The sequence below is a fragment of the Dickeya fangzhongdai genome, assembly GCF_002812485.1.
Taxonomy (GTDB): Bacteria; Pseudomonadota; Gammaproteobacteria; order Enterobacterales; family Enterobacteriaceae; genus Dickeya; species Dickeya fangzhongdai.
In genome coordinates this window covers 4,087,965-4,145,635 of record NZ_CP025003.1, presented here as the reverse complement: position 1 = coordinate 4,145,635, position 57,671 = coordinate 4,087,965, and the positions used below count along the sequence as shown (strand labels likewise).

38 protein-coding genes and 3 pseudogenes (2 of these 41 cut by a window edge) are annotated in these 57,671 nt (G+C 57.3%); 15 read left to right on the top strand and 26 right to left on the bottom strand.

Going from position 1 to position 57,671, the window contains the following annotated elements; all coding sequences use genetic code 11:
• The 6 genes from CVE23_RS18560 to CVE23_RS18535 form a co-directional block, all read left to right on the top strand.
• Window positions 1–1,671, top strand: partial view of a hypothetical protein gene (locus CVE23_RS18560; RefSeq protein ID WP_100850125.1) — the 3' portion only. The gene continues 795 nt to the left of window position 1, outside the view; the window shows 1,671 of its 2,466 coding nt (coding positions 796–2,466); the start codon falls outside the window, past its left edge; its stop codon occupies window positions 1,669–1,671.
• A gap of 1 nt (window position 1,672) precedes the next feature.
• Entirely contained in the window at window positions 1,673–2,794 is a 1,122-nt protein-coding gene (bglB, locus tag CVE23_RS18555; RefSeq protein WP_049842465.1) for a beta-galactosidase BglB, read from the top strand.
• Window positions 2,795–2,861: 67 nt separating this feature from the next.
• Window positions 2,862–3,962: an ABC transporter ATP-binding protein gene (locus CVE23_RS18550; RefSeq protein ID WP_049855519.1), complete on the top strand. Its 1,101-nt coding sequence runs from the start codon at window positions 2,862–2,864 to the stop codon at window positions 3,960–3,962.
• 15 nt (window positions 3,963–3,977) lie between these two features.
• Window positions 3,978–4,979, top strand: a complete 1,002-nt coding sequence (locus tag CVE23_RS18545; RefSeq protein WP_038920182.1) for a carbohydrate ABC transporter permease — start codon at window positions 3,978–3,980, stop codon at window positions 4,977–4,979.
• Between the two features lie 12 nt (window positions 4,980–4,991).
• Entirely contained in the window at window positions 4,992–6,044 is a 1,053-nt protein-coding gene (locus CVE23_RS18540; protein WP_038920181.1) for a carbohydrate ABC transporter permease, read from the top strand.
• Complete coding sequence (locus CVE23_RS18535; protein WP_100850124.1) at window positions 6,045–7,121, top strand: LacI family DNA-binding transcriptional regulator; 1,077 nt, start codon at window positions 6,045–6,047, stop codon at window positions 7,119–7,121. It abuts the gene before it with no gap.
• A gap of 21 nt (window positions 7,122–7,142) precedes the next feature.
• Here the strand turns inward: CVE23_RS18535 and CVE23_RS18530 are convergent, their stop codons facing one another.
• The 17 genes from CVE23_RS18530 to CVE23_RS18445 form a co-directional block, all read right to left on the bottom strand.
• Window positions 7,143–7,823 (bottom strand): DUF4276 family protein, encoded by a 681-nt coding sequence (locus CVE23_RS18530; RefSeq protein WP_100850123.1) that lies wholly within the window; start codon window positions 7,821–7,823, stop codon window positions 7,143–7,145.
• The gene (locus tag CVE23_RS18525; protein ID WP_208622081.1) at window positions 7,816–8,925 is read right to left on the bottom strand and encodes an AAA family ATPase; all 1,110 of its coding nucleotides are present in this window, start codon (window positions 8,923–8,925) and stop codon (window positions 7,816–7,818) included. The genes CVE23_RS18530 and CVE23_RS18525 overlap by 8 nt, the downstream gene beginning before the upstream one ends.
• Window positions 8,926–9,058: 133 nt before the next feature.
• Window positions 9,059–11,506, bottom strand: a complete 2,448-nt coding sequence (locus tag CVE23_RS18520) for a hypothetical protein (RefSeq protein ID WP_225622611.1) — start codon at window positions 11,504–11,506, stop codon at window positions 9,059–9,061.
• Window positions 11,507–11,565: 59 nt separating this feature from the next.
• Window positions 11,566–15,330 carry a contractile injection system tape measure protein gene (locus CVE23_RS18515; RefSeq protein ID WP_100850121.1) on the bottom strand — a complete coding sequence of 1,255 codons (3,765 nt, stop codon included), beginning with the start codon at window positions 15,328–15,330 and terminating at the stop codon, window positions 11,566–11,568.
• Complete coding sequence (locus tag CVE23_RS18510; protein ID WP_100850120.1) at window positions 15,327–17,864, bottom strand: hypothetical protein; 2,538 nt, start codon at window positions 17,862–17,864, stop codon at window positions 15,327–15,329. Before CVE23_RS18510 ends, CVE23_RS18515 begins: the two co-directional genes overlap by 4 nt.
• Window positions 17,865–17,867: 3 nt before the next feature.
• Window positions 17,868–18,695, bottom strand: coding sequence for a hypothetical protein (locus tag CVE23_RS18505; protein ID WP_049855526.1), 828 nt, complete (start codon window positions 18,693–18,695; stop codon window positions 17,868–17,870).
• 97 nt (window positions 18,696–18,792) lie between these two features.
• Window positions 18,793–22,878, bottom strand: coding sequence for a baseplate J/gp47 family protein (locus tag CVE23_RS18500; RefSeq protein WP_100850119.1), 4,086 nt, complete (start codon window positions 22,876–22,878; stop codon window positions 18,793–18,795).
• Between the two features lie 70 nt (window positions 22,879–22,948).
• The gene (locus tag CVE23_RS18495; protein WP_049855528.1) at window positions 22,949–23,368 is read right to left on the bottom strand and encodes a GPW/gp25 family protein; all 420 of its coding nucleotides are present in this window, start codon (window positions 23,366–23,368) and stop codon (window positions 22,949–22,951) included.
• Window position 23,369: 1 nt separating this feature from the next.
• Window positions 23,370–23,669 carry a PAAR domain-containing protein gene (locus tag CVE23_RS18490; protein WP_038665902.1) on the bottom strand — a complete coding sequence of 100 codons (300 nt, stop codon included), beginning with the start codon at window positions 23,667–23,669 and terminating at the stop codon, window positions 23,370–23,372.
• A gap of 388 nt (window positions 23,670–24,057) precedes the next feature.
• Window positions 24,058–25,848: a type VI secretion system tip protein VgrG gene (vgrG, locus tag CVE23_RS18480; protein WP_100850118.1), complete on the bottom strand. Its 1,791-nt coding sequence runs from the start codon at window positions 25,846–25,848 to the stop codon at window positions 24,058–24,060.
• Window positions 25,849–25,860: 12 nt separating this feature from the next.
• Window positions 25,861–26,508: a CIS tube protein gene (locus CVE23_RS18475; protein WP_100850117.1), complete on the bottom strand. Its 648-nt coding sequence runs from the start codon at window positions 26,506–26,508 to the stop codon at window positions 25,861–25,863.
• Window positions 26,509–26,523: 15 nt separating this feature from the next.
• Window positions 26,524–26,706: a hypothetical protein gene (locus CVE23_RS18470; protein WP_038669297.1), complete on the bottom strand. Its 183-nt coding sequence runs from the start codon at window positions 26,704–26,706 to the stop codon at window positions 26,524–26,526.
• 19 nt (window positions 26,707–26,725) lie between these two features.
• Window positions 26,726–27,184, bottom strand: a complete 459-nt coding sequence (locus CVE23_RS18465) for a phage tail protein (protein ID WP_225622610.1) — start codon at window positions 27,182–27,184, stop codon at window positions 26,726–26,728.
• A gap of 67 nt (window positions 27,185–27,251) precedes the next feature.
• Entirely contained in the window at window positions 27,252–27,722 is a 471-nt protein-coding gene (locus CVE23_RS18460; RefSeq protein ID WP_038920166.1) for a phage tail protein, read from the bottom strand.
• A 51-nt stretch (window positions 27,723–27,773) separates the two neighbouring features.
• Window positions 27,774–29,327, bottom strand: a complete 1,554-nt coding sequence (locus tag CVE23_RS18455) for a phage tail sheath family protein (protein WP_049855533.1) — start codon at window positions 29,325–29,327, stop codon at window positions 27,774–27,776.
• Between the two features lie 146 nt (window positions 29,328–29,473).
• Window positions 29,474–30,271, bottom strand: a complete 798-nt coding sequence (locus CVE23_RS18450; protein WP_100850115.1) for a hypothetical protein — start codon at window positions 30,269–30,271, stop codon at window positions 29,474–29,476.
• Between the two features lie 5 nt (window positions 30,272–30,276).
• Complete coding sequence (locus CVE23_RS18445) at window positions 30,277–30,864, bottom strand: Pvc16 family protein (RefSeq protein ID WP_100850114.1); 588 nt, start codon at window positions 30,862–30,864, stop codon at window positions 30,277–30,279.
• 384 nt (window positions 30,865–31,248) lie between these two features.
• On the opposite strand from CVE23_RS18445, the gene CVE23_RS18440 reads away from it, so the two are divergent.
• The 3 genes from CVE23_RS18440 (at window position 31,249) to CVE23_RS18430 (ending at window position 33,403) form a co-directional block, all read left to right on the top strand.
• Window positions 31,249–31,758, top strand: coding sequence for a hypothetical protein (locus tag CVE23_RS18440; RefSeq protein WP_049855536.1), 510 nt, complete (start codon window positions 31,249–31,251; stop codon window positions 31,756–31,758).
• A gap of 402 nt (window positions 31,759–32,160) precedes the next feature.
• Entirely contained in the window at window positions 32,161–32,790 is a 630-nt protein-coding gene (locus CVE23_RS18435) for a Rossmann-fold NAD(P)-binding domain-containing protein (RefSeq protein ID WP_100850113.1), read from the top strand.
• A gap of 34 nt (window positions 32,791–32,824) precedes the next feature.
• A complete protein-coding gene (locus CVE23_RS18430) occupies window positions 32,825–33,403 on the top strand; it encodes a flavin reductase family protein (protein ID WP_100850112.1) in 579 nt (192 codons plus the stop codon).
• Window positions 33,404–33,770: 367 nt separating this feature from the next.
• Here CVE23_RS18430 and CVE23_RS18425 read toward each other — a convergent pair whose 3' ends face one another.
• On the bottom strand, window positions 33,771–34,163 hold the full coding sequence (locus CVE23_RS18425) for a hypothetical protein (RefSeq protein WP_100850111.1): 393 nt from the start codon (window positions 34,161–34,163) through the stop codon (window positions 33,771–33,773).
• 56 nt (window positions 34,164–34,219) lie between these two features.
• Entirely contained in the window at window positions 34,220–34,417 is a 198-nt protein-coding gene (locus tag CVE23_RS18420; protein ID WP_225622609.1) for a hypothetical protein, read from the bottom strand.
• A gap of 108 nt (window positions 34,418–34,525) precedes the next feature.
• Between CVE23_RS18420 and CVE23_RS18415 the strand changes: the two are divergent.
• The 5 genes and pseudogenes from CVE23_RS18415 to CVE23_RS18390 form a co-directional block, all read left to right on the top strand.
• Window positions 34,526–35,008 (top strand): annotated as a pseudogene (locus tag CVE23_RS18415) (IS630 family transposase); the annotation flags it as partial.
• A 540-nt stretch (window positions 35,009–35,548) separates the two neighbouring features.
• The gene (locus CVE23_RS18405; RefSeq protein ID WP_100850109.1) at window positions 35,549–36,475 is read left to right on the top strand and encodes a DUF4007 family protein; all 927 of its coding nucleotides are present in this window, start codon (window positions 35,549–35,551) and stop codon (window positions 36,473–36,475) included.
• Window positions 36,438–39,791, top strand: a complete 3,354-nt coding sequence (locus CVE23_RS18400; RefSeq protein ID WP_225622608.1) for an ATP-binding protein — start codon at window positions 36,438–36,440, stop codon at window positions 39,789–39,791. The genes CVE23_RS18405 and CVE23_RS18400 overlap by 38 nt, the downstream gene beginning before the upstream one ends.
• Window positions 39,784–40,626 (top strand): phosphoadenosine phosphosulfate reductase family protein, encoded by an 843-nt coding sequence (locus CVE23_RS18395; protein WP_100850107.1) that lies wholly within the window; start codon window positions 39,784–39,786, stop codon window positions 40,624–40,626. The genes CVE23_RS18400 and CVE23_RS18395 overlap by 8 nt, the downstream gene beginning before the upstream one ends.
• A 29-nt stretch (window positions 40,627–40,655) precedes the next feature.
• The gene (locus CVE23_RS18390; RefSeq protein ID WP_100850106.1) at window positions 40,656–41,594 is read left to right on the top strand and encodes a hypothetical protein; all 939 of its coding nucleotides are present in this window, start codon (window positions 40,656–40,658) and stop codon (window positions 41,592–41,594) included.
• Between the two features lie 86 nt (window positions 41,595–41,680).
• On the opposite strand, the gene CVE23_RS18385 is transcribed toward CVE23_RS18390, so the two are convergent.
• The 7 genes and pseudogenes from CVE23_RS18385 to ssb1 form a co-directional block, all read right to left on the bottom strand.
• The gene (locus CVE23_RS18385) at window positions 41,681–44,035 is read right to left on the bottom strand and encodes a DUF262 domain-containing protein (RefSeq protein ID WP_100850105.1); all 2,355 of its coding nucleotides are present in this window, start codon (window positions 44,033–44,035) and stop codon (window positions 41,681–41,683) included.
• Window positions 44,036–44,050: 15 nt separating this feature from the next.
• Window positions 44,051–49,450 (bottom strand): FtsK/SpoIIIE domain-containing protein, encoded by a 5,400-nt coding sequence (locus CVE23_RS18380; RefSeq protein WP_100850104.1) that lies wholly within the window; start codon window positions 49,448–49,450, stop codon window positions 44,051–44,053.
• A complete protein-coding gene (locus CVE23_RS18375; protein WP_100850103.1) occupies window positions 49,444–50,997 on the bottom strand; it encodes a hypothetical protein in 1,554 nt (517 codons plus the stop codon). Before CVE23_RS18375 ends, CVE23_RS18380 begins: the two co-directional genes overlap by 7 nt.
• Window positions 50,994–52,898, bottom strand: a complete 1,905-nt coding sequence (locus CVE23_RS18370; RefSeq protein ID WP_100850102.1) for a hypothetical protein — start codon at window positions 52,896–52,898, stop codon at window positions 50,994–50,996. The genes CVE23_RS18375 and CVE23_RS18370 overlap by 4 nt, the downstream gene beginning before the upstream one ends.
• Before the next feature lie 244 nt (window positions 52,899–53,142).
• A pseudogene (locus tag CVE23_RS18360) lies at window positions 53,143–53,574 on the bottom strand (transposase); the annotation flags it as partial.
• Window positions 53,575–53,650: 76 nt separating this feature from the next.
• Window positions 53,651–54,769, bottom strand: a pseudogene (locus tag CVE23_RS18355) (IS3 family transposase).
• 331 nt (window positions 54,770–55,100) lie between these two features.
• The gene (ssb1, locus tag CVE23_RS18350; RefSeq protein WP_038665930.1) at window positions 55,101–55,646 is read right to left on the bottom strand and encodes a single-stranded DNA-binding protein SSB1; all 546 of its coding nucleotides are present in this window, start codon (window positions 55,644–55,646) and stop codon (window positions 55,101–55,103) included.
• Window positions 55,647–55,890: 244 nt separating this feature from the next.
• On the opposite strand from ssb1, the gene uvrA reads away from it, so the two are divergent.
• Window positions 55,891–57,671: the 5' portion of an excinuclease ABC subunit UvrA gene (gene uvrA, locus CVE23_RS18345; protein WP_049855540.1), read on the top strand. The gene runs 1,051 nt beyond the window's last position; only the first 1,781 of its 2,832 coding nucleotides appear in the window; its start codon is at window positions 55,891–55,893; its stop codon lies off the right edge, out of view.

Here is a 57,671-nt window from a genome sequence, read left to right as displayed (position 1 = left end):
CAGGTGACGCTGCCGACAGGGCTGGTGGGCTATTACGATCTGGTATGCAGCGCGGTGTGCGACGGCATCACGCTGAATCGCAGTATCAGCTTCGGCCGCCTGCCGACGCAGACCATGCCGTCGCTGCCGACGCTGGCCGCCCGGCGCGACTACCTGCTGCGCCACACCGCGCTGCACGGCTTCGAACGGATTGGCCGGGTGTTGGCTGCCTTCGCCACCGGCGAAGGGACGGCGGATATCATGCCTGCCCTCAATCAGGCGCTGCACAAGATCAGCCGTCGGGAAGACTGCGCCGACTTTCAACTGGTGCCGCTCATCTGGCTGTGGCAGCGCTATCAGGGCCAGCGGCTGACGGCGCATGACTGGCGGCGCGTGCGCAGCGTAATCCTCGGTTTTCGTTACTGGATCGACGAGCCGGGCAACGACACCATGTGGTTCTGGAGCGAGAACCATTGCCTCTGTTTCCACGTCGCGCAGTATCTGGCCGGACAAAACTTTCCCGATGCGGTATTTGTGTGCAGCGGCCGTCGGGGCCGCGAGCAGCAGGCCATCGCCCGTCAGCGGCTGGATCGCTGGTTTGACGCCATTCTGGAACATGGGCTGGTGGAGTGGAACTCCGCCGCTTACTACCCTATCGATCTGATCGGGCTGGTGGCGCTAGCCGAGCTGGCCAGCGATGCAAGCCTGCGTGAACGCGCCCGCACCGTTATCGACCGTATCCTGCTGATGACCGCCTGGGTGCATCAGAACGGCGTGGCGGTCGGCACCATGGGCCGCGCCTACGATAAGGAACTGCGCTCCGGCATGTTGACCGAACTGTCAGGCCTGTGTGCGCTGGTGTGGGGCGAAGGCTGGTTGATTCCGCATTGCGCGGCGCTGCCGCTCCTGTGCCTGAGCCAGTATCAACCGCCTGACGAGACGCTCGCTATCGCCCACTGGCCGTCGCCGCAGGGCGCGCAGGCGCGCTGGGTGCAGGGGCTGAACCGCAGCGCCCGCGTGATTGCCTGGAAGCAGCAGGACGTGGCGTTTTCCTCGGTCTTCGATCATCACCCCGGCCAGCCGGGGCACCAGCAGCATGTGCTGGATATCCGTCTTGGCCGGCATTACGCCGCCCGGCTGTGGGTCAACCATCCCGGCGAAGATCGCCCGGACGGCGTACATCGCCCATCTTATTGGGCAGGCAACGGCCGCCTGCCGCACGTGATGCAGCATCGCAACCGCGCCTGGATGATTTTCGATTTGCAGCACGACCTGCGCCGCTGGACCCATCTTTACCTGCCGCGCGCCGCGCTGGACGAGGTGGTGGTGGACGCGTGCTGGTGTTTTGTGCGCGGCGGCAACGGTTATGCCGCGCTGCACAACCCGGCGGGGCTGCAACTGCATACGCCGGACGGCGGGCAGCCGGACAGCGAATTGCGCGCCTTCGGCGAGCATAACGTCTGGTACATCGCGGTGGACAGCGGGCAGGGCGCGGCGGGTTTCCCGGCGTTTATCGCACGCTTCCGCCACCGCCAGGCGCAACGGTCGGACGACGGCGCGGCGCAGTTTGACGACCCGGACTACGGCCTGATGGCCTGGCAGCCGGCGAGCGGTTTTTCTGTCAATCATCATCCCTTTGCGTTTCCCGACACGGTGTCGGTGATGCCTGAGCGTACCGAGGAGGATCGGTAACATGACGACTCAATCCATGAATGCGCCTTTATCCGCGATCGGGCCATCCGACCGCGAGCAGATTGATGCGCTGCTGGACAAGGTGGCGCTGGCGTTCTGCCGCCTGAAGGCCATCAACAGCGTGACCGATGACGCGCAGGCCAGCGACACGCTGACCATCCAGTTCGAAGAGTGGGACTGGGAAGTGGGCGTCGGCCTGTACGGCTTCTGGAAACTGGCGCGACAGCGGCAGGATCACGCCATGCTGGCGGCGCTGGAACAGTGGTACGAACAGAAATTGCAGGCCGGGCTGCCGCCGCGGCAAATCAACTCCACCGCGCCGATGCTGGTGCTGGCGCTGCTGTGCCGCGACAACCCGCGCCCGCACTGGCTGGCGGCGGTGGCGGAATGGGCGGACTGGCTGTTGCATTCGCTGCCGAAAACCGAAGACGGCGGCTTCCAGCATACGGTCAAGGAGCGCCCCAACACCGGGCAGCTGTGGGACGACACGCTGTTTATGGCCGGGCTGTTTCTGGTGGTCAGCGCCGGAGTGCTCAAACGCCGCGAACTGCTGGACGAAGCCGAATACCAGTTGCTGACCCACGCGCGCTATCTGGCGGACGCCGCCACCGGGCTGTGGTATCACGGCTGGACTTTCCTGGGCCGCCACCATTACGCCGGGGCGTTCTGGGGGCGCGGCAACGCCTGGGTGACGCTGGTGCTGCCGGAAATCTGTTGTCTGGCGGACGCGCCGCTCTCGGTGCCGGTACGCCGCACGCTGGAGGCGATTCTCACTCAGCAGACCCGCGCGCTGGCTGCCTGTCAGCATGATTCCGGGTTGTGGCACACCCTGCTCAACGACCCGGATTCGCCGCTGGAAACCTCCGCCAGCGCCGGTTTCATCGCCGGCATTCTCACCGCCCGCCAGCTCGGCATGCTGGCGGATTTCCCGCAGGCGGTGCTGGATAAAGGGCTGGCGGCGGTGATGGCGCAGATTGATGAACAGGGCGTGGTGCAAGGAGTGTCTGACGGCACCGCGATGGGGCACGACCTGCAGTTTTATCACGATATCCCCAATGTCGCCGTGCCGTACGGGCAGGCGCTGGTCATGCTGATGCTGCTGGCGCAGCGGCATTCTGTTTGAAAAACAGAAACGGGTTTGAAAAACAGAACCAGGTTTGAAAAACAGAAACGGGTTTGAGGAAACGGTGATGGCGAGTCTGGAACTGAAAAACGTCCATAAAAGCTATGGGTCGATACAGATTATCAAAGGCGTGGATCTGACGATCCGCGACGGGGAGTTCATGGTGTTCGTCGGGCCGTCGGGCTGCGGTAAATCCACGCTGCTGCGGATGATCGCCGGCCTGGAGCCGATCACCGACGGCGAGCTGTGGATCGGCGATCGCAAGGTCAACGATCTTGGCCCGGCGGAGCGCAAAATCGCCATGGTGTTCCAGTCTTATGCGCTGTATCCGCATCTGTCGGTGCGCAAGAACCTGGCGTTCGGGCTGGAAAACCTGCATTTCCCCAAAGACGAAATTGAACGGCGCATCGCGGAAGCCGCGCGCATGCTGGGGCTGGAGCCGTATCTGGATCGCAAACCGCGGGCGTTGTCCGGCGGGCAGCAGCAGCGCGTCGCCATCGGCCGCGCCATCGTGCGCGACCCGGATCTGTTCCTGTTTGACGAGCCGCTGTCCAACCTTGACGCCAAACTGCGGGTGCAGACCCGCGGCGAGCTGACCCGGCTGCACCAGAAACTGCGCACCACCATGATTTACGTCACCCACGATCAGGTGGAGGCGATGACCATGGCCCAGCGCATCGTGGTGCTCAACGGCGGGCGCATCGAACAGGTGGGGACGCCGCTGGAGCTGTTCAACCGGCCGAAAAACAAGTTTGTAGCCGGCTTTATCGGTTCGCCGCGCATGAACATGTTCCACGCCACCATCAGCAGCGCGTCGGATGACGGGGTGGAAGTGCGCTGTCCGTCCGGCAACCTGTTGCGCCTGCCGTTTCGCGGCGAAGAGGGTAAAACGGTGGAGCTGGGTATTCGTCCGTCGCACTGTCAACTGGTGGGCGAGCACGACGACGGCGTGTCGCTGTGCATCGACCGCTGCGAAATGATGGGGCATGAAACCTTTATCTATGGCCGCTGCGGCGGTATCGACGACGAGCTGATCGTGCACCTGCCGGGGCATCATGAATTTCGCGCCGGCGAGCTGGTGTTTGTCCGCTTCCCGCAAGACTATTGCCACCTGTTTGACACCGACAGCGGCCAGACGTTGCCGCGTCTGACGGAACAGCATGCCTGATTGCAGGAGACAAGCATGAACCGAAAATCGTTGATTCAGCCCGGCGCGTCGCTGGTGGATACGCTGGTGACGCCGGTGGAGAAATCGGTCAACCTGCTGCAAAAATTCGGCGGCCGCCGGGTGATGCCGTGGTTTTTCATCGCGCCGAACATGCTGCTGTTCGCCGTGTTCGTGTTTATTCCGATCCTGCTGGCGGTGTGCTACGCCTTCACCGGCGGCACCAACATCCTGCTGTGGGACCGGCCATACGTTGGGTTGCAGAATTTCGCCACCCTGCTGAGTTGCGAACAGTACACCGTGCCGGCCACCTGCGAGCAGGACCTGTTCTGGACCGGCGTTTACAACACCGTCTCGTTCACCTTTTTTAATGTGACGTGCACGCTCGGCGTGGCGCTGGTTACCGCGCTGATCCTCAACCGCAAGATCATCGCCCGCGGCTTTTTCCGCGCCATCTTCTTCTACCCGGTGCTGCTGTCGCCGGTGGTGGTCGGGCTGGTGTGGCAGTGGTTCCTCAACCGTAACGGGTTGCTGAATCTGGTGCTGTCGTCGCTGGGCGGCCAGCCGATTACGTTTTTGCTGGAGCCGTCGCTGGCGCGCTTCTGGGTGGTGTTCGTGTCGGTGTGGTTTCACGTCGGTTTTTATACCCTGATTTTATTGGCCGGGTTGCAGGCGATCCCGCGTGATATCTACGAGGCGGCGGCGGTGGACGGCACCTCGCGCTGGCGCGGTTTCTATCGCCTGACGCTGCCGTTGCTGGCGCCCAACATTCTGGTGGTGGTGATCCTGTTGACCATCAACAGCGTGCAGATTTTCGATGAAGCCTGGGTGCTGACCAACGGCGGCGGGCCGGGCACCGCCAACAACTTTATTGTGCAGTACATCTATCAGACCGCGTTTTCCTCCAACGCGTCGCTGTACGGGCTGGCCTCGGCGGCGTCGGTGCTGATGGGGGTGGTGCTGATGATCCTGACGGCGTTGCAGTTCCTGCTGACCCGCCGTCTGGAAGGCAAAAAATAACCGGGAGCCGGCATGATGAAGATAATCGCGTTTCTTACCCGCACCCGTTATCCGGGGCGGATTCACGTCACCGACATCCTGAGCTGGGTCTGGCTGGTGGTGGGCACGCTGCTGGTGTTGATCCCGGTGATGTGGGCGGCGATGTCGTCGCTGAAAACCCCGGCGGAGATCAACCGCTTTCCGCCCAGTTTTCTGCCGGAGGCCGCCAGCACCGTCACGCTGCCCGACTACCCGAAACCGCTGGAGCTGTGGCAGGCGAAGCAGGACGACGGCAGCAGCAAGACGCTGGCGATGGTGCGGCGCATTGGCCTGCTGGCGCAGATGGTAGACCCGCAAGCGCCGCAGGAGGTAGTGCGGGTGCCGGTGCAGAACCTGACGCCGCAGAAAACCCTGCATCTGGAAACCGACAACTACACCACGCCGATGTCGAAATTCCATTTCGCCACCTACCTGAAAAACACCGTATTCGTGACGGTGATGGCGACGTTGCTGACGCTGTTGCTGAGTTCAATGGCGGCATTCGCGCTGGCGAAATACGAGTTTCGCGGCCGCGGCACGGTGCTGACGCTATTTCTGTCCACCATGATGATCCCGCTGTCGGTGGTGATGGTGCCGACCTTTCTGGTGGTGATCGGCCTGCGCATGGGCGACAACCTGTGGGGGGTGATTATCCCCACCATCGCCACGCCCACCGGGGTGTTCCTGCTGCGCCAGTACATGCTGACCATCCCGGATGAGCTGATCGAAGCCGCGCGTATCGACGCCGCCAGCGAGTTTCGCATCTACTGGAAAATCATCCTGCCGCTTACCGCGCCGGCTCTGGCGGTGCTGGCGATCTTCTCGGTGATCTGGCGCTGGAACGACTTCCTGTGGCCGCTGATCGTGCTGTCCAGTCAGGACAACTTCACGTTGCAGATCGGCCTGAATGCGTTTCAGGGGCAATTCTCGGTGCAGTGGCACTACATTCTGGCGATGACCATGCTGTCGTTGCTGCCGGTGACGGCGGTGTTTGTGTTCCTGCAAAAATACATCACCACCGGCATTGCCAACACGGGAATGAAATAAATGGCGACGCTCAAGGATATTGCCGACCGCGCGGGGGTGTCGATCAGCACGGTATCCCGGGTGCTGAACGGCACCGCGCCCATCAGCGCCAAAGTGCGCCAGCAGATTATGGCGATCGCCACCGAGCAGGGGTATCCGCTGCATAAGGCGAGCAAAACGGCGGACAACCCGGAGCCGCTGCGCCACATCATGCTGGCGACGCCGCGCAACCTGATGCTGGAAAGCGACCTCAATCTGGTGTCGCTGACGCTGATCAACCGGCTGAAAACCCTGTGTCAGCAGCGCAACATCCAGCTCAGTCCGTTTGTCGGCGAGCCGGACAGCATCAACGAACAGCAACTGTTGCAGGCGCTGCGCGGCGGGCGGGAAAGCGGCATTCTGATTGTCAACGACGACCACCCCACGTTGCTCAACGCGGTGGCGGAAAGTGGAGTGCCGGCGGTGCTGATCAACGGCGAAGACCCGACCATGCGGCTTAACACTGTGATGCCCGCCAACCACTACTCGGCCGCGGCGGCGGTGCGTTACCTGATTGCGCAAGGGCATCGGCGCATTCTGCATCTGACCTGGCATTCCCGACTGACCATCCGCGAGCGTGAGCGCGGCTACCGCGACGCGCTGGCTGAAGCCGGTATCCCGCTGGACGAACGGTTGATTCTGTCGCTGCCGGATTTCCAGCCGCTGACCGCCCGCGACGCGCTGCTCGGCTGGCTGGCGCGCCACCCGGACCGGCTCGGCGTCACCGCCATCTTCTGCGCCGCCGACAATCAGGCCATTGGCGTGGCGGAGGCGCTCAACCAGCACGGCCTGCGGGTGCCGGACGACATGTCGGTGATGGGGATGGACGATATTCTGCCGCTGGATATGCTGCCGCTGGCGCTCACCACCGTGCACCTGCCGTTTGAAGAGATGGCGCGCGCGGCGTTGCAGCTGCTCACCCAGCAACTGTTGCCGACCCAGTCGCTCGGCGTCGCCCAGCGTATCGAACTGGCCGGGCAGTTGCGGATAAGGGATTCGGTGCGGGGGATTACGCCGCCGGTTGTTTCAAAAGCGGTCGGGAACGATTCAATCCTGTAGTGGGAACGTGTGGGATGGGCGCTAAGCGCCCACTAACGCTTCCATCTGACTGAGCCAGCGATCAAATAATGGGCACTGTTGCCGGATCCGGGGAATGCCGATGCGGCCGGCAAGGGTTATGCCCACGGTGGTTTTGGCGAATTTGCCGTGCGCCGACCAGCCGTCCAGCCGTTTCGACGGCGCGGTATGCGGGCTGTTATTAATGCCTTCCGGCCCACCGCTGTGTGCAATTACCCGATCGATATCAGCCTGCCGGATGCCTAACTCACCGGCCAGTATTTCGCTGTTGCTGAATAACAGCGCTTCGAATTCATGCACCACCATGAAGGGAATAAATCGCCTTTCCGCCTGTTGCGACGCGAATTTTTCCACGACGCTGTCGTACGCGGCGCGGTTAAGCGCATCCGCAATCTGGGCGGGGGTTGCGGTGGGGGAGAGTTGTTCCCGCCCCGGCCATGATGTGAGGCCGTAATAGTCTACCATGGTGGTGATATACGTATCCGGGCGCTGCTTCAGGTGCAGGCCGATATCCGCAAGGGTACGATCAAAGCGGACATCACCACCTTTCTGTCCGGGCTTGCTGACCTGCGTTGCATTCAGGTAAACGTTGCGTTCGGCAAGGTAAGGGGCGAGGACCGAAGCAATAAACACCTGTTCGGTTTTGCCTTCAACGATGGCAATCACTTCTATGTAGTTACTCATATACCGGTCCCCCGGTAATGACGTTCTTGGTCCAGAGTTCGCCCACCGAGTAATTTTCCAGCCACACGGCAAAGTCAGCTTCGTCGAGTCGCTCGAACGACGAGGCGCCGTCTTTACGGTTCACCACGATGATATCGTTGATGCTGAACTGGTCGATCAGCGCGGGCGATTGGGTAGCGATGAGCACCTGGGTGCGCTGGGCGGCCTGTTGTATCAGTTCGGCCAAAATAACGATAGCGGCCGGGTGCAACCCGAGCTCCGGTTCGTCAATGATGATGGTAGACGGCAACACCGGTTGCAGCAGGGCCGTCGCCAGACAAATAAAGCGGATAGAGCCGTCAGACAGATGGTAAGGCTGCATCGGATAGTCTGAGCCTTTCTGCGTCCAGCTAATGTTGACTTCTTCACGATCGCCGCTCTGGCGCGGTTCCAGCAGAAAATCGTCAAAAAACGGCGTCACCAGTCGGATAGCGTTCACAATCGCGCGGTATTCAGCCGGGTGGAACTGTTTCAGCTTCAGTAAAAAGGGACCGATATTGGCGGCATCGGTACGCAATACCCGGTTATCTTGTACGATTTCATAGTTACGCATACCGGCGGTGGAACCGGTATCGTGAAAGTGGTAAATCTGCCAGGACGCGATGGCGTCGTACACCGGCTGGGAAAAGCGGGCATCGAGTTTTTGATCTTTGACCTCGGCGACCATCAGCGAGGTGCCGTCGTGGCTGTCGCCCAGCAGCCACCAGCCCGTTTTGCCGCCCTCATAGTAACGCGCCTCGTCTTCAATTGCGCAACTGTTGGCCGGGGTGGGAACCAGCTTGAAGCGAAAACCGCGCGACCCAAAGTGGGTTTCGAACTCCATTTTCTGCGTGATTTTCCTGCCGTTGAACAGCAAATCTCCCGCACCGCCGCTGTCACGAACGTAACGATTTAGATTGCCGTCGATCAACGCCCGCAGCATTTTGAAAAACGCGATCAGGTTGCTTTTGCCCGCGCCATTGCCGCCCACGATGACATTGAGGTGACCCAGTTCGAAATCGACCAGTGATCGGATTGATTTAAACCCTTTGATCGTCAGTTTATCCACAGTCGTTGTCATCATTCCCCCTGAGCCAGCCTCGTCATGGCCTGCCTACGTATATCAAATACCCGCTACTTCGGCAGGTAATGTAACAAGTAACCCGACGGCAGCCAAAGCGTATTCGTCGGCGGCGCTGAAGCGCTGCCGCCAGTGCTCACGGATTCCGCTCCCGCCGGTTTTTTCTGATGCGTTGCAGCACGGCGATGGCGACCACCACGGCGGCGAACAGCAGCAGGATTAACGTCTGATATTGCTGCCAGTACGGGTCCGCCACCAGCGCCAGCATCAATGCCGCGGCGAACAGCACCACAAAACCGGCGAACCACAGCGAATCGGTGACCTTGCGCACCGGGAACAGCCACAGGCTGGCGACGCCGGTGACGACAATCCCCCAGAAGGTGATAAACAGCATCAGCCGTAGCACCCAGCGGTTGGGGCAGATCACGTCGATAAACGCATTGACGGCCGAGGCGATGCGCGCCAGCGGCGCGGGTAGATCGGCGGCGGGGTAGTAGGTCTGGCTGATGAGCTGCTGGCTGGCTTCGTCGAGCGGCAGCGGCCAGTAGGCGGCGCCGAGAAAACTCCAACTGCTGTAACGCACCAGTTCCGCCAGCTCGGTCGTTTGATGGCGGTTGGCGTCGGTAATCAGGACAGGCACCAGTTTGCGATACAGCTCGGGAACCGCGGCCTGCGGCTGCTGGCTTAAAAAATGGCGCAGGTCGCTCAACTGATCGAGCGTCCGGCGCGGTTTGACCACCCCGTCAGGGGGCTCCGGCTGCAAAATAAACCGATCCACATACGGCAGCAGTTCCCGCAGGTTATCCAGCGTGTAGAACCCTTGTCCTTTGAGCAGCGACTCCACCGGCACCATCAGGTTGACGGCGTAGCGGGGCGGTGAATCGGGCGCGTGTCCGGCGGGCGTGAGGGTTTTGCGCAGCGCCTGCACAAAGCGAATAAACGTCTGCTGACCGGCGCGGGTGGTGAGCCGGGTCAGGTCGAAGTCCAGCGTCACTCCGTCGGCCAGGGTATCCGACGGACTCAAACCGAAGGTCAGCCAGGGTGTGGCCCGATTGATCCAGTCATCGTCAAGCGGGGTCTGAATGTTGGCGCCGAGACGGGCGACCAGCGACGAGGTGAACAGGCTGACCAGCGCCGGCGACGGCAGTTTTCTCGGCGTGGACACCACCAGATCGACATGGGTGCGGTAGCGGTGCGCCAGCCGGATGAAATCGGCGTAGGGGCGGGTTTTCCGCCAGTTGGGCGGCAGCACCAGTTGCGGGTCGCGCGCGCCCGGCAAAACCGCGGCGGAGAAATAGCCGATACGGTCCAGTTGACGAAAGTTGAGGGTCTGCCCGTCGGCCAGCGGCTGCCAGTAAGGGTAAAAACCGTAGAAGGTGGCGTCGGCGCCGTTAACGTTCGGGGTGCTGTCTTCACAGCCGCAGTCGGCGGGCGCGCGCCAGACCATCGGCGGGGTGGTTGACGGGGGCGCGCCGTCTTTGCGGGCGATGTCCAGAATGCGTTGCCGGCTCTGGTGGCTGAGGCGGTCAAGCCCGGCCATTTTCATCGCCACCGCCAGCTGGTAGCGGTCGGCGAACGGGGTATCTTTCAGCGTTGCCAGCCGCGCTAGCGCGTCTTTGTCTACGGATACCAGATTGAGATCCAGATAAGCCAGCTCCAGCGCATTCTGATTAAGCGAATAGACGGTGATCGGCGTGGCGGTGCTGGCGTCGCTGCTCTGCCGGGTGTCGGCGATTTCAGTACGTAGCTGATTGTCGGGGTGCGCATTATCGTTCTGCGAAGAACTGTCGCTCTGCGTCGTGGTCTGGGTGCGGCTGGGGTTGCCGTTGCTGACCGGTACGGCGTCCACAATCTGTTGCAGGATCTGCTCCTCATTGCCGCGCAACTGGCGGATCAACGGTCGCACCGCGTTGTTCAGTTCCACCGGACTGGCGAACTGGTGGCCTATCATGCCGTCCAGTTGGCTCTGGATAGCGTTGCGTTCCGCCAGCTTGCGCAGGTCATCCTCCGTCAGGGCGTAGTACTGCGGCGACGTCACTTCCGGCGGCGGCGGGACGGCGGCGGCGTCCGCCTGCGCGGTGAGAAATTCGATGGTTTTCTGCGCCGGCCACTGCAACAGCTCCGGCGCGCCCATGCGGCTGCGCCAGTAAGGGAAGAGCTGATCGAGCTCCGATACTTTAGCCAGCGACACCAGCAGCGCTTCGGCGAAGGTATTGCGGTTGGGCGGCGGCGTGATGCCGAATTCGCCGCAAAACGTCGCCAGCCATTTGCGCGTCTTGGGGCCGAACAGCCCGTCGGCGAGGTAGTCGCCCGGCTGGCGGTAATCCGCCTGATACGCCGGGTCGTCGTGATAGATAATCGCCAGTTTATCCTGCGTGATGCGGGTAAAGCGTCGGCTGTCCATCCGTTCCAGCGCCTGGAGGCATTGGGCGTAAGTCGGGGCGTCGGGTACGGCGGATGGCATGAGCGCGGGTTCCGGCAGTGCGGTATAGGCCGCCGGTGGGAGCAGTAATGCCAATGGCAGCAACAAGGCCAGCAGCCGCGCCAGCGTTGCGTTACGCCCGGTGAAACGGTGAATCCTCATGGCGATGGCTCTCTCCCTTACGGTTGTCAGTGATGCGCAGGCTGTCCGGCAATCGGCGTTCAGCGCCAGACCACGTGCAGCGGCCGGTCCATCCAGGGGTATTTGATGGTCGAATATCCCCACGGCAACCGGTCGAGCAGCATGTCGAACGGGCCGGGAACCACCTCCAGTTTCCAGCTGTCCGCCTGTCGCCACAGCGTGCCTTCGCGTTGCAGGAAGGTCTGGCGCAATCCGTCAACCGAGGTGTGGCCCAGCGCATTCCAGTGCTGAAGGAGGGCGTCCAGAAGCGCATCCAGCGTGTCGCGGGCGGCGGCGTCAGGCGGTAGCGTTAACGGAAGCGGGGCGTTGAGCGGCAGGCCGCACAGCAGCTTGTTCAGCGCCAGCTGGTATTCGGCGCAGTTTTGTCCCCGATCGACCAGATATTGCAGGCAATGGATAGCCTGATGGCGGGCGTCCGGCTGCGGGAAGGCGCCGTCCTGCACCAGCGCCAGCTTTGTCAGCAGGCGAGGGAGCCAGGGCGCGGCCAGCACCAGCCCGGCATTGGCGACCGGCAGCGGCTCATCGGTGCCCAGCGTCTCGTCGCCCCGCCAGTCGATAACCGCCGGAGCCGCCATATCCGGCACGGCCGCAGGTTGCGGTGCATCGGTATCGGCTACGGCATCAGCGAGGTCCGGCTGTTCAGGGGGCGACGCGGCGGCGATGTCGCGTTCAGGCGGTTGCCCGACATCCGTGACGGCGACGACCGGCGGCGTGTCCTGATGCAGCCCGGCGGCGGTGATCAGCCGTTGCAGGCGTTCGGCCAGCGTGCGGGTCGAGGGGAAGCGCTCGGCCTGCGCCTGTTCCAGCAGAAAGCGGTAGAACGCAGACGGCGACGGCTGATGGCTGCGCTGTTGCCAGTCGGCGGCCTGTCTGCCCAGATAATGGCTGATAAAGGCGGCGATATCCGCTGGCGAACCGGCGGCGAACAGACGGTGATACAGCGCGCGCCACAGCAGATTTTCCAGCTGCTGCGCCGCGCCGCGGTACGCCGGGTGACGATGACAGAGGTTGGCGATAAAGCGGCCGTAAGGGTATAGCGCCAGAAAGTCGGTGCGGCGCAACAGCAGCAGTAAGGCGGTGTGCAGCCTGTCGGATAGCGTGTCCGCCAACCATTCGCTCAGAGCGGGCGAACGCAGCGCGGGCAGCAGCAACCGGCGTACCGCTTCCGGCTGCGAGGGCAGCATGCGCGCCAGCGCGGCGGATAGCCCGGCGATGTCATCGGCGGCGAGCGTCGCTGCAGCGTGCCCGGCGATCCGGTTCAGCAGCGCCAGCGCGGCGTCGTCATCCATCGCTGATGGCATTGGGGCATCAGGCGTCGTGGCGCCGACAGGCTGGCGCGGGGCATCCACTGACGGCGGGGCGGACTGGCTGACCGCATCGCGCAGAGCCAGCCAGTCCGGCGTGCGGTTGGCGGCCAGCGCGTCGATCATCTGCCCGTAAAACGCCTGCCGCTGTGCAACGGTCAGGCGGCGGGTGACGTTGTCGAGCGTGGCCGACAGGCTGCGTAGGTTGGCCGATGGCTGACGCAGCGCGATTAGCTGGGCAAGCAACTGGGCGGCCTGCGATGGGCGCAGAGCGGCACACAGCCGCAGCCAACTGGCGGGGTGGTGTGTGGATACCGCCAGCCAGCGCTGGAGCAGCAACGGGTTATGGGTCAGCAACCGTTGCAGGCAGCGCTGCAGGTCATTACCGGCATACGAGGACGCAGCGCGCCAAACGGTGCGCGCCTGATCCGGCGGCGTAAAGCGGCGCGTCGGGTCGCCGTGGACTAACACGTCGTACAGGTAGTGGTAACAGGCGGCGTCAAGCAACGGCTGCTCCGGCGGCGGAAGGTCAGCGTCGATGTGACACGGCGCCGCGGCTTGCGGTTGAGGTTGAGAGTGAGGTTGCGGCTCAGGCTGCGGTGACGGCGGCGGCGCGGGAGGCGAGCTTTCGCGCAGCCGGGTAAGCAGCGTCAGCAGCGCCCGGCGCACCGCGGTATCGGCCGGGGCGTGGCGCAGGCGTTGCAGCAAGGCGTCGATCAGCGCCTGACGCGACAGGTTATGGTGCGCCGCCAGTTGCCGCAGCAGCGCGTCCAGATAGCTTTGCCGGTTGAATTCGCTGCCGCGCTCCGCCAGCAGGTAGCTGAACGTGAGGCTCCACAGGCTGTGCGTCAACAGCGGCTCGCCGGGGGCGTGGGCGGAATGGTCGGCGATAGCCGGCTGGCTGGCGCGCACTTCTTCCATCAGCTCGCGGATAAACGGCGCGTCCGCCGGTTCCAGCAGGGTCAGCAGCCGATATTGCGTCGCCGCGGAAAAACGCACCACCCAACGCTGGCGTACCTGACTCTGCTGGCCGCAGGCGATCAGCGCCGGGCGTAACGTCAGCAGCATCGCCGGCGTGCACTGGCGCCACACCCGATTCAGCGCCGCTTCATCCGCCTGTTGCAGCGCGTCAGCCCACTGTTGCCGTAGCGTGTTGACGGCGGGTTCTGCCGCGGCCGCTTCCCGATGTCTTATTGATTCGCCGCTAACCGGCCCGCGTCGCACCGGTTGAGCGCCCGACCTCATGACCGGCAGCGCGCGGGCGAGCGGCGCCATTTCTCCCCATAATGTGGTCAGCAGCGACAGCAACGGTTGTTTCAGCGCGTGCTCGCCCGGCCACGCCGCCAGCCGCAGGTACAGCGTTTGCAGCAGGTCGGTCCGTTCCATATTGTGGTGCGCCGCCATGCGGCCAATCAGCCCGGCCATGTAGCGCTGTTTGTTGAACTGGCTGCCGCGCTGCACCAGCAGATAATGCAGGGTGAATTCACGCAGCAGCTGATCCAACGGGGCGCTCGGGTCTGTGGGCGCCGCGTCGTCGGGATGATGGAACCACGCCGGATGCCTGAGCACCTGTTGGATGAACGGTTGCGCCTGCGGCGCCAGCAACCCCAGCAGATCGTCGAAGGCGTGGTCATCCACCGCCTGCGCCATGCCGCGCACCACCTCGGGCTGTTGCCCGCAGGCGTAAAGCGCCAGCAGAAACCGGCCACGCTGGTCGCCGAGCAGCGTAGCCCAGACCGGCAGCAACTCCTGTCGCAGACGGCGCTGGCGCAGCGCCTGATGGATGCGCTGATGCCAGTGGCGGTGCAACCGCGCCTTTAGCGCGGCTGGCAGCGCATCCGCTTCCGGCTGGGCCGCCAGACAACGCAGCGCGATATCCTGATGCGCGGGCGTCAGCTGTTCCAGCCAGCCGTTTAGCGCGGTAGCCGGCAACTGAGAAACCAGCCGGGCGATCAGGCTGGCCGGGCGAGCGCTGGCGTTCAGTAACCGGTTCAGTCCGGCGCGGTGTTGGCGCACGGCGTCGGCCAGCCAGTGGCGGTGGCGGTCTACCTGCCGCCAGCCTTGCCGACCGGGGTAATGCCAGGGCATCACGCCGTGTTGCAGGAAAAACTGCAACTGACGCCACTGCGCCGCCGGACCATCCAGCACCTGTATTTCCGCGGCATCGGCGTCGTGGCGTTGATGTGGCTGGGCCGGGTCGGACGGTTGCTGCGCGCGCAGCGCCTCCGTCAGTTGCTGCTTTAGCGCCGCCAGCAGCGCCGACTCCAAATCCGACGCCGGCAGCGCGCCCAGATCGAGCCGCAGGTGGTCGATCACCCACAGTTGATGGGGCGGCGAAAACTGGTCGAACAGCGCGTCGATCAACGGCAACAGCTGTTGCTGCACCCAGCGCGGGGCGTCGCGCTCGAACCGCTCCGCCTCGGACGAATGGCGAAAGTCGAGCGTCAGGCTGGCGGTGTGAATCCGGTGTAGCTGCGTCATGCGTCCTGTCCTGATGGTTGAGAAGTGGGGGATTGGGCGTGCAACGATTGCAACAATGCCGTCAGCCGGGCGGCCGCGTTGTCGCACGATGGCTGGCCGGGAGCTTCCCGTCTGGCGTCGAGCCATGCCAGCCAGGCGGTTTCAAACTCGACCGTGGCGTGAATATCGAGCCAGTGACAGCGCGGCAGCAGATGCGCCGGGCACTGTCGGGCGATCAGGGCCTCGGCCTGCGCCCGGAACACCGGGTTGCCGCCGCGGGCGGTGTAACCGGGCAGAATCAGACTGATCTGGCCGGGAAACGGGTCGCTGTCGGCGCGGGCGTCATCACCGCCGTGCGCCGGGCGCAGCAACAGGTGCTCCACCACGTACACCCCTTCGCACCGCTGATTAAGGCGGATGAGTTCGCGGCGCAGCTGGTTGATGACGCGCACCAGGTGCGCCGGTTGGCTGCTGGCGCCCAGGTATAGCCATAAGCCGTTTTGCGAGCCGGGCGCCGCCGACAGCCGGAACAGCGCCTGATAAAAGCCGCCGGCGTCGGGCGGCAGAATGCGGTAATGCGCCAGCATCACGCCGCGTTGCAGCAGGTCGACCGGCAATGGCCGCAGGCGCAGCGCCAAAACATCGCGCGCCGCCGCCGCATCGGCGCTGCCCGGCGCCGCGTCGCTCAGCGGCACATCCAGCAAACTGTCGAGGGCCGACTGATCCAGCCATTGCAGATGCGACTGACCCGCCGCGCTGTGCAGGAAGGCGTCATCGGCCATCAACTGCCACCCCTGCCGGGCCAGCGTCTGGCTATAGGGCCACGCGTCGGCGTCGTCCATCCCGAGCAGCAGCGCCACCCGGTCGGCGAACCCGCCCCGGTTTTCCCGTTCGGTCATCGGCCGGCGCGTGTTGAAACCGGCGCCGCGATCGCGGGTCAGGCGGTCGATGGCCTGAATAAACCGGCGCTGGTACTCAAGCTGCTGACGGCTCTGCACGCGCTGATCCGACGCCTCGCCCGGCTGACGCCACAGTCGGGCGTCCAGCGTTTCGCCGTATAACGCCAGCAGATAGTCGAGCAGCCGTCCTTTGCGGTCCGGGTAGTGGTCGACCTCGGCCAGCAGGTGATGAAAACGCGCCGCCGCATCGTCGGGATACAGGAGATCCACCCCGCGGAACTGCTCATCATCCAGCAGGTTGAAGGCGTAACTGCGCCCGGCGTCGGTGGCGGGGGAAAACAGGTCGCGCAGGTTAGCCAGGTTGGCGCAAAAGTTGGCCATCAGCTGTTCAAACAGCAGCAGATAGCCGCGAAATTGCTGGATCTGCGCCTGTTCCTGCCGGTTCAGCGCCGTCGGGACGCGCGGCGCGTCCAGCCGGTAGACGCCGGGGAACAGCGACTGGATCGACCGGTAATCCGCCAGCTCGCGCCAGATGCCGTGCGGCGGCGGGATGAGGGCGGCGGTCTGGCGGCGAATTTGCTCGTGCAGCGTGCCGTTTTGCGCCTTACGCCGCACCAGCCGGATGCTCATGGCGCTGAAATCAATCGACAGCGGGTGGCCCTGATGGGTCAGGTTGAGGTCGATGTCGTCGTGCTTTTTCGGCAGCAGGATCCAGTCGCCGGGGCTAAAGTGGTCCTGCGCATTGTCGGGATGGCCGTCCCGACAGGGTTGCGGGATCAGCTGCAACTGCCGGATGTGGCCGACGCCGTCGATGTTGATCAACCGGGTATAGAGCGCCGATAGCGGCCTGACGGCGGCAACACGCTCGTTGCCCGGTGCGCCGTGGTGGTCGGTGTAGTTATAGGCATAGCTATCGGCATAGTTATCAGGGTAGCTGTCAGCATAGTTATCAGCATGGCTAGCGGTGTGGCTGTCGGCCTCGTCGCCCCGGAGCCACTGTTCGGCCTGAAAATAGATTTCAGCCGCCAGGTTGTCGGCGTTATCGTGCAGATTGTTGGTGTTATCGTAGTTGGTGTTATCGTAATAGTGCAGCTCGATATCGGCGTGTAGCCGCAGCCCGCGACTGTCGATGATGCGGACGCCGGCGAGGTCTTCGCCCAGATTACGGGCGCGGTGGTAGAGATGCGAGGCCGCATCGACAATGTCGTCGCGCAGCGCCGGATGGTGGTCGCAACGCTGACGCGCCGCCTCGGTCAGCAGCAGATCGATGTGGTAGCGACCCTGACCGTCCGGCGTGACCCACGCCTGTTCCACCTCGTCCATCGTGTCCAGCACCGCCTGCTGATAATCCTGCCGGGTGCAGGGGCGGGGCGGGAAAATCTGTTCCGGCAGCATCAGCCCCTGCGCGGCGAAGTCGAGGCGACCGTCCGGCTGCGTCAGGTAATCCTCTACCTCAAAGTCGGTGCGGTAAATCAGGTCGGTGAGGGCGAAACACAACAGTTCCAGCAGCGTGACGCCGGGGTCGTGGAGGTTGTAGTCGGTCCAGCGGTTGCCGCTGAGCCGTTGGACCTGCTCCAGCCCTGCGCGCAGCAGGCTGGCGACGCTGTCAGGGTCGTCATGGGGCGCCTGTCTGGGAATAAATGACGGTTGCGCCATGCCTTACTCCTCGTCCGCCGGCAGCAGGCTGTTGTGCATGTAGGCGTCATGCCACAGCCGGGTGAGGTGGTAACGAATAACGATGCCGTCGCCATAGCTGGTGTGGGTGCGGATCTGCAACCGGTAGGGGCGGATGCCGTCGTGGCCGCCGGCGGGCGTGTCGTCGCGCAACCAGCGCAGCGTCAGCTTGTCGGCGCGCGAATGGTAATAGGCGTGGCGGGCGCTGATGCGGTTTTTGCGGTTGAAAAAATTGAAGAAAAAACCGCTCGGCGCGCAGGTGTTCAGCGCGATGGCGTGGATCAGCGCGTAGCGCCCGGAGTGACGGATACCGACACCCGCCACCACCTCGAAGGCCTGGCACCCTTCCAGTTTCGGCGTGAGGTCGTGCCATTCGCCGTCGGCGGGCAGGCGGTCCGCCCATTGCGCGCCGGCGCGCCCTTGTGCGCCGATCACCCCGTTGACATCCAGCGCGTGGCGCGGCGTGGTGGTGTTGATGCCGGCCCGACCGTCGGGGGTGAACGTCAGCAAGGGGTCGGCGTCGGCGATGGCGTCCTGCCCGTCGCCGGCGTGGCGGTTGACCCGCAGCAGGTCGCTGTCCGGTTGCAGGCTGACCGACCACAACGCCCGGGTGGGGTCGCTGTCGCGGTAAAACGTCATCAGTCTGGCGTGGGTATCGAGTGCGGCGATCTTCAACCCCTGTTCCGGCGTTTTATCGAACCCTTCCTCGATTTTGTTGACTGACGAATCGATCAGGTCGGAAAAATGTTCGGCGGACGGCATGGCGCCCTGACGAAAATAGTTTTTCAAGGTGCCGCGATTTCGTTTTGCCACTCACATACTCCCCATGTCGCCGTTATTCTCCATCTCACCGTCATTCTCATCTCGCCGTTATGCCCATGTCGCCGAGCCGGCGTGTTTCCGCGATGGGCTAACGGACGGTGATGAAGCTGTCGCCGATAATCAGGTCGCCGATACCGATTTTTTCCGGCGCTCGCAGCCTGAGGTCCGGACTGAGCCGCAGGTCATGCTGCTCAACCGGCAGGATAATATTCCAGGGATAGCGTGGAGTTAGCCCGGTCAGACTCGGGTTGTTTCCGGCGGGATCGCCGGTTTGGTCGTGCGGCGCGGCGCTGTCGGTCAGTCGCCAGCGCTGTGTTTGCCCGTCGCTCTGGCCGAGGCCGGCCTGACGGAGGGTGATCAGCGAAAAGCCGGTCACAAAACGCACATAATCCAGATGCGCGATAAAGGCTTCGATTTGCCGCAGCGCCATTCCGGCGCCAAACCCCTGATTGGGGCTTTCTTCACGCCACGGACAGAGGTAGGCGGAGATATCCCGGTTCAACCGGCGCAGCGCCTGCCCCGGGTGATGCCCCGGCTGAAAGGCGACGCTACAGCGCACCTGAACCCTTTCGTACACCGGCGAGCGAACCGTAACGACGGCGCCCGGCGGCGCGATCGTCTGCAGCCAGGTTTGTATCCGGTGCAGCAGCGCGGCGCTGGCGTGCAAAGGTTCGCACGGCTGGTGCCGGCAGGCGGGGTGGCGCTGGCGCACCAGCAGCAGTACCTGTCCCGGATGGCGGCCCGGCACGCCGAAACGGGTATGCGGAAAACAGCGTGCCTGTTCGATCTCGGGAAAGTGTTGCAACACCAGCCGCTCGTAGTCCCAGCCGGTTAACGCTCGCCCTTTGTGGCGCAGTTGTTCGCTTAACCGTTGCCGGAATTGTCGCGGGGATTCCCGCGGCGCGCCGCCGGTCGACGGCATCATCAGGCTGATGGCGCCCAGCCCGGCCGGCGGGTTGAGCGCTCGCCAGCCTGACGCCGCGGCAGGCGGCGTCGGCTCGTCGTCCGGTTCCTGCCCGTCGGGCCACTGGCGCACGGCCCGCACCACGTGGGCGGCGACGTGCAGGCAACTGGCGTACTCGCCGATGCCCTGCCGGGTGCTGACCCGCAGCCAGTAGAGCCGGTCCGGCATCACGGTGTGCCGGTCGTTGATCGCCGGCGGGATATCCAGCGTGACGATGCCGGAGGTGATAAAGCCGTGGGTGGTGTCGGCGATCACCTGATGCGGCGGCAGCACGCGCCAGTCGTTGTCGACCAGATAACGCCACTGGAATGCTTGCCGGTGGCGGATGGCCGTGGGGGCGGCCCGATCGTCGAGCTGGAAAAACAGGTTCAGCGCGCCGCCGAGCGACGACGCCTGTAACCCGATGAACAGGTTGCCGTCGTCGTCATAGCGCGGGAAAAAGGCGACGGGACGGGTATCTCCGCCGCTTTCGGCCGCCGGGTACAGCATTTCATGACCGAACGGGTGCAGATGCAGGAGGTGGCTGTCCGGCGCCGGTTCGTGGCCGGAGTGGCCCGGATGAATTCGGGCGCAGGCCCGATAGCTGAGCGTCAGCCGGTTGATCGCCGGGGTATAGGGCGGATTGGGCAGCGGCAGCGGTTTTCGGCGTCGGGCGTTGTGCATCAGCGTCTGACTGAGCAGCGTGCCGTACTGATGATGGCCGAAGCCCTGTTCCGGCTCGCACAGCGACAGGCGGATCAACCCGTTGCGGCTGGCGTGATCGACGCGGAACGCGTCAGCGTCGGCCGCGGGGCGGACGGGCTGAAAATCCTGCTTCAGATCGCCCTGAATCTGTATGTCGGAGCGCAGCCGATCGCTGCCCGGTTCGCTGGCGAACAGCGCAAGCGGGCCGCCGACCGCCTTCCACTCGCCTTCGCGCAACACGGCCAACTGCGCCTGAAAACGGCGGTTAGCGTAGTCGCCGGGGTAACCCTGATAATGCTGGCGAAAACCGTCGCTGCCGCCCGGTAGGTTCGCCCAGTCGATCGTCAGCGTAATGTCCTGCACCGACTTTTGGGCCAGTTCGTAACTGGCGAGGGTCAGCGCTGGCTGCCCGGTTGGCTGCGCACCGAACGGATAAAAGGTTTTGCCGATGTCGACCTGCCCGTCGCAGGTGTCTATCTGTAACGTCTGCACGCCGGATACCCGCGTGGCGAGGAGCAACGGGCCAAGCACGAAATCGCGGAACACCGAGTAGGGAAAAAACGGCGTTTCCGGCTTCATTTCCAGTTGCAGCGCCGGCGCGCGGTAATGCCAGAGGTCGCCATGAATGGCCGGATCGCAGGGAATTACCGCCCCGAAGCCGGGCGACAGGGTAAAGGTGAGCCGGAAGCCGTACGGGCCGTCGTCGTCCGCGCTCAACGGGTGGATACGGTAAGAGGCGATGGTTTGCCAGCCGCTTTCGGTGCTGAGACGCAGCGTAAACAGCTCGCTGTAGAGGCGGTAAAAATTAACCTGCCGATTGCCGTTCAGCAGTTCCGCCAGCGGCGGCTGGCTGTCGTCGGGCAGCAACTGGCGGCTTTTTTCCAGCACCAACCGTTGTTCATCGTCATTCAGCCAGTCGGCGCGGCTCAGGGTCTGGCGGCTGAACAGGTGCCCCAGCACACGACAAGCGCACGCCGGATCGCGGGTCTGACGCAGTACGCCAAGCAGGAAATACTTGTACAGCAGGCCGATAGCCTCATCGTCACGGCTGCGCTGCAACGCCTGTAGCTGGCGGGGCGTCAGCGCGTCGACCAGCGCGCCGATGACGGCGGGGGCGTCGTCGTCGGGCAGCAGCGGCGTCAGCGTCTTCGCCAGCGTCAGCAGCAGGGTGGTCAGCCGGTTGCGCAATACCGCCGGGTAAGGGGCATCCCTGAGCAGGTACAGTTGCTGCGCCAGATGCGGCCGCTCCGCCTCGTGCAGATTGACGGTCAGGCTGACCCGCCGCCGCCCTTCCGGCAGGTAGAGCACCGGGTCGATAATAGCGATACCCGGCGCCGACGGCGAAGGATGGCGCTGCAAGGCCGGGGTTTCGCCAAACAGCGTCAGCAGCGTGCGGGAGCGGGGCTGGTCGCTGCGCCACGGCCACAGGCTGTCGCTATGAATGGCGGTGACGAAATCCAGCTCCCGTTCCGGCGACATCAACGGGTCGCGCTTGAGCAGCAGCGAATGCACCTGTTTGACCTCGGCGTCGCTAACCTGTAGCGGTTGTTCGCTGCGATAGAGGATGTCACGCAAGCGGGCGTCTTGCCCGGCGCTGAAGACTACGCCGCGCTCAAGCGACAGCGGCGTGGTCAGCCCGTTGTCCGGCGTCAGTTTCAGGAAGACGGCATCAGCCGTGAGCGGCTGCGGTTGCTGCCGGAGTACCTGGCGGTAGTAAAAGTCGAGGTGTCGTTCGGTAAAACGGTTAAGTCGGGCCTGCGCTCGGGCGAATAACTGCAGGAAGGTCAGGTACAGCGCGACTTCCGGCGCGTGATCGGCGTGGGACAGCGCCTGTTGCATCCGGCGACGGCCGTCGGTCTGTAGCTGGCTGACGGCGTTGACGGCGGCGGAAAAACAGAGCTGTAACTGCTCTTCCAGCACCTGAATGCCCGGCAACTGCTGTTGCAGCAGCTGTTGCTGTTCGCTGGCGATAAATCGGCCGTTGTCGTAGCGAATTCCCCATAGCGGATCGAGGGTTTTCAACGCTGGGTCCGCCAGCAGCGACGGGCGGTAGCCGTCCAGCGCCTGCGCCAGAATCACCACGTACTGGAACGGCCGCACCAACTGCGCTTTCAGTACCGTCTGGATGGTCAGTTTGATGTGGTCGGCACTGGTGGTCTGGACGGGAATAAAGGCGCGGTACCACCGATCCAGATTCGCGTAGAGGGCGATCAGGTACGTCAGCGTCTGATCCATGCCGCGCGACTGCGCCTGCCGAAAACGGTTTTGTTCCAGCGCGGCGTCGAACGACAGGATGATCGCCATACCGGTGACTTCGCTTTTGGCGAACAGCGCCTGCCAGTTGCCCGGCTGTGTGGTGTCGCCGCGGTCAAATGACAACTGCGCGGCGATGTCGCTGGCCAGCACCAGCAGCGTTTCAAACGACATCTCATCCGTCAGGAACGCGCCGTCTTCCAGTGCCGGCGGCAGGCGCTGTTGCTGCGAAGTGGCCGGCGGCGGCAGCGGGGGATTCCAGGTTATGGTCATGGGGCGGCAGGCCTCGGTTAATGGTTGTCAGTGATGGATGAAAACCGGTGGTTTGGCGTGGCGGCGCGCGTCACGGCGTCGTCACCAGCGTGCCTTCGCGCAGATAGAACGGGTACACCATGTTGCTGCGGGTATTGGTGGCGATCAGGGTATAGTCGAGATGAATCAACAGTTTGCCGTCGATGGCCTGCTGGTTGTCGATGACGATCGCCTGTAGCCGGATGCGCGGCTCGAAGAACAGGATGGCTTGTTCGATGCGGGCTTTCATGTCGGTGAGGGTGGAGAGGGTGAGGTCTTCAAACACCATGCCCTGAATATCGCAACCGTACTCCGGCGCCATGATGCGCTCGCCGGGGCGGGTGGAGAGCAGCAGCGCCAGACTTTGTCGGACGTCTTCGTCGCCGCTTACCATGCCGATGCTTTGCGCGGTGGCGTCAAACTGCGGCGGGAACCCCCAGCCGGTGCCGAGAAACGCATTATCGTTATCCACGTTATCCTCCTATCAATACGGTGAATTCGCCGAGCGCGATGTTGCCGCCGTGAGCGGTGGTATCGCCGATACGGGCGGCCGGTTTACCGCCGATCAGCACGGTGGCGGAGCCTTTAACGATGACGTCCGGCGGCCCGACGCACATACAGTTGTCGCCCATCACCGCCGCCGGCAGTTTGCCGATCAATACGGTCGGCACGCCGGGACCGATGACCGGACCGCCGACATGGGGGATCGGCGGCAGCCCCGGCGTCACCATCGGGCAGGCGTGTAAATCGGTCAGGCGGGCAGCTGGCGGCATCAATATTTCCCTTCATTTTTTAAGGCTGCGGCAAGCAGCCGGATTGCATTGATAATTCATTGGTTTATGGCAGAGCCTGGTGCAGTTTCGTGCCGGATAAGCACTGTTTTTCCTTGCAACGTTGTCGCACGCACGACAAGGAGAGGCTCAAACGCCGCCTCTCCTTGACCACTGGCTGGGAGGCTAAACTGTGCCGCTACCGCGGTCCCTTCGGCGTTCGCCTTCGCTGTTCGGGCCGCCCGTGACGCGTTCCAGACGCGGCACGGGCTTTCGCCGCGTCCATGCGGCTCACCCGGCGAAGTCGCCCGCCTCAGCACAGTTTTGACGCCAGAAAGACCATGCTATTTCTGCATCTGTGTTGCTTATCATGTTCAAACCTAAATCAGTATTAGTTGATCATCACGATGCCGCCCTTCACCACCGTCTGGCCGGAGGCCGACAGTTCGGCGGTGGCGTTGCCTTTGGCGGTCAGGCCGGTTTTGGCTGACAGACTGACGTTCATTCCTTCGGCGGTGACGTTGGCTTTGGCGCTGATATTGATGGCGCTGGCGGCGGTCAGTTCGATTTTTCCTTTGGCGTTGAGGGTGATGTTCTTCGGGCTGTCCAGCGTGATGCCGGAGGAATCCAGCGTTACGCTGTTGCCGTTCTGGTCCAGCAGCGTCACCGTTTTGTCCTTGTCGCTCAGCACCGCCTGATTACCGCCGGGGGTGGTAATGGTGATCACCTTGTCCTCTTCGTTGAACTGCAGCGTTAACTGGCTGCGGGTCACCAGCGTTTTGATGGTGTTTTTGGCGTCCGGCGTGATCGGCGGCGGGTTTTTGCTGCTGTACAGACTGCCGAGGATCACCGGGTCCGACGGGTTATTGTTGAAGTAGCCCAACACCACCTCGTCACCCACCTCCGGCATGAATTGCGCCCCGATGCCGGTTGAGGCGTAGTAACTGGCCAGCCGCGCCCAGATACCGTCGTTTTCCGCCTGCATCACCGGCACCGATACCTGAATGCGATGCTGCTGTTCCGGGTCGCCATCCAGTTTTTTGACGATGCCTATCTGTAATCCGTCCACGCCGGGCAGCAGACCGGCGGCGGGCGGCGGCGTCAGATCGCGGTGTTCGGCCGACCACGCCGGCGGCATGCCGAAGTCGATGTGGGTCAGCCACTGGCCGTCCTGAATGTGATGGCGGACGCCGCTGACGTAGAGGTGACCGTTAAAGCGCGCGCCGACCCCGGCCAGTTCGATCAGCGTGTTGATGCGCGCGCGAGCGCAGCCCTGGCAGGTCAGGGTGCCGCGCAGGCGAGAAAGGGCGGATTTGACCTGCTGGCCGCGGGCCCAGTCCCGCAGCGCGCTGTTAGCCAGCGGCGTGGCGCTTTGCAGCCGGTATTCCGTCAGTCCCAGCACGCGGGCCAGCTCGTCGGCGCTCAGGTTGCCCTGCCGGCTGACGGACTGGGCGGCGGCCTTTTCCTGTAGCGGCTGCTGGTTTTTGATATCCCAGCCAACGCCGGTCACCGAGGTAAATTGGTGGCGGGCGTCAATGTCGGCGGTGAGTGAAATCAGGTCGTCGCCGTAGGTGACGGTCAGCACCGGCGAGGCGCTCAGACAAGGGGCGGCGACAGCGACGGCGCCGTCGTCGTTGCACACCACCAGCCCGTTGGCTTCCGCCCGGGTGAGCAGAAAATCCCAGTCGCTGCAGTTGAACTGCACCAGTTCGTCGTGCTGGGTATGGGTGGTGTCGACGCGCGCGCTGAGTCCGGCGCAGCGGTTAATCAGGCGGCTTAAAATGTCGCTGTCTTTCTGCTTGAGATAGTTGTCGTTGCGGCGGGCTACCGTCATGGCGATCGCCTTGTCCCGGCATTCGATCACCAGCCGTGAATGACCGGCGCCGCTGATGCTGATGCCGTGGCGAATGATGATCCCGTCGAACAGCAGCTGTTCCTGACTGGCGTAGCCGGCCGCGATGGTCAGGCTGTTGCCCGGCTTGAACAGGTCGCCGCTGCTGAGCGGAAAGCGGTTTTGCGGCATGTCGCCGTCCTGAATCACCAGCTCCGCGCGGGCGATATGGTTCACCCGTTTACAGACGTGAATGGATAACAGCTGGATATCGTTGCCGATTTCGGCGCCGTTGCTCTTGATGGTGCAGGTCACCACGCCGTCACTGTGTGTTGCCGGGGAGTCCGCCATATCGTCCTTCCGTTAGGCCAGTGGGGGAAAGTAGAGGCGAGTGCCCGGCACAATGTGACGCACGCTGGTCAGATTGTTGTAACGGGCCACCGCCACGTAATAGGCGCTGTCCTGATAGATCGCCTGGCACAGCTGCGGCAGGGTATCGCCCTGTTTCACCACCACGCTGTGGGTGAGGTCGGGCGAAGAGCGGTTGGCGCGCAACGCCTGCTCGTTGCTGTCCAGATAGTTGTCAAAACGCAGCTCGACGGTGGCGCGCAGCGGCGCGCCGGCGGCGTCGAACAGCGAATAGCGGATGGCGAGGCGGGTCAGCCGCCCTTTGAACGACAGCGTGCCCCAGGTCAGCACCACCACGCTGGGTTCGTGCTTGTCGCCGACATAGCGGTACACCACGTTTTTAAGCTGGGTGATTTGACCGGCGACGTCCGCTTTTTGCGGCTGCTCCACCACCCCGGTGCCGTCAATCATCATTTCGAAGCTGAGCGTTTCGCTCTGATAGCTGGCGAAACCGAGCCGCGGCGCCAGGCTGCCGAGCGCGCGATTGCCCGCGGCTGACCGGTTGGTGTAATTGATGCCGTGTTCATGGCGGATGCCGGCGGGGTTGAGCATCACGTCAAATTGCTGTTTTTTGTCGAGGGTGCGGATAGTCAGCTTCTGCATGATGAACGGCTCCGGTTAACGTTCCCGCGGCTCGGTTTGCAGGTGATGAAATGAGATCGCTCCCGGCGTGGCGGGCGGGTTGGCCGACGGCCCGGCGTCGCGGTTTTCCGCGTCGCTTTCCGCCTGATGGGGCGAGTCCGGCTCATTCGGCTGGATGACCCGGGAATAAATCGTCAGTTGTCGCACTTCTATCGCCATGATCATGTTTCCTTCTGGGTCACTGTTTGCGTTTGGAACGACTGAAACACAGGACGATCTCTTCAATCGCCACGTCATTACGGGCGGCGTGGAAGCGATCGATTCTCCAACTGATCGGATAGGCGTTATAAAACAGCCAGATCCGCAAGGGGTCGCCCTGTTCATCCAGCAAACTGACGCTCACCTCTTTGGTGACGATCGGGCGGTTAAGCTGTCCTTCGAAACAGCTTTTGCACCAGCGCACCAGCGGCGAGTCGGCAGGGCTGAGGCCGCGGCGCAGCGTCAACGGCCCCTGTTTCACCGCGGTCGGCAGATAATAAACGCTGTTATTGCCGCCTTCGGTGAACGGTTCGGTTTCAATGCGCGATTCGATGCCGGACACTTCCTGAAAAGCCTGGTCGTCGCCGCTGTTGTCGATATTCACGCTGAAATAAAACGCGGGTAGCGGCCATTCGCCGCCGGGCGATTTTTTTTGCATCGGCATTACCGGGTCGTGTCATTTTCGTGTGGTTAACGCGGCTGCCCGCCGCGTTAACCGGGTGCGGTTATACCGCGACTTCCAGCCCTTCGTGCGCCAGCTCGATGGTTTCAATCGCCACTTCATTGCCGTCTGATTTCAAATCCGTGCCGCTGACTTTGGTCGGCCAGGCATTTTTCAGCTTCCACGTCATAGCCGGGCTGCCGCTTTCATCCAGCAAATTGATGGTGACGGCGGTGCGGGCGATGGTGTTCATCTTTATTTTCGAGAACCAGTCGTAGAAGTTATTGTCTTTGACGAAAATGCCTTTTTTCAGGGTCACGTTGCCGGATTTGATAATGCCGGGCATCTTGATGGTGGAAAATACCGGGCTGTTGCCGGCGCGGTATTCAATAATCTGGGCTTCGATATCCAGGCCGGTAATTTCCTGAAACGACGCCACCATGCTGGCGCCCGCGCCGCCGTCCCATTTCACTTCAAAGTGAAATTTGGGCATCGGCCATACGGTGCTTGACTGAGCGGAACCGTCATCTGCCATGGGTGTTCTCCTTGAAGAGGTGATAAAACATCAGATCGTCAGCGGTCAGAATCAGGATTTCTGCATCTGCTGCTGGAAGGTAATTTCGATAAATTCGGCCGGGCGGCTGATCGCCACCAGCACCGTAATGCGCAGGATCCCTTCCAGAATGTCCTGTGGCGTCATGGTCTTGCCGAGCCCGACGTCCACGCTGTAGGCGTCTTCCGGCGACGCGCCCGCCAGCCCGCCGCGTTTCCAGATCCCGAACAGAAAGTTTTCGATCATGCTTTCCATCGATACCCAGGTATTGGCGGTGTTGGGTTCGAACACGTAGGCTTTGGCGGCCTGTTTGATGGATTCTTCCAGCATGATCATGGTCCGGCGCACGTTGACGTAGCGCCAGTCGAGGCTGTTGCCGTCCAGCGTGCGGGCGCCCCACACCAGCGTGCCTTCGCCGGTGAAGGTGCGCAGCGCGTTGATGGATTTGCCCTGGGTGGTGACGTTCAGGTCTTCCTGCTCGTCGGCGCTGATGTTGACGCTGGGGGAAACTACCGCGTTCAGGCTGACGTTGGCCGGGGCTTTCCACACGCCGCGGGCGTTATCGACCATGGTGTAGATGCCCGCCATCGACGCGGCGGGCGGCAGCAGGTTCTGCTGGCGCCGGATGTTTTCCAGCACGCTTTTGTAGATGGGGCTGATGGAGAACAGGATCTTGTGCAGCAGCGTTTTTTCCGCTTCGCTCTGATCTACCGTCAGTTTGGCGACTTCGTCCAGCATCTGCTGCTTTTTGGCCGCCTTCAGCTTGTTGCCGCCGCTGTTCAACTGCTCGGCGCTCAGCCCGTCCAGATCTTTGAACGCCCCGGCGATCTCGGCGTTCAGCACCGTGGTCAGGATGTCCGGGTTATTGATATTGGCGAAGCTGATGTCGCTGTCCTGAATGATCGAGGTGTTCAGCCACGGGTAGTACGCGGTGGCGTAGTCCAGGTAGTTGATGCCCAGCTTGGAACGAAAGGTAGCGATGCAATCGCCGCTGGGGTCCTGCCTGTCTTTATAGCCTTCCCAGACGTCGAGAATGGCGACGCGGTTTTTCATTGTGCCGCCGCAGTGAGCCAGCACCGCCTGCTGCACATTGATGCAGTCGTCTTCCTTCAGGCATACCGCTTCAGGCGTCAGCACCATCGTCGGTTCCGGCTCCTTGAGCAGCGGCGTGATGCCGTTTTTCAGAGTATCGGCGTCGATTGCGTCCTGATAGCCGCCCACCGAAACGATGTGGCAGGGGCCGCCGCCGTTCTGGAAAAAGAACAGCATGCTGTAATACAGCAGGTAGCGGGTATTGGCCTGGGTGAGGGCATAGGTTTTGCCGGCCTGACTGAACGCGGCGTCGCCTAATACCGTGTCGGTTTTTTCGACGATATCGAATTTATGCAGCGGCGCGCCGCCGAAATAATGGCGAAAATCCGACATGGAAGTAATACGCCATGCTTTATTGCGTAGCGATACGCCGCCATTTTCCGCTTTTTCGGTATAACCGATAAATGCCGGCACCGCAGTGGCGACTTCCACCACTGAATTGGGGAAGGCATTTTTCTCAACAATATAAACGCCTGGGGTTTTCATTACACCCATAATTTGATTCCTTCTGATTTGAGGTATATATATCCACCCCCCGCATTACGGCGCGTATAATAAAGGATGGTGCCTGCTCCAGTGAGTAATGTGCTGATTGCTGATATTTTATTTTTTGTTTTTTATTGCCCTTTTTAATCGGTATGTCAGTTAACAATGATTTCCGAAACGACTTCTGATGTCTTTTCAATTTTTAATCGACATTGACTAAGCGGTGTCGCCACGGGTAATGGGTCAATTAATAATTTGTTTTCCTGATAAAGCTGAAAATGGTAATCGGACCTTTGCTGCATTTTTAACGGCTCCCGGGAAATAAACGCCTGCGCACTTTTTCCATTAGCCAGGGTTTCCGTTCCCAGATAATCAAACTGATTGTCCTGACGGCTATCCTGAATACGCGATTGCGCATTCACATACGGCGCGGTGAACAGATATTTCCAGCGCCGCCGTTGGCTGAGAAACGGCACAATCAATAATGGCGCCGCCTGATGATCGATAAAGGCAGCGATAGCGGCGGCGCTTATCTCAATATCAACCAGCCAGGCCAGGCTCGCCGGCCGGGCGCGCAGACTGGCTGTTCCCGCCGGTGCCGTGTCGTTGGCCGCCTGCAAACGCACCTCGCCGGGTTCCGACTCGCCAAGCGTGTAGCGAAAGTGCGGCGTATCCCGCTCCGCCAGCCCAGGTATCGCGGTATAGCTGAAAAACCCGGCGTCCCGACTGCAAAACCACCACTGCAGCGATAACGCTTCCGTTATGAGCAGGGCGTTCTGCGCCCGATCCGCCAGCACCATCAGCCCGTCGGCCAATGGTTTAAACAACAGTCCAGCTTGTTTCGCGGCGTGCTGGCTGGACGGCGCCAGTTCGCCATAAAACGGCAGGCTGGCGCAGCCGGCAAAGAATTCGTGCTCAATACGCAGCTGAAACAGCAGGCCGTAATCGCTCATGGTGATTAATCCTTTGTCACGTAATCCTTTGTCACGACAGTATGCAACTGCCCGACGCCTTCCGACTGAGACTGAATCGCCTGACTGTCGGCGATTCTCACCCGCAGGCGATACACGGCGGACGGCAAATAGCGGATTCCCAGCATGTTCCACATATTTCCAAGCTCATGGCGCGGCAGGCTGTCCATTTCCAATAATATTTGCTCAATTGCCTCGTCCATATCTGGGGCGTTATAACGGTTAAGCTGGGCGTTCTTATGAAGGAACGCCATCGCATGCGCAATTACCTGTAATCCCTCCGCGTATTGCGCGCCGGTAAAATTCGCCGCCACCACCATGGAAACCCGAACGTATAACGGCGGCGTGGCGACTGCGAAGCGGTTACCGGGATTGGCGGCATTGCCCCGGTGCGTCAGCGTTTCCCTTTCAATATTCGACAGAAATACCACCAGCTTATTTTTCGCCAGCGGAAACATCTTGCCATCGTCATCGGCCGGGTTAGCTATCACTACGACATCGTCATGCCGATTCAGGATGTTTTTCAGGTATTGATTCAGTTGTCTTGCGAGATAATTGAGAGAGGCGTGAATCATGGGTTTTCCTTTATTAATTATCCTCTTTAGAACTCGCTATAAATGAGGTGGCTGTAAGTCGTACAGCAAGTATTGCTGATGACATTCATGCTGAAAAGAGCATTCGGATTTCTGACTGAATTAATCATGATTTTTACTGGTGTTTGAAATGATTTATTCATTTCTATTGTCTTTTTTATTGCTTCTGTTTTTGATGTGATGTTTTTTACCTGCTTTTGTTAAATCTATTTGGCGCTTTTTTGTGCTTGATTCTTATGGTATTGTTACGCAATTATTGGGTTTGACCCTGCCGATTGTCAGGATTTTAAACCCGTATTTGAGGTTTTTCTTATCTTTTTTCTTGATGATTTTATTATCTCTATATTAGCTATTCGGAGGCTATACATGACCTTGGGGCGTTCTGTCAGTCTACTTTTACCCCTTATTTTACTCTCTTCCCACGCTATTGGAGCGGCGAAGTCATTCGATGGTATAACCTGTAAGAGTGATATTCCCTCGGCATTAATCGGGCGTCATATGCCAAATGAGCGTGTTGTTGCCATTGAAGAGCGTTACAAGAGTATTGATCTAAAAGATCTGGGGACTTACGGCATGGAAAGTGATGGTGATCCATGGTCGCTTATGTCATGGCAAATATGCGGTCGGGAGTATTTCTTACTCGAGCGTCGCGAAATCGTCAAAGACGTCCTATCGTCACCTTCACCGAAAGAAAACCCGAAAGCACAAATCGTTTCGTGTGTAGTTGATGGTTCGAATTCCTTCGATACGTTTGTTACGTTTATCCCATCGGAGGAAAAACCATGGCCAAGGACGGTTGAACACGCCTGGCGCATCAATGACAAGACGGTCAAATTTTCGAAGGTTGAAGGCAAGGAAATTGTTTGCAACCCATAATGGTGAGGCAGCTCAACCTTTGAGTTGAACGGATCTGCCGGTTGAACGGACTTGCGCAAAAAGTTGCGCGGTCCGCTCATTTCTATAATTAGACTTCATTCATTTCGGTGCGTTGTTACAGCTTGGGAAATAATGAAAAACTATTGTTATTGTACGGTTCTTTGAATTTCATCTGTTTTAGAAACACAAACAACCGACGGGGCATTCGTTTCTATTTCCGCAACATCACCGCCCATTGATTGCAATTATGCTTAAATGCTATGTCGGACATGACTCAGCCCGATTGGTGATTTGTGATATCTGGCGATTAATGCGATCGCACTATTCGGACTGCGTATCCTTAGCGTGATCTACTATTTTTCGAAGCTGTTTCGCGTCATTACCCAATACAGAGAAATAAACATGAGATTATTACTGATCGGAGCAACCGGGCTGGTCGGTCATCAGGTGTTATTAAAAGCGCTGGCCGATACGCGTATTACACAGCTGGTGGCGCCGGTGCGTCGTGCATTACCGGCTCATGACAAACTGATCGCGTCGCCGGTGAATTTTGATCAATTGCCGGAAGACGCCGACTGGTGGCAGGCGGATGCGGTAATTTGCACGCTGGGTACCACCATCAAGGCGGCGGGCAGTCAGGCGGCGTTCTATCGGGTTGACCACGACTATCCGCTGACAGCCGCGCGGCTGGCTCACGCGCATGGCACGCCGGCCTACGTGCTGAATTCGGCGTCGGGCGCCAATGTATCATCACGTTTTTTCTATAACCGGGTGAAAGGCGAGCTGGAGCGGGATCTGGCCGGGGTGGGGTTTTCCTCGCTGACGCTGGTGCGTCCCGGTCTGATAGGCGGCGAGCGTGACGAGCGCCGGCCCGGCGAATGGGTGGCGCAGCAGGCGCTGCGCGTACTACATCCGTTGCTGCCGTTAAGCTGGCGTATTAATCCGGCCGAACGGATTGCGGACGCGTTGCTGGCGGCGGCGCTGAATCCTGCCGCTGGTGTACGGGCGATTACCTCTGAACATCTGGTGTAAAGTGAAGGGCAAAGTGCATAACGCAGGAGTCAATATGAATAGCGCGATTTCACCGGTTGAACTGGCAAAAGCCTATCGGCTGGTTAACCACGGGCCGACGGTGCTGGTATCGGCTTGTCATAACGGTGTGGACGATGTGATGGCGGCGGCCTGGTGTTGTGCGCTGGATTTCGCACCGCCCAAGCTGACCGTGGTGCTGGATAAGGCGACAAAAACACGCGAGCTGCTGGAAAACAGCGGTTATTTCGCCATTCAGGTGCCGACGGCGGCACAGCTGGAACTGACCAATCAGGTCGGCAGCATCAGCCTGCGGGATAACCCGGATAAGCTGGCGCGCTGCCAGGTGGAACTGTTTCGCTCCGACGAATCGGATGTTCCGCTGGTTGCCGGTTGCGCCGCCTGGTTACTGTGCAAACTGATTCCTGAACCCCACAACCAGCAAACCTACGACCTGTTTATCGGCGAGGTCATCGGCGCCTGGGCTGATTCGCGTGTATTCAGCCACGGTCACTGGCATTTTGAAGCCGCCGACCCGAAATGGCGCAGCCTGCATCATGTGGCGGGCGGGCACTACTACGCCATCGGCGATGCGCTGGATGCGAAAGAGTCGTGACCATAAACTAACGCCCTGCAAGAGCAGGGCGTTGAGGGGAAATAAGCGCCATAATACAGCTGATCGTATTTATTGTGGTTTACTGTTTTCTATTGGCGGTAAAGGGGATGAGGATTTAAATGATTCTATTCCCCATTGCCAGATTTGTGATTTTCTTTCTGGTGTAGTTAATAATCCCACCATGCCATAGAGGAAGATAAATAAAATAATGCTGGCGATAATTCCCGAAAAACCACTCCATATCCAGGATAATACACGTAATGCAATTGGTGTTTTTTGTTTTTCTTTTCTTGATGCGGCTCGAAAAAATTCTTTAATGGCCTCTTCTTTGGCATTCTCAATGGCCCGACTTTTTATTATGTCGCTCTCAGCTATTGTTTGATTTTTTTTTATCTATTTCTATTTTAAAATTTTCTATTTCTGAGTTTTTCTTATCAATAATATCGAGTTGCTGCTGATAATCCTTCCTGATTTCCTCTTCCCAGTCTTCCAACAGGCGAGAAAACATTGTTCTGGCATTATCACGGTAAGCATCTAAACGTCGTTGAGTATGTACAACCTGCTCATGAAATTGCTTTACGGCAAGATCAATTTCCTGATCGGATTGACCATTAGCGCGCAGTTTTTCAGCGTATTGGTTTTTTTCAAGTTTATAGAACGAGTAGGCTATCAAACCAATACTGTCTTCTGGACTTTTTACCAGTAACTGAAAAACCCATGATTTTTCATTAGCTATCACCAAAGAATTATCGCTTTCCATCGCCCTAAAATAACGTCCTTTATTAACATAAAAGGTTTTTCAAGCAGCAGTTAATTTTACCCTTGTTCGTCACTGGAACGTAATACCTGACTCATAGCCTGATGAATCAGCTCGTTCAGGTCCGACTGAGAAAGTGTTCTGACTGTTGCCGCCACACCTGCTGCGCTGGCGCGGTTTGATGCCTGTTCGACGGATTGCAACATAGCCTGGCGGTGTGCTTCGGAAATTCTCTGCAATTCAAATGAACGTGACATAGGCAATATCCTCGTCCTTTTTTCTGAATTTATTGTGGTAACCGGGTTCATCCTTGAACCTGTACATAATGCCGAAGCCAGTGTTGGCCCCGGCACTGATGACGCTTTGACCTGAACCCGAAAATCGGCGCGGACTGGATGCCCAAAGGGCATCAGAAGCGTATCGCCACGCCGGGACAGAACCAGAAGCATTATCTGGCCGGCGCACTGCATTCGGGTACGGGGCGAGTCTCTTACGTCAGCGGCAACAGCAAGAGTTCTGATTTATTTATCAATCTGTTAGAAGCATTACGACGCATATACCGGCGAGCCAAAACCATTACGTTGGTGGTTGATAACTACATCATCCATAAAAGCCGCAAAGTGGAGCGCTGGCTGGGGGAGAACAGGAAGTTCCGGCTGCTGTTTCTGCCGACCTATTCGCCGTGGCTGAATCCGATAGAGCGATTGTGGCTATCGTTACACGAAACAATAACGCGAAACCATCAGTGCCGGTACATGTGGCAGTTACTGAAACAGGTAACGCAGTTTATGAATGCAGCTTCACCGTTTCCCGGCAACCAACCTGGCCTGGCTAAAGTGGAGCGGTAATATGAGAAGCTATTTAGCAATCGGTTTTATTCGTTCGAGTACATAGAGAGCAGCTTCCCCCTTCGAGTCAGGCCATTAGCCAGTCACTCATAAAAGAATAATAAAATCAATCAGTTGAATGAAACGATGTACAAGAAAGCCTTAGAGTATTTTTGCATTGCATTCAATCACATGGGTGAATGTGATGAATATGCTCGGATAGAAAGAGAACACCCTGAGCTAAAACACCTATTTTCATATGAGTTCGCAGTGAGTCGGGCGGAGAGAGCAAAATTCCAAGGGCGATTTAAAGCGATAGAGCTCGTATTGACAAAATCCATGGCGGAAAAACCAAAATCTAACTCATAGTGCAACATTGGATATGGGTTACTGCACACAGTTATCCCCCCGATACCTTCTTTGGCTACATCCCAACCCCAATTGCTGGTTTTCTCGCTGCAATATTTGCTAATTAGCGCAATGTAAATGTATATTCATACAGTAAAATGGATGTCTTAATCGGACTGGAGGATGTCACCAGTTAGGTGTAAGCTGTCCAACATGAAAAGCACAATCTCAAAACTCAACCGTGAGAAGCTAGTGTACTTCTCAGGACACGAAACGTTCCCTCTGCGTCAAATGTGGCTCAAAAAAGCTATTGACCAAGCGACCGTTGATGGGCTGATCCCCAAAACTATCTTTACCGATGATTCCGCTATCGCTGTTTTCGGTGTTGGTAAGAATATGGTTGCATCGATTCGACATTGGGCCTTGGCCTGTGGCGTCATGATTGATGAAGGAGATGCTTACCGCGTAACAGACTTCGCTATGGACACGCTGTCATCAAAAGAAGGGCTTGATCCCTACGCGGAAAACCCTTCTACCGCGTGGTTTGTTCATTGGCAGCTAGCAGGGAAAGGTAATCGATCTACAACGTGGTATTGGTTGTTTAATCATGTGACCGCACCTACGTTTAGACGAATAGATCTCGAAGGGTCTTTGGCTGACTATGCACGCACTCTTGACCCTAAGCATCGACTGTCAACTACCACCATTTCGCGTGATTTGGAAACATGCATACGTAGTTATGCTCCACGTACAGCAAATGGTTCTCCAGAAGATTTTGCTGAGCCTCTATTGGGCGAATTAGGGTTAATCCAAGAGGTTCACAAGGGCGAATACGCATTCCGCCGAGGCCCTAAAGCTGCGCTTCATGACGGCATTTTTACCTATGCCCTTATTGATTTTTGGGATAAAACCGCACCCAAGCAGAGCACGCTAGCTTTCGAAACTATCGCCTATGCCGAAGGCTCCCCCGGCCGAGTATTCAAGCTCGACGAGGAGTCGATCGCTCAACGACTGATTTCTTTGGACGACTTTACAGGGGGCAAACTCGCCTGGTCGGACTCAGCTGGCCTTCGTCAAGTACACAAAAAAGAACTCACCGATAATGATCGAAATGAAATGGTCAGACGAGCTTATGACTGAGACAAAAGAGCAGATGCTCTCGGATATTGTCCAAATCTCACACCAATACCAACGATCCATCCGAATTGATGCGGACATTGGTCGTGCTGATTCACTTGACGGCTACATCTTTCACGCCACTGCATCATCAGTGATAGATGGTATGTGTAAACAGCTTGCGTCAACCAACCAACGCAGTTTCACTTGGACCGGACCATTTGGTGGGGGTAAGTCATCCTTGGCTGTGGCCTTAGCGAGCGCCCTACACCCTAAAAATGATCTTCGAAATAAAGCTCGAGCAGTCCTCAACCTAAACTCGAAGCCTGATTTCGACAAAGCTTTTCCTGTTCAAAACGGCTGGCTTGTTATTCCTGTGGTAGGTCGCCGGGGTAGCATCATCAAAGAGCTGGATCATTCTATTCGTACAGCTCAAGGCAAGAGTTTTGATGGTCGAAACAAGCCGAATGCGCAGCGCATCATTAACGATCTTCTTGCTGAAGCCAAAGCCCGCCCGAATGATGGTGTACTGGTTTTTATCGATGAAATGGGCAAATTCCTTGAGGCATCAGCCTTGGATACAGGCGATGATGTCTATTTCTTTCAAGAGCTAGCTGAGGCATCTGCACGTTCCGAAGGCCGCCTGGTTGTGATTGGAGTGCTACATCAATCATTCGCACAGTATGCTAACCGCCTCGGAATAGACACTCGTGATGACTGGACTAAGGTCCAAGGTCGTTACTTGGATCTTCCCTTCGTCGCTGGAAGCGATGAGGTTGTTGAGCTCATTGGCAATGCCATTGAAACCAAACAGAGTCCGGAATGGATGCGGGATGCGTCAAAAAAGGTTGCTGAGGCAATCAGAGCTTTGCGCCCCACAGTCGGCAGTAATTTTGCCGCAGCCCTGGAGCGTTGCTGGCCGCTCCATCCCACCATGGCTGCGTTGTTAGGCCCAATATCGAAGCGGCAATTTGGCCAAAATGAGCGTAGCACCTTCGGTTTTCTCTCCTCGGTAGAGCCTTATGGATTCCGTGCCTACCTACAATCCACATCCGTATGCCAATCGACTTGCTATCGACCTAGCGATTATTGGGACTATCTACGCGCGAATCTAGAACCAGCCATATTAGCCTCTTCCGATGGACATCGCTGGTCCCAGGCTGTCGAGGCTGTAGAGCGCGCCGAGGCCAAGTCTGGTGATCCTCTGCTTGTTGCAATCATCAAAAACATAGCCATCATCGATCTGTTTCGTAATGGTTCTGGGTTGTCCGCAGACCTGCGAGTGGTATTGAGTCTATTCCACGATGTGCCACAGGAGCAGATCGAGGTGGCTCTTAATAAGCTCTCATCACTAAAAGTTGTGTTATATAAGAGCTACACAGGTGCCTGGTCTGTCTTTGAGGGAAGTGATTTCGACATCGATGCCGCTATTACCAAAACACTGGCGGCATCTCCAGGAATTGACTACGCAAAGTTATCCGAGCTCATGAGCTTACATCCAGTAGTGGCTAAGCGGCATTACCATGAAACGGGTTCTATGCGCTGGATGGAACTCTCTTTATGTAGCATTGAGCGAGCGGAGAAAATCGCTAAAAACTATTCTCCCCAACGGGGAGAATTCGGCCAGTTTATCCTTGCTCTTCCTGATCGCGATATGACTATTAGCGAGGCTCGAGAGCGAGCTCAAGCCTGTTCTTATGAACAACCTTGGCCTGTGTTGGTCGGCATCCCAGACAACCATTCTCGCATAGCTGAACTTTCGGCTGAATTAATTGCTCTGGAACAGGTAAGAAAACGCCATGAACTTGAGGGGGACCCGGTTGCCCGTCGAGAGGTTTTTGCTCGCTTAACCGCTACGCGCTCCATGCTCGAAAATCATTTACAAGCCGCTGTTTCATTGTGTAGGTGGTACGATGGCAGTGACAAAGTTATCGAACCTGGAGCTAAGCTGTCGCCTATAGCCTCAAATCTCGCGGACAATCGCTACCAGCATTGTCCTCGGGTGTGGAGCGAGCTAGTCAACCGCGACAACATTTCAAGTAACAGCGTCAAAGCTCGGCGTGATTTACTACATGCAATGCTCAACGCTGAAGGCCAAGAGCAGTTGGGTATCGAAGGGTTTCCGGCCGAGAGAGGCCTTTTTGAAACGCTGCTTGTCGCTCCTAATCTTTATAGAAAAGAAGGGGGGACTTGGCGTTTCTGTGAGCCATCCGCTACCTCCCCTAACGGCTTCAGCAAGTTGTGGGCAATTACCCGACAGCTTTTTTCTGATGCCAATATCTGCGTTGGTGTGAAAAGGGTCTACGACTGTTGGAGTGCGATGGGGATGAAGCAGGGCATCCTCCCTGTCTACCTCACAGTGTTCCTATTGGCACGCAAAGCTAATATCGCTGTATACAAAGAGGGAATGTTCATTCCCAAACTCAGCGATGCCGACATAGATGAGTGTTTGCAAGACCCGACCCGCTTTACGCTCCGCTGGATCGCAATTGATAAGGATAAGAGCCAGATTCTCGAAGGAATCGCAAGTCTACTTGAAGAGATCGGTGAAAAGGGCGGCGTGGCAGATCCTTTAGAGGCAGCACGTGGTCTCGTCGCCATGATGTTCAACATGCCCGAATGGGCTCGTCGAACTCAACACTTAGGTGAGACGGCTAAAGCAATTCGGGATATGTTGTTAAAGGCCAACGATCCGCACAAAGTCCTGTTTGTCGATCTGCCTTCACTACTGGACGCAACCGACGCGACAACCTATTTGGCTGCTTTGCGTAATCCACTACAAGAAATCGCGACTGCCTATCCAAAGATGCTCTCCGATGTTGAAAGCAAAATGCTCGAAGCTCTCGATGCGACTTCTGACGACTTAGCTTCTCTGCGTGAAAGAGCAAAATTGGTGGCAGGTATCTCTGGTCATTTCCGGCTCGATGCATTCTCTACACGACTAGCCTCATACGATGGTAGTCGTCAGTCTCTAGAAGGGATTTTGAGTCTGGCGGCAGAAAAGCCGCCACGCGATTGGGTTGATCGTCACATTGATACGGCCGTGCTCGAGCTTGTCCAGTTTGCTCGCCGATTCCGCGAAGCAGAGGCTTTCGTCGCAGTCAAAGGACGCGAAGCTCGCAGCGAAGCCATGGCTTTAGTTATTGGCACCGGTGCGAATACTACAACGATTTCTCGATCATTCGCGATTTCGGATCGTCATCGCCAGACAGTTGATAGTAAGGCCATGGAGTTAGCTAAAATGTTCCAAGAGCAAGGATTTGATACTGATGTATCGCTAGCAATTCTTGCCAAAATCAGTGTGCAGCTGGTAAAGGAAAAGGAGCACGTGGATGGCTGAGAGACATGTATTGGGCCTCTCTGGAGGAAAAGACAGCGCCGCCCTTGCCGTGTGGATGCGGGATCATCATCCAGAGCTAGATATCGACTACTTCTTTACAGATACGGGTGAAGAGCTTCCAGAGGTATATGAGTTCTTGGGAATACTTGAAGGTTATTTGGGTAAGCCCATTGAGAGGCTTAATCCTCGTCGAGATTTCCGCTTTTGGCTTCGGGAATATAATCACTTTCTACCTAGCCCACAGACGCGCTGGTGCACTCGCCAACTTAAGTTGGCACCATTCGAACAATGGGTCAAACCATGGCTGGCTGCCGGTGATACCGTCTTTTCCTACGTGGCTATTCGCGCGGATGAGGAGTATCGCGAAGGATATTCTGCGAAAGCTCAAAATTTGATAGTGAAATTCCCGTTTCGCGAAGCTGGCATCGACAAAGCTGGTGTGGTGGACATCCTGGAGTCTTCCGGTGTTGGCTATCCCAAATATTACGAGTGGCGCTCGCGCAGTGGCTGCACTTTTTGCTTCTTCCAGCAAAAAATCGAATGGGTGCGCCTAAAAGAACAGCATCCCGAGGATTTTGAAAAGGCCAAAGAGCTCGAGAAAGATGCGTTGGAGCATGGGTCACCTTTCACTTGGTCAAAAGGCGAATCACTCTGGGAGTTAGAGAAGCCTGAACGCATCGCAGAGATCAAAGCGGAATACGAGGCCCGACGAGCACGTATTCGCCTAAGAATCCCCGTTAATCCTCTACGGCCGGTGAAAGACGGTCCCGTAGACATCGATGATGTCTACGGGGAAGATGAAGGTGGTGGTTCGTGTCTTATTTGCCACAAATAAACAATCTATTTTTGACCAAATGAGTACTAATGGACCCTCAACTTAGGCCTTTGCAGTCATGTCCTGTTTGTTCTTTTACTAGAAAGTTATCTCAACATCTGATTGAAGTAGGCCTTGCTGCAAGCTTTCTTGGGAACAAGTCGATCTACGAAAGCGAACATGGCACGACAACTATCCGGACCAACACGATCGGAGATTGGTTCGCGTTAGCCGCTCGGCTTGAAAAGGTTGAAGTTAACACTTGGAAGTTCGAGTCCTCTGATGCGAGCTTTTACTGCGGCACGGTTGCTGACAACATAGACGCGCATTCCAAGCACTACACAAACTATGCTACGGCGCTTACGCGCTTCGTGTTCGTCTGCAATGGTCTAGAAGAGGCTTACCGCTTCATCGATCATCTCTACGCCCCGCTGTCTGTAGCTAGGGGCGTGGCTAAGAAGGATCTGAAGCGGACTAGCAGCATGCGGGCCGTAGCGCTTCTTGATGATCTTTTCGAACGAATGGGCGCGCTGGCCGCCCCAAATGACTTCGAACACCACTGCAGAAACTTCATCAACCTATTCAATCGATACAAAGCCGAACACAACGCATCAGTGGGTGGCATAGAGGTCGGTGCAGAAGTATTTCCCACCTTCGCCCTTCAACTCGTACGCAACCTTCGAAATCATGTCGCGCATGGGGCCTTCCCATTGGCGCCGCCAGTGGACTATGGCGGCTATGAGGACAGCGAGGAATTGGTCCTCATGCTCAAGCACGCGTGCCGCGTCGTGGCTCTATACATACAGATCATCCTACGCTGGTTCAGCCCTGGATTCGAGTCGTACGACTACAACTCCATGGTGGGATATGGCAAAGAATTCGACCGTTTCAAGGAAAGATGCACTCTCGAATACATCCTCGATTTACATCGTCAAAGCGATTTCGCTCTTCACCAAGACCATTACCGCGTTGACGATGACGAGAAGTAGGACATTGAAGTCATCACGCCTCGACAAGGACCTCCTCAGGCGTAATTCGAGCCACCAAAAGACAGGTCCGAACGAACCCCTGCCTGCTATCGCAGCCAGGAGTCCAACTTGTCGAAGACGCGTTGGCACAAGTGTTCGGATCGCCTTGTAATGAACGCGGCATCCCAATGGTGCCCGCCTTGACCACGGAAAGCTAGTGGTGCCAAGTGAGATTGATAGTTTGACGCCGCGACCAATGTCGCGAGTGACGGCGGCACACTACCTATGCCCAACGTAGATGCCAAGGTTGCTCCGCTTGGGCCAGCTGCCGTCGATCCCGGCATGGTGAGATTCCAATAGTAGAAAATTTTGTCTGGCCACTCAGAGTAGATCGACGAGTTCACCGGACGAGATAGCAGCGTCAGGTTCCCAAGCTTGTCTACAACCGAATTGTTTCCTGGATAGATGGTGGAATCGAAGTACGCAGGAAACTTGATCGACGAGGGCCGTTCTCGTGTGGCGACATGCTCAATCACCTCGTAGTCATCCTTGTACCATGCGCGGCAGTTCAGCAGGTCGGCCGAGTTCGCCATTCCGTTGGTGAAGAGTCCTTCGTTGCCAGCGGTTAGATCCGGCGCAGCGTCATGAGCCGAAGCAAACAGCGCAAATCGGCAAACCGCTTTCCGCGAATACCACGGGTTCTCCTTGGCAAGATCGACCCAAATTCGTCGCGCAGCAATCGCGTCGGCTGCGTTGTAGATATTCTGGTTTTCCAACGCTTGTCGAAACGCCGCCTTGACGAAAGTCGCGGTCTGATTCGCCGATCCGTTTGCAAAGGAAATGTTCGCGGTGGTCGCCTGGAACAATGCTCGATAGTCTGAATCGGGGAAACGCCCTTGCTGTGCGCCCATGTAGAGTGTGAAGAAGGCTGCAGTCGCTTCACTTACCGCGACAAACTCGGCCGCAGCGACAGTCCTATTCGCCGCGACCGTTTGTACACGGAGAAGCTTGGAATAAAAAACACTCAACACGGCGTGAGCAAATTGATGACCAGCATCCTTGAGGTAGAAGACACACAGCGCTGCGCGATCGGCTTGCTGAGGCGTCAACCCCAAGGTAACAAGGTGAGTGCACAGACCAAACGTGTTAGCGTTCTTCGGTGACTTCCGTGGCTTCACAAAGGTTAGGAAATACTCGGCTTGGTCGGCAATTGTCGTGACGAAATCGGCCGACTTGTCTGTCGGCACGCCACCGCTCAATGAGCCTTCAAGAGTATCTGTCAGCCAGTCGCGCTCCTCGCTAAACCGTCGGCTTCGCTCCATGCCATTGAACACCAAGGCTGAGGATACAATCACCTTATCTGTGAGCGCCTCCTTATCTGACGAATTGCTTTCAGTTTCAAACACCTTCTCGATTCGATCGACTTGCGGCTTAATCATAGTCGAGTAGCCATGGCCCCAGGCCTTGACGATTTGAGGCTTGAACACCTCGAACGCGGTCAATGGCGTACCAGTGGCGTTCAACGACTGGAACATATCGAAAGCCAGGCCCAAATCCAGGCATTCGATCACCACAAAGTGACACGAGTTTTTCAAGAAGGAACAAACTGCCAGAAGCAACATGCCGCCGAAGTAGACCGATTGCTCATTCGGCGGGAGGGCCTCGATGTTCGTCCAGATAGGCGGATAGGCCATGAAGTTTTGTAGACTTCCATCGGCGACACCATTCGCCGAAAGCAACCCTCCTGCAAGTTCAGAGTTCGCAGAGTTGAGCTCTTCGCTGATCTTCTCCTGGAACACACCCAAAACTGAGCCCACTCGTTCATCAGTTTGGATCGTATTAATCGCGATGCCGGCGATGAACTGCGAGAGAACGCTCGACGTGTTGGAGCGATAGAAGTGATTGATGTTTCCGTTGAGAGTCCACTGATCCGATACAGGATTCGCTGACACGTCACCAGCCCGAATGATCTTCGGCTTCAAAGAGGGTTGCGCGCCGGTCTTAGTTATATCGACCGAAAAGAACTTGCGGATATTCGGCAGTTCGTCGGTCAACTCCGTCGCCAACGCATCGAACTCGGTTGCCGATCCTGCCAATGCCTTGAGCCTTGGCACTGTCTGATTAATCTGCTCGACGATCGCACAAGCCAGCATTGCAATCGACGTGATACGTTGCTGGCCGTCGACGACATTGGCCACCTTTGTCAATAAGTTCGGCGTGTCCGAGTGGACGCCGGTCTGGACATTCTTCTCGTCGTGCAGGATGACCGTACCGAGAAAAATACTGTTCTCCGGCTTGGTGAGCGTGCGCTTGATGCTGGAGAATATATCCTCAATCAGCTTTGTTGCGTTCTCTTCATCCCAGGAATAGTTGCGCTGGTAGTAGGGGACGTAGAAACCGCGTCCGCTCTGGGAAAAGAAGTCGAGCAGACTGGCAGCATCGTGTTTGAATGGCTGAGCCATAAGGATCTCCGTAAATTACTGATTTGAGTTATCTATTCTGATGGCTGCCACTGCCGCTTCGATGTCTAGGTCGGAAAGGAATGGCGCTTGCGCGAAGACCAGCCCCTGTTCACCGTTGAGCTTGGCAGCCAGATGGCCACGACCCAGAAGTAATTCCGCTCCAGGTCTGTCGAGCGCTATCTTTGATGTCGCCTCGCTGGATACCTTCAAAATCAATCGATTGCCTAAGTTTTCACGAAGTTGCATTGGCATTACATCCTTGTCAGGGCGCTGAGCCGCGAAGATTAAGTGAATACCTGCTGCGCGGGCCTTCACGCCCAATCGTTGTACCGCTGCTCCAACTGCCGCTTTGTAGGCGTCGTCAAGCATCCAGTCGGCAAACTCGTCATGAACCAAGAAGATCATTGGAAGCCGCTCTTCGACCGAAGCCTTTGAATTGTAGGAGGGTAAGTCCCGCGCTCTGATTCTTGCGAAAGCGCGGTAGCGCTCTTCCATCTCTTCTACTAGAGCGTCTAGCACCTCGGCGGCCTTCTCCTTGGTGGTAACAATCTCATCACGCATATGTGGCAAATCGGCCAACGGCGCATAATCCACACCCATCTTCGGGTCAATCAAGATGATTTGTGCGAGATCCTTCGGGTTGGTCGCGGCAATATCCAATAGCAGCGCCTGGATAAGCACTGACTTACCACTACCCGTTGCTCCCGCCACTAGGGAGTGCGGTTCATGCGATGAAAGGCCACCAAACTCCGACCCTAAGTTCAGATAGAGCAGTGCACCGTTTATCTCTTGTAACCCGAGAAGAAATGAGGTGTTGATACCTGCAATATTTCTATTGGGCTCTCGACGTGACCAAAGCTCCCAAAGTGACACCGCTTGCCGTTTGGCGCCAGCGACCGTCACCACAATTTCTCCTGGTTTGGGTTGAACAGTGACAAGGCTGATCGCATGGGTGGTCAAAAGCTGTGTACGTTTATTCTCGATGTCTTCGACGCGAAGTCGATCAGAACCGGCTAGGCGAACAAGGCAACCGTTGGGAGTTAAGCGTGTGCCAAGGACAGCGGCCTGCAGCCCATAACTGTTGAGCGCTGCTTTAAGCTTCTGGGTGACATCTTTGGCCCACTCATCCCTCTCGGCGTCAACTTGCGCATTACCTGCAAACTTAGATGCTACCAGTTTGGATAGTGCTGAGCCCAAGTTGGTGACGGTTGCTGCAACCTCCCTAGAGGGCGACACGGTGTCGGTTGGAGAGAGTTGTGTCGGTTCCACCAAAACAACTGACGGCGTTGCCACCGTGTGGATCTGATCGGTAGCCACAACATCAATGTCGGAAGACTCTTCATCAGGGGTTTGGGCTTGTTCACAGGTTAGCTGATCCAGCTTGGCCAACCATTGCACTCGTGGTGCGGGCTTTTTGAAAGTGTGTCCACTCCAAGGCTGTTGAGCACCAAGACTTGCCCGGGCTTCGTGGGCACCTACGCCTTTGGCATAAGTTTCGACGAGTTTTCGCAAATCCGGCCTGTCGAAGACTTCTTGCCAAGCCTTTACACCTTCGGTGTCATCCAACAGCTCTTGATCAGACGCCGAGACCAAACCAGCATCCGAATTGTGGATATAGACGTGCGAGTAACCTCGTAGAGAGATTTCCACATTGCCCTCTCGTAACTTGGCACGGGCTCGCTCCATCAAGCCGCTCATACCGGGTGGGACATCAGCATCGATCAGCATATCAGCCAAACGTGCCAACCAAACGTCCCGATCAAGGCGGCCAGGATCACCAAAAAGCGCCTCACGAAATATACCTAATGTTGCTAAGAGTTGGTCTTTGGAACCACGGCGTGCATTGGCCAGTCCGTCGACTCCAACATATTTAGACTCAACGATAGAAATACCGACACGAACGGTATCATCGTATTCCTCGACGTTGAGAGCCAAAATATCCGCTATGCGGCTCTCCGGCTGTGATAGCCAGCTTGCATAATCGTCGAGCAGGAAATAGGCGGTCAAGCTCCGTCCGTCTGCTGCTTTGAACTCTTCCGCAAGTAAATAACGGCTAAGCACCAAACCTATCATCTCTCCTGCGGAAACGCCTCGCTTGGCGGCACGAAGCACGATATCACCGGAGATTGAAAGCGCATCACGCTTAGCTTTGTCGGCAACAGATTGGATCTCTGCTGGCTGAAGCTGGAGATTCAACTCTTGCAATCGCCTGCGGACGAGCACGTCCAACAATCGCAGTTCTGAAGTGGAGCTGACAATCATATTGCGGCCGTTGGTCGAACCCCGACGATAGCGCACCACTGTAATGTTGTTGTGCTGGAGCTGGCGTTTGTCGAGAAGCTCATCATAGGTGGCCACCCATTCAGCCAACTCATGTGCATCCTTGATCATTGACGCTAGATCAGGACTTTGCAGAGAAATACGGCGTGCAGGTAGGAATCGCTCCTCCGGCAGAGCGTCAGTTTGACGGCAAACGGCAGCGACAGCTGACACATATGCCCAGCCTGTTGCTGTTTGCCATGGGCAAGCCAGGAATGTAGTTGACTTCAGCTCATTCTCGCCCGATGCGCTTCGATATGACCAGCGCGAAGGAGCATGCTCTACGTTGGGCCGATCATTTGTCCATGGAACAGGGAGCCACTCTGTCTGTGCTGCGCGTGCAACTACGTCATGCAGGAAGGCGACATCAAAGGCCTTGAATCCTTGCGCACTTTCACCTGGGGTAGCCGAGAGGGGCGTTACTGAAATCCGCAGCTTCGACATGAAATTGTCGCTAGTCTCGCTGACCACTGGCAGATCAGGATCGTCTCCAGCCTTATTGACCAGCTCACCATAAATTCGTCGTAACTTACTTGGATCTGAGTGGCGCACTGAAACGCTGCATTGAAGCTTGCCATCCTCTTGAATAGAGGAAAGTTCTCGAACTGTGGCGAGAGGTAACTCTGCAGCATCGGCATTGTAGAGTACAACGCTAAGATTGTTTGCCTCATGGGGTTGCAACCCGACATAACGCTCCAAAAGCTCTCGCGCTTGTTTGGCAGCGGCTGTCGGATCGACATCGGTCATAGCTTCCTTAGCTCCATGAGTAGGAGACTCCAATAAGCTGTAACCGTTAACCGTGCTGCTCGCTGAAACCAGCATCATAGCACCATCCCGATTGAGGACCGCGATCTCCGGATAGAACGGATGGGCAATCTCATCAGAGAGCTCCCGCATAAAGATCTCGCGATCGCCATAAAGTATGCTGCTGCTCGATAGCAAATGGCTTGCGAAACCGGCAACGCGTCGAGTCTTCACCGCTAGAGCCTTCATGCGTTCTGGATGCCACGGCGGAATAATTATTGCTGGATTGTCGCCAACAATGCGAGCCGTGCCTATTGATAGTACTTCGGACACCAATCGTGAACGACAAACGTCACCACGAGCATGCGCCATCAGGGTATTCAGAAGCGAGGCAAAAGACTCGGCCTGACGCATAACGGCATCACCATGCAACCCTGTCTTGAGGAAGCCTTCCATAGCGCTGATGTAATCTTGCTCGAACGTATCCCACGAGGCTTTTACTTCGTTATGCTGGTCTTGAGTCAGTCGGCCTTCCTGAGCGAGCTCCTTGATCCGATTCTTTATCTCTTGGCACAAGCTCCGGAGCCTGCTAGTCGCCGGAACTAACGAGCCTGCATCAGCCGAATATGTCGCTTCCAAAGTTCCGGTATCAAGTAACGAGACGCTTTGTACCCCCCCTTTTTTGCTGACTAGGCGCCGGGGTACCTCCGTGCAACCAACTGCGCCCTTCTCTAATAGACGTTTCATATCGGCGACCATCGACAAACCGATATACGTGGGTTTATAGCTCCAAAGGAGCTGGGTCTTCGCTAGTTTTGTTTCAATGCCGCCAGTAACGCCTAGCAGCTCTACATCAAACTTTATTTGCATCGCAGTTCTGGAAAGCGAGCCTTGAGCCTTGAGTTTTTTATTGCGGCTAGTGGCGAGTTCTTTTTCTTTCGAGAAGTATCGCTCGAAGTCAAACAAGGGGTCTGGTAGGTTTGCCGTAGTCATGCGAGTGACCTTCCAGTCAACCTTTGCTCCCATAAGCTCTTTCAAACCGCGATACATTGCAGAAAAGAAACAGCCAGCGTCATAATTGAATCGCTCTCGCCACTCCGTTCGCCCCTTGTTCACAGTGAAGCGCAGGATTCGTTCTCCTTGAGGGTCTCGAAGACCGGCATGCAGGCTGTGAACTACCCGTGTAAACCCTTCTAAGAAATCATTGCAGTCAATGGGCTTACCGTAGAGGGCTTTCTCCCAACGCGAGCAAAGTTTGGGGTCTTGCTCTAATAGCCGTCGCTGCTTAACGAAAAATGCTTCATCTTCTTCAGTAAACTCGGATCGTCGCTCACGGCTATGTAACTCCTCCAGAAGCTTGCGCCCCTCGTCATCGAGCGAGCTCTCTTGGTCGCACTCATGGTCGAAGAAGTGAATCGTCGATACGGCTAAACCCAGTTGCTTTTCCTTGGGTTTATCGAAGGCCAGATATACACCATCACTCTCCCACTCAAAGTGGGCGAGAGCATCAGATGCTTCTTGATCTCCAGCAGGAGCGGCAGCGAAGGCTTCGAGCGCTTGGCGGGCCGCGTCCGAAATTTCTGCTGCATTTGCTTCTATACGCTCAGATATCTCTTCCGAGTCGAGAGGCTGGCCGTTTGGGCGGAGCTTTTTGAGCAGCGGCGCACGCTGAGCAAAGAGATTGGTGAAAGCCTTGTGCCATGGTTTGCGTAACGCCACAAAAATCTTGGCACTCGAGAAATAGGAGCTGTCCCTAGGCAATCCCGCACAAGGCAAAGCAAAACCAATAGCATCTCGGATAGGCAGCCCGCGCAGAGTAGATGCCTCAACAATAGCGGCACAAAACTCACCCAGCTGCACTAGCGAGAGTTCTGAGGTGGCGAGTAATCCGCCAAGAGCTGCTTGAAACACCGCTCTGTCGCCAGACACTGGAGCAATGCCACCTGAGTGGAGTGTTGCCTCAACCCACGACTCAGGATCAGCACGCATCTCTTTAGCGCCAAGGGCCATGACGTGACCTAAAGTATCGGCGAGGTTGTGCTCGTTGCCATTAGCCGTAAGGATCGCTGCCTTAGCTGTCGTGGGGTTATTGCGGACGTAGCCCGCGTTATGCGGAATCAGGATTTCTGGGGGTAAGCCTTGTCCTTCAACCAAAGCCTCAGGGATCATCAAATCCACTTTGGCTCGCAGATCTGGGTTAGCAAGGATAGCTTGCGCTACTGCCGCAATTTGGTTTGCTGAAAGCTTGTCGAGCCTGAATAGAGCCGCCAATTCACCAGTCTGACCATGATTAGATATGCGTTGAGCGAGGATGTTCGCGCCGACGCGGCCAATAATGCGATTCGTCAGCATGCGACTTCCCCTTGAAACGCAAACGGGTTTTCTACAAACGAGCAAGAGTCGGAGAGCCTACGGACCAGGCCTAATCCGACAAGTCGCGCTTCCAAGTTATCTTGGTTACTGCTGAGCTCTTCTTGGTCGACCAATTTTGCTTCGACCAAGCGAGTGCCTTCGGTGTCTCCAAGCACTAAGCCATACCTGCGCTGGGCTTCAGCAAGGAACTCGTCAAACTGCATCCGATCATCCACGATGGCAACTACGATCGACTTGAGCAGCTTGTCGTTAGGCGCATAGCGAGTGCGCCTCGAAAGCCTGCGGGAGCTAAGCCCGATCGCGCGAGACCATGACGCATGAATCTTGCCGACATGCTGTTCATGGCGAGCCAAGGCGTTGTTGGTTAATTTTGTAATCAATTCATCCGGGCTGCTGTTTGTGTAGTCGTCATCGTCCCGACTATCCGTCGGTGGCCATTGGAAGCGCTCACGCATGAGCTTCACTCGCTCGGATTCGGGGAACTCTGTGTCAGCAGCGGCAATCCAACCAGCTTCCATCCGGAGCGACTCAACATGAGCTCTCACCGCCTTTGCTGACAACCCTTGATTAGTTTGATAGCTATCACCAGAGAGTGCTCGAATCTTGGTGCGCTCCTTGGATACAATTTCACAAACGAACTCCACCGGTTCGTCATCGCCTGCGACCCGCTTAGCCCGCTCCAGGAAGTAGAGCAGCATGTTCAGGCCTGTGAGCGCGATTAAGTGCTCCAATGCATCATAGATCGGCATATCTTTAGCTAGGATCGACAGCCAATCCTCGCAGATTTGGTCGAAACGGGCATTCGAGGTCTCTGGAAGATAGCCAGATTTCCGTGGCTCATCGGCGTGCTGCGGCGCACCTTGCAGAGCCCTGGCTAGCCGATTCATCGGTGCCTCATGATCGAATAAACCCTTGACCAGAATGTCGCCAAGTTCCGCACCTCGCTTGGCTCGCGAGAGCATGAGATAGAGCAGTTCTCCTGTGCGTGCAAAGAAACGGCGATCATTGCTCATTCCTCCACGAGCATTGATATTCAGATCTTCGTATAGGGCATCGGGGCCAAAGGGGAAGGCGAATTTCGAACTCCAGCGTTTGTTGCTGCGTGATTCGAACGACGAAGAACGCAGGAGTTCGATAGCCTTGGCGAAGTCGTCAAAGCAGGTAAACGACCGGCGCAAGTATGTCATGTCCTCATCGCCATTGCCCGTTGCACCTAGTTGGAAGCGCTCTAGCCACTGCCTCCACTTCTCCTCGTCTGACACGGCACTTTCCGCAATTGATGCAACGTAGGGATTGTTGAACAACAGCCCGCGCAAACGGATTTGCCGCTGCGGCTTAAACATGACAGGGCCACCTTGCTCGTGATATGGCCTGAGCGGCCGATCCAAGTTAGAGCCAAGTACCCCCAGAAACTCTAGAACGGTCAGGTGCGGAAGCTGCTCATCATATAGACGATGCCCCCAAATGTTTTCATCGACGCAAAAATCAACACTTTTGATTTCTGGCCTCTTAATGATTGTGCTCATTCCGGGGCCCTCACTGTCACAGTGCGAGAAAAACCACTACCACCAAGCTCAATCTCGATAAAATTAAGCGTCAGTGCAGAGGACTCATCAACTATCTCGTCATCATCACCGACCATACCATCCTTCCTGACGTCTTCAGCCTTACGCAAAAGCCTTGCCTTGAAGGCCAGCAGGTCCTCAAGGCATTCGTTAGAGAAGCTAGCAGGTAAAGCGCCTTCGGCTACGCGAGAAAGGAACTCATGGCGAATAGGAGTTAAGTCGAAGACAACCGAATTACCCACGCCAACAGCGAGCGAAACATCGAGTCGAGGGCGACCAGTTTCTTCGACAAACCTAATGGCCATACCGATACCACCTTGCCTACGAGAGAGCGTCTCATGGTCACAAAGCACACTCACTCGACTTTGAGTAAAGCCACCCGAGCTGGTTATGAATAGGCGATCTACGTTTTCAAGAAGAAGCCCTGTCAATACTCTGTTAAGTCCCTTGGCGATACGTCCACGAACTGTTTCACTGACAGATCTCTTCGCCTTCAGTGCCTCGATGATATCTAAATAATCGCCAGCAAAGCGGAAAGCGCTCATCGACCAATTTGGATAGCCAACCTCCCCATCCGGAAGTGTAAAGAACAATCTACGTCGCTGATCTTCAAGCCTCGAGAGAAACTCTGCGGCTCCTCCTTCCAAGCGGCTGCCCTCATAGCCCTCTAAATAGGCATCTTGGGCTGCCTCAAAGGTGGGCGTAGCCCCGTAAATAGGATCGCTCGCAACGAGGCGAGCGAAGTCGTGTTGAAGGCGCAAGTCATCCTTGCCATAAACCAGCAGCCCATCAGTAGTATTGGTGGACTCATCACCCACACCAAAGCTGGACATTGCTTTGAAAATAGGACGGTAGGATGCCCTGCGCTTGGGTAAATTGGCGCCGAAGGCATTAGCATAGATGCTAGCTTTGCCGAGATCGCCGGCATCCTGGATCTTCGCAACATCTTCACATGTCATCAGGTTCTCCCTTGCCAGCTTGGAGTCTGAGCAACCGAGAACCATGTTGGAGCAAAGCGCGAGCAAGTCACGCATGGGTAGGTGCACCCCATTGAGTCGAGAAATTTCTATCAAATCTCCTAAGCGACGAGAAAGCAGGCCATGATCAGAATCCCCCAAAAGCCTGCGACGATTCTCGTCAATGGGACAGATTTTGCCATCAGTTTGGAGAGCGCAGCGCTTACAGTTTTCCCACTCAGGATGTCCTGCAACTACACTTGCTACCTCATCTAGTGTTTTGCGGCCGATTGAGCGACTGAGGTCGAATACTGCCAGGCGCGCAGGAGCTGGACCGGCCTGTAAGAAGCATGCTTGTAGCGGTTTACGAAGTGGATGAAAGCGAGCTTGCCGTCTGCCCAAATCGCGGAGACGATCAAGAATCTGGCCATGATTTGCGGCAAGGATAACGACTTCTGTGTCATCGCCTTCAAGTACCGATCTTTCTAGGCGCTGCAACGGAAGGTCGCTCTCCTCTCCATTGAACTCAGAAAGGTCCTTGATGAAGACCGCCAAACGCCCATCGGAAAGAGGTAGCTCTTTGACGTTACCCTTGGCTGACCAAGCCTTAGGAACCCCACCCAGGTGCTCCCACAAAGCACGACAGTGGTATGTTTTACCATCGCCAGCAGTTCCGGCAATCAATATAGACCCTGGGGTCTTCGATTCGATGTGCCGCACCATGTCATCTAGAAGGGGGGTGGACAAGCAAATTGGCTTGACTTTTGCCCGGCTCAAAGCACTTGAAACATTCTCATCGAACGACGTGAGATTACTTGAAGTTGGACCGTAACTACGTAAAAACCGAATCCAAGCACTAGCGGGCGGAACACTATCGTTATCGTCTTGTGGTGATGAGCTGATCATATCGTTCCCTAATAAGAATCATCGATGGCGGCAGTGTTCTGGATTCTTCTTGTTATGTGTCGTAGCAAGATCATCTATGTTACTCACGAAGAGTAGGGGCTCTTGCTTGTAAGCCCAATCATCGAGCGATGAAAACCAATAGAACAACAGCTCAAAGATGGTTGCAAGTCCATCGTACTGCCATCGGTGGCAACGAGGAAGAGATACAGGAGCCTGTCCATAATTCTGTGTAATTGCCACCGTATTAAAGGTGATCGCTCAGGCGGTCACCGAACTCGATAATAAAACGGCTCATCGCCAACCGCCAGTTCTGGGTCGGCATACTCCATTTTTTCGAGGCCGACTGTATCGCCAGATAAATCACTTTCCGCACTGAGTCATCCGTTGGGAATACTTTGCGTTTCTTTATCGCCTGGCGAATCACACTGTTCAGCGACTCGATGGCATTGGTGGTGTAGATAGCCTTGCGGATATCCGGCGGGTAGCCAAAGAATGTATTGAGATTTTCCCAGTGCGCACGCCAGCTTTTGCTGATTTGGGGGTATTTCTCACCCCAGATGTCGGAGAACTTGTCCAGCGTCATCAACGCCGCCTCCTCGGTTGGGGCCTGATACACCGTTTTCAGCCCGCTGGTGACGCCCTTGTAATCCTTCCACGAGACGTATTTCAGGCTGTTGACCCTGACTGATCCTGACCCCAAATATTGACCCTGACCCCGAATCTGATCCACCCATAATCAGAAATTCTCGACTTCAGGATGGCTGCATATTCTGGCAACCGACAGATTTTTGAGCAAATTCGGATGGCGTCATCCAACCCAGCGCAGAATGGGGACGTCTCTGATTATAGTGTATGCGCCAGGCTTCGATTTTGCACCGTGCATCCTCCAGAGACATGAACCCGTTCTCGTTCAGGCATTCCTGCCGCAACCTGCCGTTGAAGGATTCCACCGTGGCATTGTCCGTCGGTGTTCCCGGCCGGGAAAAATCAATGCGGATACCCCGTTCGTAAACCCATTTATCCAGCATTTTTCCTGCAAATTCAGAGCCATTGTCGGTTTTCAGCCACTGAGGCAACGGGCGATGACTGGCGATGACTGGCGATATGGTTCAGCATCTCAGCGACCTCTGTTGAACGAAGGTTCTGTCCCACACAGATCCCAAGACACTCGCGCGTGTAGAGATCGATAACGGTCAGCAGGCGTAATCGACGTCCGTCAAACAAGGCATCAGAGACAAAATCCATACCCCACACAGGGTTCGGATATAACCCCTGAGGTTGCGGCTGACGCCGCTGGGCAGATTTGTTGCGGTGTGGCCGCTTGAGACGTAACGATAGCCCCTGCTGGCTGTAAAGACGGTAGATCCGCTTGTGATTATCACGCCAGCCTTCGCGCCTGAGCATCACATGTACCCGTCGGTAGCCGTAATGCACCCGGGTTTCGGTGATCTCACGAATGCGCAGGCGCAGCGCACTGTCATCAGCGGCAACAGAACGGTATCGAAACGAACTACGACTGATCCGCAATGCCAAACAGACCTGTCTCTCACTGGCACCGTAGCGCGCTTGTAAATCCCTGACCCATTCGCGCAGACGTGCCAGCGTCAGCTCTTTTTTGCGAGGACATCCTGCAACATCGCTTTATCGAGGCTCAGATCGGCAACCAGCTTCTTCAACCGCAGGTTTTCTTCTTCAAGCTGTCGCATATGCTTGAGTTCTGACGGTGAAATCCCACCGTATTTTTTACGCCACGTATAAAAAGTGGCATCGGAAATCCCCAGCTTGCGGCAGACTTCCGGCACCGGCGTACCCAATTCAGCCTGCTTCAGGGCAAACACAATCTGTTCTTCGGTGAATCGCGACTTTTTCATCGGCACAACCTCCGTTCAGGGCGTCATTATCATGCCGGAATTCTGTTTCTGAATGGAGCAGGATTTTGGGTCAGGGTCAATACACAGGAAGGCCAGAAGAACGATCCACCACCATGCAGTAGCGCTCGCCACTACCCATGACAAATTTTGTAACTCCGTAGATCTTCTCCATGCGCCCACAATCAATAAACGTTACATAATTGCAAGGTGCGCGATACGCTAAAGATTGTCAATTGATGCTTGACACTTTTCTCAGACATTAGAAATAAAAAACCCCTTAACTAACAGGGGTCTGCATATATATTTTTTACAGATGATTCACAAGTCAACTCTAAAACGGAATATCGTCATCAAAATCCATCGGCGGCTCGTTGCTCGGCATCGGCGCGCTTTGCTGCGGACGGGACTGACCGCCGCCGCTGAACTGGTTAGCTTGCTGCGGCTGTTGTGGTTGCCCCCAACCGCCTTGTGGCGCGTTGCCGCCCGCATTGTTGCCCATGCCGCCGCCGGCCGGAGCGCCGCCGCCTGCGCGGCCGCCCAGCATCTGCATGCTGCCGGAGATATCAACCACCACTTCGGTGGTGTAGCGATCCTGACCGCCCTGATCCTGCCATTTACGGGTGCGCAGCTGGCCTTCGATATACACCTGAGAGCCTTTGCGCAAGTATTCGCCGGCGATTTCCGCCAGCTTGCCGTACAGCGCGACGCGGTGCCATTCGGTGCGCTCTTTCTGCTCGCCGGTCTGCTTGTCGCGCCAGCTGTCCGACGTGGCCAGAGTCAGGTTAGCGACTGCGCCGCCGTTCGGCATGTAACGGACTTCCGGGTCCTGACCCAGATTCCCGATAAGAATCACTTTATTAACGCCTCTGCTGGCCATGTTGGTGTCTCCTGATCAATCACTTTTTAAAGTTTAAGCGAAGAATTCTAGCATGTCAGTGCCGCAGATTATACCGGTGTGAGAGTCGCGAGCCAGCTCCGGTCTTTTTTCCTGCGTTGCCGTTGTTTGCAATCGGATACTGGATATCCATTCAGTTTATTTTATGCCATAATCGGCCGTTTCTACCGGTTTCCTTTCGTACGGAAAGGATGAAAGAACAGCGTCTATTGCGGGAAAAGTGTGCATGGATAAGATCGAAATTCGTGGTGCCCGTACCCATAACCTGAAGAATATCAACCTGATTATTCCACGCGATAAACTGATCGTCGTGACGGGGTTATCCGGTTCCGGCAAATCCTCGCTGGCGTTCGATACGCTGTATGCCGAAGGGCAGCGTCGTTATGTGGAGTCGCTGTCGGCCTATGCCCGCCAGTTCCTGTCGCTGATGGAAAAGCCGGATGTGGATCACATCGAAGGGTTGTCGCCCGCCATTTCCATTGAGCAGAAATCCACGTCGCACAACCCGCGTTCCACCGTCGGCACCATCACTGAAATCCACGATTACCTGCGTTTGCTGTTCGCCCGCGTCGGCGAGCCGCGCTGCCCGGAACACGATATTCCGCTTGATGCCCAGACCGTCAGCCAGATGGTGGACAACGTCTTGTCGCAGCCGGAAGGCAAACGGCTGATGCTGTTGGCGCCGATCGTTAAAGAGCGCAAGGGCGAACACACTAAGACGCTGGAAAATCTGGCGACGCAGGGTTACATCCGCGCCCGTATCGACGGCGAAGTGTGCGACCTGTCGGACCCGCCGAAACTGGAGTTGCAGAAAAAGCACACCATTGAAGTGGTGGTGGACCGTTTTAAAGTGCGCAACGATTTGGCGCAGCGTCTGGCCGAATCGTTTGAAACCGCGCTGGAGCTGTCCGGCGGCACCGCCGTGGTGGCGGATATGGATGACGCGAACGCGCCGGAACTGCTGTTCTCCGCCAACTTCGCCTGCCCGGTGTGCGGCTATAGCATGCATGAGCTGGAGCCCAGGCTGTTTTCATTCAACAACCCGGCGGGCGCCTGCCCGACCTGCGACGGGCTTGGCGTACAGCAGTTTTTCGACCCGGCGCGGGTGGTGCAAAACGGCGAACTGTCGCTGGCCGGCGGCGCTATTCGCGGCTGGGATCGCCGTAACTTCTACTATTTTCAGATGCTGCGCTCGCTGGCGGATCATTACGAATTCGACGTTGAAGCGCCGTTCGATAGCCTTAGCCCGGCGATTCAGAAAGTCATTCTTTATGGCTCCGGCAAAGAAAACATCGAGTTCAAATACATCAACGATCGCGGTGATACGTCGGTGCGCCGCCATCCGTTCGAAGGGGTGCTCAATAATATGGAGCGCCGCTACAAAGAGACTGAATCGACCGCGGTGCGCGAGGAACTGGCGAAGTTCATCAGCAACCGGCCGTGCGCCAGCTGTAACGGTACCCGACTGCGTGAAGAAGCGCGCCACGTCTATGTGGAGCAGACCACGCTGCCGCAGATTGCCGATATGAGCATCGGCCACGCGATGGAGTTTTTCCATAACATCAAACTGAGCGGTCAGCGGGCGAAAATCGCCGAAAAAGTGCTGAAAGAGATTGGCGACCGCCTGCGTTTTCTGGTCAACGTCGGCCTGAATTACCTGTCGCTGTCGCGCTCGGCGGAGACGTTGTCCGGCGGCGAGGCGCAGCGTATTCGCCTGGCCAGCCAGATCGGCGCCGGTCTGGTCGGGGTGATGTACGTGCTGGATGAGCCGTCTATCGGTCTGCACCAGCGCGACAACGAGCGCTTGCTGGAGACGCTGATCCATCTGCGTAATCTCGGCAACACCGTGATTGTGGTGGAACACGATGAAGACGCCATCCGCGCCGCCGACCATATCATCGACATCGGTCCCGGCGCGGGCGTTCACGGTGGGCAGGTGATCGCCGAAGGGACTGCCTCCCAGATCATGGCGGTGCCGGAATCGCTGACCGGCCAATTCCTGAGCGG

What these genes read in the sequence shown, in the direction of transcription:
- CVE23_RS18475 (WP_100850117.1), bottom strand. Translation starts at nt 26,508, where the DNA reads ATGCAGAAGCTGACTATCCGCACCCTCGACAAAAAACAGCAATTTGAC.
- CVE23_RS18510 (WP_100850120.1), bottom strand. Translation starts at nt 17,864, where the DNA reads ATGGCGCAACCGTCATTTATTCCCAGACAGGCGCCCCATGACGACCCT.
- CVE23_RS18435 (WP_100850113.1), top strand. Translation starts at nt 32,161, where the DNA reads ATGAGATTATTACTGATCGGAGCAACCGGGCTGGTCGGTCATCAGGTG.
- CVE23_RS18550 (WP_049855519.1), top strand. Translation starts at nt 2,862, where the DNA reads ATGGCGAGTCTGGAACTGAAAAACGTCCATAAAAGCTATGGGTCGATA.
- CVE23_RS18470 (WP_038669297.1), bottom strand. Translation starts at nt 26,706, where the DNA reads ATGGCGATAGAAGTGCGACAACTGACGATTTATTCCCGGGTCATCCAG.
- CVE23_RS18400 (WP_225622608.1), top strand. Translation starts at nt 36,438, where the DNA reads ATGATCGAAATGAAATGGTCAGACGAGCTTATGACTGAGACAAAAGAG.
- CVE23_RS18515 (WP_100850121.1), bottom strand. Translation starts at nt 15,330, where the DNA reads ATGACGCAGCTACACCGGATTCACACCGCCAGCCTGACGCTCGACTTT.
- CVE23_RS18445 (WP_100850114.1), bottom strand. Translation starts at nt 30,864, where the DNA reads ATGATTCACGCCTCTCTCAATTATCTCGCAAGACAACTGAATCAATAC.
- CVE23_RS18460 (WP_038920166.1), bottom strand. Translation starts at nt 27,722, where the DNA reads ATGGCAGATGACGGTTCCGCTCAGTCAAGCACCGTATGGCCGATGCCC.
- CVE23_RS18420 (WP_225622609.1), bottom strand. Translation starts at nt 34,417, where the DNA reads ATGTCACGTTCATTTGAATTGCAGAGAATTTCCGAAGCACACCGCCAG.
- CVE23_RS18525 (WP_208622081.1), bottom strand. Translation starts at nt 8,925, where the DNA reads ATGATGACAACGACTGTGGATAAACTGACGATCAAAGGGTTTAAATCA.
- CVE23_RS18395 (WP_100850107.1), top strand. Translation starts at nt 39,784, where the DNA reads ATGGCTGAGAGACATGTATTGGGCCTCTCTGGAGGAAAAGACAGCGCC.
- CVE23_RS18390 (WP_100850106.1), top strand. Translation starts at nt 40,656, where the DNA reads ATGGACCCTCAACTTAGGCCTTTGCAGTCATGTCCTGTTTGTTCTTTT.
- CVE23_RS18465 (WP_225622610.1), bottom strand. Translation starts at nt 27,184, where the DNA reads ATGCAAAAAAAATCGCCCGGCGGCGAATGGCCGCTACCCGCGTTTTAT.
- CVE23_RS18425 (WP_100850111.1), bottom strand. Translation starts at nt 34,163, where the DNA reads ATGGAAAGCGATAATTCTTTGGTGATAGCTAATGAAAAATCATGGGTT.
- CVE23_RS18490 (WP_038665902.1), bottom strand. Translation starts at nt 23,669, where the DNA reads ATGCCGCCAGCTGCCCGCCTGACCGATTTACACGCCTGCCCGATGGTG.
- CVE23_RS18545 (WP_038920182.1), top strand. Translation starts at nt 3,978, where the DNA reads ATGAACCGAAAATCGTTGATTCAGCCCGGCGCGTCGCTGGTGGATACG.
- CVE23_RS18450 (WP_100850115.1), bottom strand. Translation starts at nt 30,271, where the DNA reads ATGAGCGATTACGGCCTGCTGTTTCAGCTGCGTATTGAGCACGAATTC.
- CVE23_RS18405 (WP_100850109.1), top strand. Translation starts at nt 35,549, where the DNA reads ATGAAAAGCACAATCTCAAAACTCAACCGTGAGAAGCTAGTGTACTTC.
- CVE23_RS18375 (WP_100850103.1), bottom strand. Translation starts at nt 50,997, where the DNA reads ATGAGCACAATCATTAAGAGGCCAGAAATCAAAAGTGTTGATTTTTGC.
- CVE23_RS18530 (WP_100850123.1), bottom strand. Translation starts at nt 7,823, where the DNA reads ATGAGTAACTACATAGAAGTGATTGCCATCGTTGAAGGCAAAACCGAA.
- CVE23_RS18440 (WP_049855536.1), top strand. Translation starts at nt 31,249, where the DNA reads ATGACCTTGGGGCGTTCTGTCAGTCTACTTTTACCCCTTATTTTACTC.
- CVE23_RS18455 (WP_049855533.1), bottom strand. Translation starts at nt 29,327, where the DNA reads ATGGGTGTAATGAAAACCCCAGGCGTTTATATTGTTGAGAAAAATGCC.
- vgrG (WP_100850118.1), bottom strand. Translation starts at nt 25,848, where the DNA reads ATGGCGGACTCCCCGGCAACACACAGTGACGGCGTGGTGACCTGCACC.
- CVE23_RS18380 (WP_100850104.1), bottom strand. Translation starts at nt 49,450, where the DNA reads ATGCTGACGAATCGCATTATTGGCCGCGTCGGCGCGAACATCCTCGCT.
- CVE23_RS18385 (WP_100850105.1), bottom strand. Translation starts at nt 44,035, where the DNA reads ATGGCTCAGCCATTCAAACACGATGCTGCCAGTCTGCTCGACTTCTTT.
- CVE23_RS18540 (WP_038920181.1), top strand. Translation starts at nt 4,992, where the DNA reads ATGATGAAGATAATCGCGTTTCTTACCCGCACCCGTTATCCGGGGCGG.
- ssb1 (WP_038665930.1), bottom strand. Translation starts at nt 55,646, where the DNA reads ATGGCCAGCAGAGGCGTTAATAAAGTGATTCTTATCGGGAATCTGGGT.
- CVE23_RS18370 (WP_100850102.1), bottom strand. Translation starts at nt 52,898, where the DNA reads ATGATCAGCTCATCACCACAAGACGATAACGATAGTGTTCCGCCCGCT.
- CVE23_RS18430 (WP_100850112.1), top strand. Translation starts at nt 32,825, where the DNA reads ATGAATAGCGCGATTTCACCGGTTGAACTGGCAAAAGCCTATCGGCTG.
- CVE23_RS18520 (WP_225622611.1), bottom strand. Translation starts at nt 11,506, where the DNA reads ATGAGGATTCACCGTTTCACCGGGCGTAACGCAACGCTGGCGCGGCTG.
- CVE23_RS18535 (WP_100850124.1), top strand. Translation starts at nt 6,045, where the DNA reads ATGGCGACGCTCAAGGATATTGCCGACCGCGCGGGGGTGTCGATCAGC.
- bglB (WP_049842465.1), top strand. Translation starts at nt 1,673, where the DNA reads ATGACGACTCAATCCATGAATGCGCCTTTATCCGCGATCGGGCCATCC.
- CVE23_RS18500 (WP_100850119.1), bottom strand. Translation starts at nt 22,878, where the DNA reads ATGACCATAACCTGGAATCCCCCGCTGCCGCCGCCGGCCACTTCGCAG.